50 protein-coding genes (2 of these 50 cut by a window edge) are annotated in these 57,671 nt (G+C 36.9%); 29 read left to right on the top strand and 21 right to left on the bottom strand.

The genetic code is table 11. From position 1 onward, the window contains the following. Positions 1 to 296 carry the start of a UDP-N-acetylmuramate dehydrogenase gene (gene murB, locus AC5XHR_RS05895; protein ID WP_495949858.1) on the bottom strand. 724 nt of this gene lie to the left of the window's left edge, so the window shows 296 of its 1,020 coding nt (coding positions 1-296); it begins with the start codon at positions 294 to 296; the stop codon falls past the left edge of the window. Between the two features lie 83 nt (positions 297 to 379). Then, the gene (locus AC5XHR_RS05890) at positions 380 to 1,585 is read right to left on the bottom strand and encodes a pyridoxal phosphate-dependent aminotransferase (protein WP_495949857.1); all 1,206 of its coding nucleotides are present in this window, start codon (positions 1,583 to 1,585) and stop codon (positions 380 to 382) included. Between the two features lie 115 nt (positions 1,586 to 1,700). On the opposite strand from AC5XHR_RS05890, the gene AC5XHR_RS05885 reads away from it, so the two are divergent. The 4 genes from AC5XHR_RS05885 (at position 1,701) to AC5XHR_RS05870 (ending at position 6,890) form a co-directional block, all read left to right on the top strand. Next, positions 1,701 to 2,339: a YiiX/YebB-like N1pC/P60 family cysteine hydrolase gene (locus tag AC5XHR_RS05885; RefSeq protein WP_495949856.1), complete on the top strand. Its 639-nt coding sequence runs from the start codon at positions 1,701 to 1,703 to the stop codon at positions 2,337 to 2,339. Positions 2,340 to 2,428: 89 nt separating this feature from the next. Next, positions 2,429 to 2,980 (top strand): LemA family protein, encoded by a 552-nt coding sequence (locus AC5XHR_RS05880; RefSeq protein ID WP_495949855.1) that lies wholly within the window; start codon positions 2,429 to 2,431, stop codon positions 2,978 to 2,980. A 2-nt stretch (positions 2,981 to 2,982) separates the two neighbouring features. Beyond that, a complete protein-coding gene (locus AC5XHR_RS05875; protein ID WP_495949854.1) occupies positions 2,983 to 4,926 on the top strand; it encodes a DUF2207 domain-containing protein in 1,944 nt (647 codons plus the stop codon). A gap of 11 nt (positions 4,927 to 4,937) precedes the next feature. Beyond that, on the top strand, positions 4,938 to 6,890 hold the full coding sequence (locus AC5XHR_RS05870; protein WP_495949853.1) for a DUF2207 domain-containing protein: 1,953 nt from the start codon (positions 4,938 to 4,940) through the stop codon (positions 6,888 to 6,890). A 53-nt stretch (positions 6,891 to 6,943) separates the two neighbouring features. Here the strand turns inward: AC5XHR_RS05870 and AC5XHR_RS05865 are convergent, their stop codons facing one another. The 6 genes from AC5XHR_RS05865 to AC5XHR_RS05840 form a co-directional block, all read right to left on the bottom strand. Continuing rightward, positions 6,944 to 7,807: an aminoglycoside 6-adenylyltransferase gene (locus AC5XHR_RS05865; RefSeq protein ID WP_495949852.1), complete on the bottom strand. Its 864-nt coding sequence runs from the start codon at positions 7,805 to 7,807 to the stop codon at positions 6,944 to 6,946. Positions 7,808 to 7,824: 17 nt separating this feature from the next. Further along, complete coding sequence (locus AC5XHR_RS05860) at positions 7,825 to 8,382, bottom strand: NADPH-dependent FMN reductase (protein WP_495949851.1); 558 nt, start codon at positions 8,380 to 8,382, stop codon at positions 7,825 to 7,827. 119 nt (positions 8,383 to 8,501) lie between these two features. Then, a complete protein-coding gene (murA, locus tag AC5XHR_RS05855) occupies positions 8,502 to 9,809 on the bottom strand; it encodes a UDP-N-acetylglucosamine 1-carboxyvinyltransferase (RefSeq protein ID WP_495949850.1) in 1,308 nt (435 codons plus the stop codon). Continuing rightward, positions 9,809 to 10,468, bottom strand: a complete 660-nt coding sequence (locus AC5XHR_RS05850; protein WP_495949849.1) for a DUF4290 domain-containing protein — start codon at positions 10,466 to 10,468, stop codon at positions 9,809 to 9,811. Before AC5XHR_RS05850 ends, murA begins: the two co-directional genes overlap by 1 nt. Before the next feature lie 113 nt (positions 10,469 to 10,581). Beyond that, positions 10,582 to 11,004, bottom strand: coding sequence for a thiol-disulfide oxidoreductase DCC family protein (locus AC5XHR_RS05845; protein WP_495949848.1), 423 nt, complete (start codon positions 11,002 to 11,004; stop codon positions 10,582 to 10,584). Positions 11,005 to 11,007: 3 nt separating this feature from the next. Continuing rightward, positions 11,008 to 11,493: a heme-binding domain-containing protein gene (locus AC5XHR_RS05840; RefSeq protein WP_495949847.1), complete on the bottom strand. Its 486-nt coding sequence runs from the start codon at positions 11,491 to 11,493 to the stop codon at positions 11,008 to 11,010. A gap of 138 nt (positions 11,494 to 11,631) precedes the next feature. On the opposite strand from AC5XHR_RS05840, the gene der reads away from it, so the two are divergent. Both der and upp read left to right on the top strand, forming a co-directional pair. Further along, complete coding sequence (gene der, locus AC5XHR_RS05835) at positions 11,632 to 12,942, top strand: ribosome biogenesis GTPase Der (RefSeq protein WP_495949846.1); 1,311 nt, start codon at positions 11,632 to 11,634, stop codon at positions 12,940 to 12,942. 64 nt (positions 12,943 to 13,006) lie between these two features. Next, a complete protein-coding gene (upp, locus tag AC5XHR_RS05830; protein WP_495949845.1) occupies positions 13,007 to 13,657 on the top strand; it encodes a uracil phosphoribosyltransferase in 651 nt (216 codons plus the stop codon). Here the strand turns inward: upp and AC5XHR_RS05825 are convergent, their stop codons facing one another. Then, on the bottom strand, positions 13,658 to 14,308 hold the full coding sequence (locus AC5XHR_RS05825) for a ComF family protein (protein WP_495949844.1): 651 nt from the start codon (positions 14,306 to 14,308) through the stop codon (positions 13,658 to 13,660). A gap of 69 nt (positions 14,309 to 14,377) precedes the next feature. Further along, positions 14,378 to 15,853 carry a helix-turn-helix domain-containing protein gene (locus AC5XHR_RS05820; RefSeq protein ID WP_495949843.1) on the bottom strand — a complete coding sequence of 492 codons (1,476 nt, stop codon included), beginning with the start codon at positions 15,851 to 15,853 and terminating at the stop codon, positions 14,378 to 14,380. A 201-nt stretch (positions 15,854 to 16,054) separates the two neighbouring features. Here AC5XHR_RS05820 and aceB point away from each other — a divergent pair, with 201 nt between their 5' ends. Both aceB and aceA read left to right on the top strand, forming a co-directional pair. Then, a complete protein-coding gene (gene aceB, locus AC5XHR_RS05815; RefSeq protein ID WP_495949842.1) occupies positions 16,055 to 17,629 on the top strand; it encodes a malate synthase A in 1,575 nt (524 codons plus the stop codon). A gap of 137 nt (positions 17,630 to 17,766) precedes the next feature. After that, complete coding sequence (gene aceA / locus AC5XHR_RS05810; RefSeq protein WP_495949841.1) at positions 17,767 to 19,059, top strand: isocitrate lyase; 1,293 nt, start codon at positions 17,767 to 17,769, stop codon at positions 19,057 to 19,059. Positions 19,060 to 19,132: 73 nt separating this feature from the next. On the opposite strand, the gene AC5XHR_RS05805 is transcribed toward aceA, so the two are convergent. Then, complete coding sequence (locus AC5XHR_RS05805) at positions 19,133 to 21,484, bottom strand: S9 family peptidase (protein WP_495949840.1); 2,352 nt, start codon at positions 21,482 to 21,484, stop codon at positions 19,133 to 19,135. A gap of 95 nt (positions 21,485 to 21,579) precedes the next feature. Here AC5XHR_RS05805 and AC5XHR_RS05800 point away from each other — a divergent pair, with 95 nt between their 5' ends. The 7 genes from AC5XHR_RS05800 (at position 21,580) to AC5XHR_RS05770 (ending at position 34,266) form a co-directional block, all read left to right on the top strand. Further along, the gene (locus AC5XHR_RS05800; protein ID WP_495949839.1) at positions 21,580 to 22,026 is read left to right on the top strand and encodes a 6-pyruvoyl trahydropterin synthase family protein; all 447 of its coding nucleotides are present in this window, start codon (positions 21,580 to 21,582) and stop codon (positions 22,024 to 22,026) included. Positions 22,027 to 22,086: 60 nt separating this feature from the next. Further along, a complete protein-coding gene (locus AC5XHR_RS05795) occupies positions 22,087 to 22,851 on the top strand; it encodes a UDP-2,3-diacylglucosamine diphosphatase (protein WP_495949838.1) in 765 nt (254 codons plus the stop codon). A gap of 18 nt (positions 22,852 to 22,869) precedes the next feature. Beyond that, positions 22,870 to 23,853 (top strand): LuxE/PaaK family acyltransferase, encoded by a 984-nt coding sequence (locus AC5XHR_RS05790; RefSeq protein ID WP_495949837.1) that lies wholly within the window; start codon positions 22,870 to 22,872, stop codon positions 23,851 to 23,853. Positions 23,854 to 24,109: 256 nt separating this feature from the next. Next, positions 24,110 to 26,140 (top strand): hypothetical protein, encoded by a 2,031-nt coding sequence (locus AC5XHR_RS05785; RefSeq protein WP_495949836.1) that lies wholly within the window; start codon positions 24,110 to 24,112, stop codon positions 26,138 to 26,140. A gap of 9 nt (positions 26,141 to 26,149) precedes the next feature. Beyond that, positions 26,150 to 30,433, top strand: coding sequence for a hypothetical protein (locus AC5XHR_RS05780; RefSeq protein WP_495949835.1), 4,284 nt, complete (start codon positions 26,150 to 26,152; stop codon positions 30,431 to 30,433). 196 nt (positions 30,434 to 30,629) lie between these two features. After that, positions 30,630 to 33,506, top strand: a complete 2,877-nt coding sequence (locus AC5XHR_RS05775) for a sensor histidine kinase (protein WP_495949834.1) — start codon at positions 30,630 to 30,632, stop codon at positions 33,504 to 33,506. Between the two features lie 10 nt (positions 33,507 to 33,516). Then, on the top strand, positions 33,517 to 34,266 hold the full coding sequence (locus AC5XHR_RS05770) for a LytR/AlgR family response regulator transcription factor (protein ID WP_495949833.1): 750 nt from the start codon (positions 33,517 to 33,519) through the stop codon (positions 34,264 to 34,266). Between the two features lie 137 nt (positions 34,267 to 34,403). Here AC5XHR_RS05770 and aqpZ read toward each other — a convergent pair whose 3' ends face one another. Beyond that, positions 34,404 to 35,126 (bottom strand): aquaporin Z, encoded by a 723-nt coding sequence (gene aqpZ / locus AC5XHR_RS05765; RefSeq protein WP_495950495.1) that lies wholly within the window; start codon positions 35,124 to 35,126, stop codon positions 34,404 to 34,406. 142 nt (positions 35,127 to 35,268) lie between these two features. On the opposite strand from aqpZ, the gene AC5XHR_RS05760 reads away from it, so the two are divergent. From AC5XHR_RS05760 to AC5XHR_RS05725, 8 genes are all read left to right on the top strand, one after another. After that, positions 35,269 to 35,997 carry a DUF4230 domain-containing protein gene (locus AC5XHR_RS05760; RefSeq protein WP_495949832.1) on the top strand — a complete coding sequence of 243 codons (729 nt, stop codon included), beginning with the start codon at positions 35,269 to 35,271 and terminating at the stop codon, positions 35,995 to 35,997. 59 nt (positions 35,998 to 36,056) lie between these two features. Further along, on the top strand, positions 36,057 to 36,671 hold the full coding sequence (locus AC5XHR_RS05755) for a DUF5715 family protein (RefSeq protein ID WP_495949831.1): 615 nt from the start codon (positions 36,057 to 36,059) through the stop codon (positions 36,669 to 36,671). A 17-nt stretch (positions 36,672 to 36,688) separates the two neighbouring features. After that, positions 36,689 to 37,123: an FKBP-type peptidyl-prolyl cis-trans isomerase gene (locus AC5XHR_RS05750; RefSeq protein ID WP_495949830.1), complete on the top strand. Its 435-nt coding sequence runs from the start codon at positions 36,689 to 36,691 to the stop codon at positions 37,121 to 37,123. 61 nt (positions 37,124 to 37,184) lie between these two features. Then, entirely contained in the window at positions 37,185 to 38,132 is a 948-nt protein-coding gene (locus AC5XHR_RS05745; protein ID WP_495949829.1) for a hypothetical protein, read from the top strand. A gap of 91 nt (positions 38,133 to 38,223) precedes the next feature. Further along, complete coding sequence (locus tag AC5XHR_RS05740) at positions 38,224 to 40,155, top strand: ABC-F family ATP-binding cassette domain-containing protein (RefSeq protein ID WP_495949828.1); 1,932 nt, start codon at positions 38,224 to 38,226, stop codon at positions 40,153 to 40,155. Between the two features lie 118 nt (positions 40,156 to 40,273). Continuing rightward, positions 40,274 to 42,415 carry a S9 family peptidase gene (locus tag AC5XHR_RS05735; protein WP_495949827.1) on the top strand — a complete coding sequence of 714 codons (2,142 nt, stop codon included), beginning with the start codon at positions 40,274 to 40,276 and terminating at the stop codon, positions 42,413 to 42,415. A gap of 1 nt (position 42,416) precedes the next feature. Continuing rightward, positions 42,417 to 43,061: a DUF4919 domain-containing protein gene (locus AC5XHR_RS05730; RefSeq protein ID WP_495949826.1), complete on the top strand. Its 645-nt coding sequence runs from the start codon at positions 42,417 to 42,419 to the stop codon at positions 43,059 to 43,061. An 81-nt stretch (positions 43,062 to 43,142) separates the two neighbouring features. Continuing rightward, positions 43,143 to 44,162, top strand: a complete 1,020-nt coding sequence (locus tag AC5XHR_RS05725) for an LLM class flavin-dependent oxidoreductase (RefSeq protein WP_495949825.1) — start codon at positions 43,143 to 43,145, stop codon at positions 44,160 to 44,162. 29 nt (positions 44,163 to 44,191) lie between these two features. Here AC5XHR_RS05725 and AC5XHR_RS05720 read toward each other — a convergent pair whose 3' ends face one another. After that, the gene (locus tag AC5XHR_RS05720; protein WP_495949824.1) at positions 44,192 to 46,330 is read right to left on the bottom strand and encodes a M3 family metallopeptidase; all 2,139 of its coding nucleotides are present in this window, start codon (positions 46,328 to 46,330) and stop codon (positions 44,192 to 44,194) included. Between the two features lie 68 nt (positions 46,331 to 46,398). On the opposite strand from AC5XHR_RS05720, the gene AC5XHR_RS05715 reads away from it, so the two are divergent. Continuing rightward, on the top strand, positions 46,399 to 47,193 hold the full coding sequence (locus tag AC5XHR_RS05715) for a head GIN domain-containing protein (protein ID WP_495949823.1): 795 nt from the start codon (positions 46,399 to 46,401) through the stop codon (positions 47,191 to 47,193). Here the strand turns inward: AC5XHR_RS05715 and AC5XHR_RS05710 are convergent. The 5 genes from AC5XHR_RS05710 to AC5XHR_RS05690 all read right to left on the bottom strand — a co-directional run bounded on the left by AC5XHR_RS05710 (position 47,186) and on the right by AC5XHR_RS05690 (position 51,521). Further along, positions 47,186 to 49,063, bottom strand: coding sequence for a monovalent cation:proton antiporter-2 (CPA2) family protein (locus tag AC5XHR_RS05710; protein WP_495949822.1), 1,878 nt, complete (start codon positions 49,061 to 49,063; stop codon positions 47,186 to 47,188). The two genes, AC5XHR_RS05715 and AC5XHR_RS05710, sit on opposite strands and share 8 nt — an antisense overlap. Beyond that, positions 49,063 to 49,590 carry an NAD(P)H-dependent oxidoreductase gene (locus AC5XHR_RS05705; RefSeq protein ID WP_495949821.1) on the bottom strand — a complete coding sequence of 176 codons (528 nt, stop codon included), beginning with the start codon at positions 49,588 to 49,590 and terminating at the stop codon, positions 49,063 to 49,065. The genes AC5XHR_RS05710 and AC5XHR_RS05705 overlap by 1 nt, the downstream gene beginning before the upstream one ends. A 101-nt stretch (positions 49,591 to 49,691) precedes the next feature. Continuing rightward, on the bottom strand, positions 49,692 to 50,501 hold the full coding sequence (locus tag AC5XHR_RS05700; RefSeq protein WP_495949820.1) for a TPM domain-containing protein: 810 nt from the start codon (positions 50,499 to 50,501) through the stop codon (positions 49,692 to 49,694). After that, the gene (locus tag AC5XHR_RS05695; protein ID WP_495949819.1) at positions 50,482 to 50,910 is read right to left on the bottom strand and encodes a TPM domain-containing protein; all 429 of its coding nucleotides are present in this window, start codon (positions 50,908 to 50,910) and stop codon (positions 50,482 to 50,484) included. Before AC5XHR_RS05695 ends, AC5XHR_RS05700 begins: the two co-directional genes overlap by 20 nt. Next, positions 50,910 to 51,521: a LemA family protein gene (locus tag AC5XHR_RS05690; protein ID WP_495949818.1), complete on the bottom strand. Its 612-nt coding sequence runs from the start codon at positions 51,519 to 51,521 to the stop codon at positions 50,910 to 50,912. Before AC5XHR_RS05690 ends, AC5XHR_RS05695 begins: the two co-directional genes overlap by 1 nt. Before the next feature lie 79 nt (positions 51,522 to 51,600). On the opposite strand from AC5XHR_RS05690, the gene AC5XHR_RS05685 reads away from it, so the two are divergent. Next, the gene (locus tag AC5XHR_RS05685) at positions 51,601 to 52,104 is read left to right on the top strand and encodes a dihydrofolate reductase (RefSeq protein WP_495949817.1); all 504 of its coding nucleotides are present in this window, start codon (positions 51,601 to 51,603) and stop codon (positions 52,102 to 52,104) included. 38 nt (positions 52,105 to 52,142) lie between these two features. Then, complete coding sequence (locus tag AC5XHR_RS05680; RefSeq protein WP_495949816.1) at positions 52,143 to 52,712, top strand: DUF2892 domain-containing protein; 570 nt, start codon at positions 52,143 to 52,145, stop codon at positions 52,710 to 52,712. A gap of 54 nt (positions 52,713 to 52,766) precedes the next feature. On the opposite strand, the gene AC5XHR_RS05675 is transcribed toward AC5XHR_RS05680, so the two are convergent. The 3 genes from AC5XHR_RS05675 to AC5XHR_RS05665 form a co-directional block, all read right to left on the bottom strand. Continuing rightward, a complete protein-coding gene (locus AC5XHR_RS05675; RefSeq protein WP_495950494.1) occupies positions 52,767 to 53,402 on the bottom strand; it encodes a trimeric intracellular cation channel family protein in 636 nt (211 codons plus the stop codon). 58 nt (positions 53,403 to 53,460) lie between these two features. Further along, positions 53,461 to 53,919 carry a pantetheine-phosphate adenylyltransferase gene (gene coaD / locus AC5XHR_RS05670; RefSeq protein WP_495949815.1) on the bottom strand — a complete coding sequence of 153 codons (459 nt, stop codon included), beginning with the start codon at positions 53,917 to 53,919 and terminating at the stop codon, positions 53,461 to 53,463. 61 nt (positions 53,920 to 53,980) lie between these two features. Next, complete coding sequence (locus AC5XHR_RS05665) at positions 53,981 to 54,967, bottom strand: D-alanine--D-alanine ligase (protein WP_495949814.1); 987 nt, start codon at positions 54,965 to 54,967, stop codon at positions 53,981 to 53,983. Positions 54,968 to 55,084: 117 nt separating this feature from the next. On the opposite strand from AC5XHR_RS05665, the gene AC5XHR_RS05660 reads away from it, so the two are divergent. The 3 genes in view from AC5XHR_RS05660 to AC5XHR_RS05650 are tightly spaced (at most 47 nt apart) and all read left to right on the top strand, a layout consistent with a single transcriptional unit that may run on beyond the window. Next, complete coding sequence (locus AC5XHR_RS05660) at positions 55,085 to 56,122, top strand: PASTA domain-containing protein (protein ID WP_495949813.1); 1,038 nt, start codon at positions 55,085 to 55,087, stop codon at positions 56,120 to 56,122. A 47-nt stretch (positions 56,123 to 56,169) separates the two neighbouring features. Further along, the gene (locus tag AC5XHR_RS05655; protein ID WP_495949812.1) at positions 56,170 to 57,234 is read left to right on the top strand and encodes an RluA family pseudouridine synthase; all 1,065 of its coding nucleotides are present in this window, start codon (positions 56,170 to 56,172) and stop codon (positions 57,232 to 57,234) included. A gap of 28 nt (positions 57,235 to 57,262) precedes the next feature. Continuing rightward, positions 57,263 to 57,671 carry the beginning of a PorP/SprF family type IX secretion system membrane protein gene (locus AC5XHR_RS05650; RefSeq protein WP_495949811.1) on the top strand. It continues 551 nt past the right edge of the window, so only the first 409 of its 960 coding nucleotides appear in the window; its start codon is at positions 57,263 to 57,265; the stop codon falls past the right edge of the window.

The raw sequence follows: 57,671 nt of genomic DNA, 5'->3' as shown, positions 1-57,671 counted from the left end.
AGTACAAATTGATGCCAGTTTTCACCGGCTTTTGCTGAAACGATGACGTGATTTTCATCCAACTTTTCTTCCGAAATCCCTTTCAACGAAAGAATGACGACCAGACCATCGTAGTTTTTTGTCAATAAAACGTTGCTTCCACCGCCCAAAAACAATATTTTTTGTTGATTTTCTTTTGCAAAAGCAAGAGCTTCTTTAAGCTCTTCAATAGATGTGATTTCGCAAAAATAATCTGAGGTAACGGCAACTCCAAAAGTGTTGTACAGCTGTAAAGAAACGTTTTGTTGAATGGTCATTTCGAGTAATAATAAGGGGCTAATTTACTAATATTTGTATGAAAAATGGATAAAAAAAACGGGAACTAATTCCCGTTTTCCTTTTACAATCCGAATTCGATTCGGTATTTCTGTAATGCGTCGTTTAATAATTCAACGCTTCGTTTCAAATCTTCTTCTTTCAAGACATAGGCAACGCGAACTTGTTTTTTACCAAGTTCTGGATCGCTGTAAAAACCACCCATTGGCGCAAGCATTACTGTTTCGTTTTCGTACGAATAACTTTCTAGTAGCCATTGGGCAAATTTATCGGTATCATCTACAGGGAGTTCTGCAACGCAATAAAACGCACCTTTTGGCTTTGGACAGATCACTCCTGGAATCGCATTTAGCAAATCAACCAAAAGATTTCTTCTTTTTGTGTATTCTTCGCGAACGCTTCTAATATAATCGCCGTCGTTATAATGTGCAGCTGTAGCGGCAATTTGCCCCAACAAAACTGGACTCAAACGCGCTTGAGCAAATAAAATAGCGGCATTATGAATCTTTTTAGATCTCGTAATCATACATCCGATACGAGCTCCACACATGGAATAACGCTTTGATTCCGAATCAATGATAATCACATTTTCTGAAGCTTCAGGAAATTCCAACATGGAAACTTGTTGCTTTCCATCATAAACATATTCTCTATAAACTTCATCCGAAATAATCACGATATCGTATTTCAAAGCGATATCTGCTAATTGCTGAAGTTCTTCTTTCGTGTATAAATAACCTGAAGGGTTTCCTGGATTACAGATAACGATAGCACGTGTTCTTTCTGTAATTTTTTTCTCGAAATCTTCGATTGGTGGCAATGCAAAACCACTGTCAATGGTAGAAGGAACAGCAACCACATTAATGTTGTACGCGCTTGTAAATCCGTTGTAGTTGGCATAATACGGCTCTGGAATAATCACTTCGTCACCATCGTCACACAAGGTAGATAGTGCAAAATTCAACGCTTCGGAACCACCATTAGTTACAATAATTTGATCGGTTGTAAGGTCTGTGAAGCCTAAAGAATGATAATAGTCTTTAAGTGCCGTTCTGTATTCGATATTTCCTTCAGAAAGGGCGTATTCGAAAATCCGTAAATGATTATTTTTTACTGCATCTAAAGCGGTTTGTGGCGTTTCAATGTCCGGTTGACCGATGTTTAAATGATAGACTTTAACTCCTTTTTGTTTCGCTTGGATGGCGTAAGGAACTAGTTTTCGTACCGGTGATGCCGGCATATTTTGTGCTCTTTCTGAAATGTTTGGCATTAGATTGAATTTTACACAAAAATACTAAATTTATTCTTTTAGCCTCAAGAAATAGAAAGCCAAAAACGAGTTTTTGATTCCCTTTTTTTCGTACTACATTTGCGGTATGGGAAAAATGAGTTGGATTCAATTTGTGATCGGTGTTTTGGGTTTGATGCTTTTACTAGGATGTAAATCACAACAAAATACTAGTCTTCAGAACGGCGATTTACTTTTTGTTACTGCGAAACAAGAAGGTCTTTCAGGAGCAATTAACAACGTGACACAGCGAGAAGAAAAAGCAAATTTTGATCATATCGGTATTGTTGAAAAATCGGGTACGAATATTTTCGTTCTTCATGCAGCGCCAAAAGGCGGTTCTCAAAAACAAAAATTGAATGATTTTCTTAAAAATGCGAAATCTCAAAATCAAACCATCGTACAATATCGGTTGAAAAAAGAATTTCAAAAAACAATTCCAAAGGCTTTGGTTAATGCGAATTCGATGCTTGGAAAACCCTATAATTTTAATTATATTTTAGATGAACAATCTTATTATTGTTCGGATTTTATCGAGCGGATCTTCAGGGCTGATTCGATATTCGTTTTGGAACCCATGACTTTTAAAGATCCATCAACAGGCGAAACTAATGCTTTTTGGAAGTCGTTTTATGAGAAGAAGGGACTTCAAGTTCCGGAAGGAGAATTAGGTTGTAATCCAAATGGTTTAGCGGCTTCGCCGAAATTGGAACGCTTAGAAATTTTGAAATATTAAGAAGACTTAATTTTAAATAACACACATTTTTTCACCAATTGTTCTGCATTTTTTAGTACTTTAGATTTGAACATAAAAGAAATGTGAAAATGGTTTTACTTATTATTTTAGGGGTACTTGTCCTTGTGGGTATCTATTTTATTAGTGTTTACAATAAATTGGTTTCGCTTCGAAATCTCGTTCAAGAAGGTTGGAGTAGTATTGATGTCATGCTGAAAAAGCGTCATGATTTAATCCCAAACTTAGTTGAAACGGTAAAAGGTTACGCAACGCACGAAAGAGAAACGTTGGACAGCGTTATCCAAGCGAGAACGGCAGCGCAAAAAGCGAACAGCGTTGAATCTAAAGAGGTTGCAGAGAAAAATTTAGATAAAGCCATGTTGAATTTAATGGCGGTTGCAGAGCAATATCCAGATTTGAAAGCCAACGCGAATTTCCAACAACTTCAAGCCGAATTATCTGCCGTAGAAGGCGATATTGAAAAAGCGAGACGCTATTATAACGGAACTGTTCGAAATAATAACACGACCGTACAATCGTTTCCAAGTAATGTGGTTGCAGGAATGTTTGGCTTTAAAGATGCAGCTTTCTTCGAACTTCAAAATGCTGCTGAGCGCGAAGTCCCTTCCGTAAAATTCTAGATATGAAGTGTTTTCTGACTTTAATTTCCATCTGCTTATCGCTTTTGGGGTTTTCTCAGGGCGGGATTCCGACAGATTCTGTGGGTGGAGCATTCGCTTCCAATACGGGTTCTGAACGGATTTTGAACTTCCATTCCGATATTATTGTCAACGATAAAGGCGATTTGGATGTTACCGAAATTATCAAAGTCAACAGTTTGGGTGACGCCATCAAACATGGAATTACGCGAACGTTTTTAACGACTCGAAATTTCAATGGAGGCAATCAAAAGGTTAATTTGAAAGTTGTTTCAGTTACCAAAGATGGAACCAAGCAAGACTATCATTCCGAAAATGGTTCTGGATATTTTACGATTTACATTGGCGATAAAAATGAGATTTTGCCGCCTGGAGTTTATGAATATGCAATTCGATATACGGTTGCTAAGCAAATTGGCTTTTTCAAAGACTATGACGAGTTGTATTGGAATGTCAATGGAACCGATTGGGCTTTTGCAATCGATAAAATTTCTGCAAAAGTGGTTCTTCCGAAAACGGTAGAAATTCTTCAAAATTCATGTTATACAGGAGAAGCAAAGAGCACGGAGTCGAATTGCGATGTGAATGTACTGGATAAAAATACAATTGAATGGTCCGCTGTAAATTTTTCAAATGGTGAGAATTTAACGGTTGCTGTTGGATTTACGAAAGGTGTTATTTTGCCTCCTCCTCCGCCGAGTTTTCTAGAAAAATACGGCGTTTTGCTTTTGTTGGGATTGTCTTTATTGGGTTTTATTGTCTATTCCATTTCGATGTGGAAAAAATATGGCATAGACCCTCCAAAACCAACGGTTTATCCGCAATTTAATGTTCCTGAGGATATGTCGCCGGCAAGTTTGGGTTACATTAAAAAAGAAAAGTATGCGACGAATTTTTTAACGGCAACGTTGGTGAATCTTTCCGTGAAAGGCTATACCAAAATTATCGAAACCGAATCTAAAGGACTTTTGAATCTTTTTAATTCGAAAGAGTTTACCATTCAGAAAATTAAAGAACCCGATCAAAGTTTAGCCAAAGAAGAAATTGGCGTGATGAACGATCTTTTCTCGAATCGTTCGGAGGTCACTTTAACGGGGAAATACGATCCGAAAATAGAAAAGGCGGTTTCTATGTTTCAGGCGAGTCTAAAAGTTCAACATAATAAATTCTTGAACGAAGGAAATAATGGGAATTTGGTATTGTATCCATTCCTATTTTTATCATTTATTTATTTCATTGGCTTATTGCTTTCGGCTTTGAAACGGGGCGATTTTGGCTTTATGATCGTTGGGTTTTTTATCTATGTCATGGCGATTGTCGTTTATTTTGTAGCGACTCGAGTTCTTGGGAAGGTCCCATTGAAAGGCTTTATGGGTATTTTTACGATATTCTTTTCATTATCCTTTATCATTCCGTTTATTAGTATGGGATTTTCAATCGGAATGGAAAAAGATTTTAAATACTGTTTTCAGTTTGCCATTATTTGTTTGTTGATTTTTCTTGCATTTCAATATTTTATCAAACGTCCATCTGAAGAAAAATTGCGTAAACAATCCCTGATTGATGGATTTAAAATGTATATGGGTGCCGCTGAAAATGAGCAGTTGAAATTCCATAATTCTCCAAAAATGACTCCCGAAATTTTTGAAAAATATTTGCCCTATGCAATGGTTTTGGGCGTGGACGATATTTGGGGCAAAAAGTTTGAAGTTGCTTTATTGGCGATGGCTGCGGGATATACAAGCTCGTGGTACGCTGGACATTACACCGGATTGCATTCTTTTGGAAGTTCACTAAATTCAAGTTTGTCACGATCAATTAGTTCTGGATCTACAGCGCCTTCCAACAGCAGTTCTGGAGGAAGCGGTTCTGGCGGCGGTGGATTTTCCGGCGGCGGCGGTGGCGGTGGCGGCGGTGGCGGCTGGTAAAAAAAAATTCAATGAAAAAGATACTTCAGTTTGTTTTCATTTGTTTGTTTGCTTGGGCTTTTGCGCAAGTGGAAAACGTCCCTGCGTTAACTTCACTTACCCAGTTGGACAACGGAACCGTAAAGTATGCAGACCCGTTTCCAAATGTAGAACGAATAATCGATTTTCATTCGGAAGTTGATATTTCTTTAAAATCAGTTGCTACAATTACGGAAACCATTAAGGTTTATGCGGCGGGAAATGAAATCAAACGCGGTATTTTCAGAGCTTTGCCTACTATTCGAAATACAAATAAAGGTATTATTGATGTTGATTATACCATCGTTTCGATTAAGAAAAATGGCGTGACCGAGCCGTATAAAAAAGAAGTGTATGACGGGGTTTTGAATTTGTATATTGGCAATAAGGATGAGTATTTGTCTAGTGGGATTTACACCTACGAAATCAAGTATAAAACGTCCGATCAAATAACAAAATTTAGTGGCTATGACGAGTTTTATTGGAATGTTAATGGAACGGATTGGTCATTTCCAGTCGATCACATTAGCGCACGAATAACGCTTCCTCAAGGTGCGGATATTCTTCAAAATTCGTGTTATACCGGCGTGTATGGAAGTAAGGATCAAAATTGTACTTTCAAATCGTTAACTGCAAATCAAATCTTTTTTGAAGCATCAAACTTAAATGCGCGCGAAAATTTAACGGTGGCTGTTGGTTTCAAACCTAACGTTCTTCAAGAGCCGTCGATGTTTTGGAAGAGCCTGAAGCGAGATTGGCCCAATTACACACTGATTGGCGTTTTCCTGTATTTACTGTCTTATTTTTATTCTAAATGGAATCTTTTCGGGAGAGATTATGCCAAACCAGTGGTTGTTCCTCAGTTTAATGCACCTCAAAATTTGTCGCCAGGAAGTATCGGATATATTCACAAAGGAAAATATAGTATCACTCAAATAACCGCTAATTTTGTGGATATGGCGGTGAAAAAAGTGATTAAAATTAAAGAAGATACAACGCATCAAAATAAATTCATTACTGATCGCATTTATGATATCGAGAATCTTAATACAAATTTAGATTCCCTTCAAAAAGATGAGCAACTGCTACTTACGAAAGCATTTGATAAAAATGGGAAACTTCATTTAAACGGATCCTACAATTATAAAGTTCACAATGCGGCAGAAGCATTCGAAAATTGGATGATGAAGGAGCATAAAAAATTTCTGCAAATCGATGCAAATTCGAAATTTGTTTACACCGGATTGAAAATTATTCTTGCTACATTTTTTGCCATGCTGCTGTATGCGTCGTATCGAGAGGGTGATTATTCCATGATTTTTAGTGGTGGAATATTGGTTTTTTTTGATTCCATTATTTTGCTCCTTTTATTAGCTTTTTGGAATTATACAGATCGAGTTTTGTTCTTCTTTTTGCTGTTTTTCTTAGGAGCATTTTTTGTTCCCATTTTCTTATTTGCGTATGGTGCTTCTCCCGATATTTCTACATTAGGGTCGCATTGCTTTAAATTTTTAATTGTGAGTGTCATTTCTTTGTTGATTTTCAAAAAGCTGATAACACGTCCAAGTGTAGATGCTGTCGAGATGAAAGCCGAAATTGAAGGTTTGAAAATGTATTTGGGAACAGCGGAAGAAGCACAATTGAAATTCCACAATCCACCCGAAATGACTACCGATGAATACGAGAAATTTCTTCCGTATGCGATGGTTTTGGGCGTAGATGATATTTGGGGAAAACGTTTTCGCAAAGCTTTGGACTTATCCATATCACAAATGCCCGAACTTGGTGGCTCCGATTTTATTCATCCAGGTTTTGCCCGATCGTTAACGTCGGCTAGTATAGCGCCGGTAAGTTCGAGTTCCAGTTCGTCATCCTCATCATCTTCGCGATCTTCATCCTCAAGTTCGTATTCTGGAGGCTCCAGCTCGAGCGGTTCTAGTGGTTGAGGTTCATCTGGAGGCGGTGGCGGCGGCGGAGGCGGCGGAGGCTGGTAAAAAGTTTAGATTTGTCCGAATTTTTCAATTTTAGAAACGTACTCAATTGAATTTTCCGCTTCTCTTTTGTTGAATGGAAATTGAAGTTTTTCAGCGCAATACAATTGTTCTTCATAGAATAGTTGCATTAGAAGTTTTAAAGCATTCCAATTCGATTCTAAATCAGAATCGGAATACGTTTTTAAAATGCTTTGATACAATTGCGGCTTTAGATAGGTTTCCGCATGTTTTCCTGACTTTCCAAATGAAACAGAGAAACGAGTATCGATTCCAACTTTCCATGAGATTAAACGCAAGAACATTGGTCGCACAACAGTTTCAAGTTGATCTTTAGCATAGAAAATTTGGTTTCTTTTCAAGCCTTTGGCAACATAAGGACAACACCACCAAAACTCGTTGCAAACCTCCGAAAATTCTTGTATTGAAGGTTTTTTGATATGATAATCAAAATCTGAAGAGTCGATTTGATTTTCGAAAATATGATCTTTATCGAGCCAAACAACGGAAAGGCTGTCGTGCTCGTACTTGGTTTTGAATTTTTCAATTGGAAAAAGACGAATATCAATGCGACTTCCGTCTTCGAAAACGGTTAAAATGGTATGGGAAATTTTCTCCTCACTGGGATCACTTCCTAATTCCATTTCATCTGGAAATTGCTGTAAATAGGGTTTTCCAAAATGGTATAACCATGATTTATCCGAAATAAAAGAATCGAAATTTTCAACAAAAAAGACCACATCAAAATCCTGAAATGCGTCTTCTTGTATCGTTGGATTGGCTCGCGAACCGTTAAGAACAACGGCACGAATCCGTGCGTCTTCACTCGCAAATTCAAGAATTTTCGATTTTGTAATTTCAGGATTAACCATGGTTGAAATGGATTTTTCTACTTTTTAAAATTAGAAAACCAATCCGCAAATGCATTGATGAATTTCACTAGGAATTCAGAAGTGCGTTCGTCCATTTTTCCCGATTCATCAAATGCTTTCCCAATTCCACTTAAATAAGCCTCAGGTTGCTGCATGGTATAAATATTCACAGAAGTTAACGTCTGACGAAGTTGATGATTGGCACCAAATCCACCAAGAGAGCCCGGTGAACTGCTAATAACGGCTCCAGGTTTTTTCGTCCAAACGCCTTTTCCGCCTGGTCTAGAAGCGACATCAAGAGCGTTTTTCAAAACTGCTGGAACGCCACGATTGTATTCTGGAGTAATGAAGATGCAACCATCCAATTCACTTACTTTTTTTCGAAAAGCAACGTAAGAATCTGGGACTTCATTATGATCGTCAAAATCTTGATTGTACAATTCGAGTTGACCAATTGGTATAATTTCGAATTCGAAATTTTCAGGAACGATTTCTAGTAATTTTTCTGCGATTTTTTTAGAGAAAGCTTCTTTTCTAAGGCTTCCCACGAAAATTCCAATTTTTGATTTGCTCATCATTTTACTTTTTAGTGAACTAAAAATACTAAAATTTGAGTAAAAGGCGATGGTTGTTGAGAAAATAAAATAGACCAAAACAAAGTTCTGGTCTATTTTATTTTAGTGAATTTTATCTTTTAAATTCTTTCGATATCGGCTCCAAGAGCTTTTAGACGTCCGTCGATGTTTTCATAACCTCGGTCGATTTGCTCGATATTGTGAATAAGCGATGTTCCTTCGGCAGAAAGCGCCGCAATTAACAAAGCGTTTCCAGCACGGATGTCGGGAGATGTCATCACCGTTCCACGAAGTGGCGTTTCTTGGTTTAGTCCAACAACCGTTGCTCTGTGCGGATCACAAAGGATGATTTGTGCTCCCATGTCAATTAGTTTATCAACGAAGAATAAACGGGATTCGAACATTTTTTGGTGAACCAAAACCGTTCCTTTCGCTTGAGTTGCTACCACTAAAATGATGGATAATAAATCGGGTGTAAATCCTGGCCAAGGTGCATCAGAAACCGTTAAAATAGATCCGTCAATAAATTTCTGAATCTTATAATTTTCTTGAGCTGGGATGAAAATATCTTCACCGTTTCGTTCCAATTGAATTCCTAATTTTCTAAAGGTGTCTGGAATGATTCCGAGTTGATTCCAATTGACATTTTTAATGGTGATTTCAGACTTTGTCATCGCTGCAAGTCCAATCCACGAACCGATTTCAACCATATCAGGAAGCATCGTGTGTTCTGTTCCTCCAAGATGATCAACACCTTCAATTGTTAGAAGGTTTGATCCGATTCCAGAAATATTGGCTCCCATTCGGTTAAGCATCTTGCAAAGTTGCTGCAAATAAGGCTCGCAAGCCGCGTTGTAGATTCTGGTTTTTCCTTGAGCAAGAACGGCTGCCATAATGATATTTGCAGTTCCTGTTACCGAAGCTTCTTCCAAAAGGATGAATTTTCCTTTTAATTCAGCTGCTTTTAATGAGTAAAAATGTTCTTTATCGTCAAATTTAAATTCGGCTCCTAATTCAACCAAACCTTGGAAATGCGTATCTAGACGGCGTCTTCCAATTTTGTCACCACCTGGAGTTGGCATGTAGGCTTCGCCATAACGCGCAAGCATCGGACCCAAAAGCATGATAGAACCACGTAGTTTGGCGCCATCTTTTTTAAATTCTTCGGATTTAATATAATCTAAATTAACCTGATCGGCTTTAAACGTATAATCTCCGTGTCCATTCTTAGTGACTTTAACTCCAAGATCACCTAAAATTTCGATTAATCTATTGACATCATGAATGTCAGGAATGTTGTTAATTCGAACTTCTTCGTCGGTTAACAAAACCGCACATAAGATTTGCAAAGCTTCATTCTTTGCCCCTTGAGGGATAATTTCACCATGCAACTTTTTTCCTCCGCGTATTTGAAAAGTTCCGCTCATTATTTTCTGTTTTTATTGTTGTGGTTGTTATTGTTATGATTCTTCCTACGGTTCTGATTTTGGTTCTGATTGTGATTTTTTCGGTTGTTGTTATTCCTATTGTTGCTTGTGTGGTAGATTTTACTTTTTTCCAAAGAATCAATACTCGTAAGGTCCAATCGGTTTTCAGAAAGTTCTTTCAAATGTCTGAAGATCACATCATCCGTAACATGTTCTTTGTTGTAGATGTTGTAGGATTTTTTCATATTGTTAGCAATAACCTCGATAAGCGCTTCTTTTTCGTCACCATCTTCTAAGATAATTGCTTTCTCAATCAGTTGTAGGATGCTTTTTCCGTAAAATTTAAATTCACCTTGCAGTTTTGGATATTCCATTTTGTTAGGCGCAATCATTCGGTCTTCAGCAGTAGGAATCGGGTAGGGAGAGTCTACATCCAAATCGTATTCGGCAAGGATGAAAAGATGATCCCAAAGTTTATGTTTGTAGTTTTCTTCATCTCGCAAATGCGGGTTCCTTTGCCCCATAAAATCCACGATAGACATCGCCATTTCGTTGCGTTTGTCGCGGTCTTCGGTTGCCTTGCATTTTTCAACTAAATCTTGAATAATGCGGCCGTATTCGGGCATGTGAAGAAGTGTTCTTTGCGTATTGTATTCCATGGTTGCAAATATATTGAAATTAAGCCTAAATTTTTTAATTTATTGTTAAATCGAATCATGGGATTCGATAATTTAATGAAGGAAATCCGTTGAGGAAAAAGGTTTACTAGGCTTTAGGAAATCATTTTTTTTCGTTCTTCAATTGTTGGGATTTCGCAAGCTAAAGGTTTGAGGCTTTTTCGTCTTCTTGCTACCCAAGAATAAATCATATCTGAAAATGATTTGGGAAAAATTTTTCCAATTCGAAACAGATGGTATTTTCCACCTAAAAGCTGAGCGGTTTTTAGAATTGCCTCCGATTTCAAAACGTAGTATTCACTGGGTTTCCAAAGAACAACGCTGTCGAAATCATTTGTTTTCATCCCACGTTCTTTCAAAAACTGCTGTCCTAAATCAGATTGCAAAGCAGCAAAACGAAATTGATCTTTACGATCATTTTTTAGAACCCATTGTACCCAAGAATTGCAGAAACCGCAATCTCCATCATAAAATAGAATGTGATAGGGCCACCAATCGGGCTGTTCGTGTTTGTTCATGAATTATTTTTTCTCGGCGCCTTCCGATGGCAAATTGTGTGCAGCGCGAGTTTCGTCCTCTAAAGATTTAAAATATTGACTCATCTCTTTTTGTTTTGTGGCATCCATTTTAGCGTTTCCATGCATCAAAACATAGCTTTCCAAAGGCATTTCGCCGTGGTCAACCATTTCAAAAGCTTCGTAAAGTTTATGAGCTTGACGTTTAGGTTCGTAGGTTGCAAAGGTAGAAAAATTCAATTTTCGTCTTCCTTCATCAATATGATCTTTCAAAAACCAACCAAACGGCTGTACTTTAGAATACCAAGGATAAACGGTTTCGTTGGAATGGCAATCGTAGCACGACGCTCGTATTTGTTGCGCCATCGCTTCGGGTGTGTTCTTTATTTTTAGAAAATCCATACCTGCATTGGTTGGTGGATTAACCTTTTCTATTTGAAAAAACTGAATCAAAATAAACGCAACGACAAGAACAATAAATACTTTTTTCATGTGCTAATTTTAAGTGAATTTACAATAAAATATTTTTTCTAAAAATGTTTTTAATTGGAATAGTGTATCTTTGCAAAAAAAATTGGGCTTAGAAGGACTGAGTTACCCATTAATAATCAAGTTATTAAACATTTTTTTATGTCGAATATCGTGGCCATTGTCGGCCGTCCCAATGTAGGGAAATCTACCTTATTTAATCGTTTATTAGAAAGAAGAGAAGCAATTGTTGATTCAACTGCTGGTGTTACTCGTGACCGTCATTACGGAAAATCAGACTGGAATGGTGTTGATTTTACAGTGATTGATACGGGAGGTTACGAAGTAAATACCGATGATATCTTCCAAGAAGAAATTTCGAAACAAGTGCAGCTAGCTATTGATGAAGCAACGGCGGTTGTTTTCATGCTGAATGTTGAAGAAGGACTTACGGATACCGATAAGGAAATTTACGAAATGCTGCGTAGAGCAAAAAAACAAGTGTACATCGTAGTAAACAAAGTAGATTCGGCTAAAGAAGAATTGGCAGCTACCGAGTTTTATCAATTGGGAATTGACCAGTATTTTACACTTTCTTCGGCAACAGGTTCGGGAACTGGAGAATTGTTGGATGCTGTTGTAGCAAATTTTCCAACAACAGAATATAAAGATCCTTTCGAAGGTTTGCCTAAAATTACGATTGCAGGAAGACCCAATGTTGGTAAATCAACATTAACCAATGCTTTGTTGGATAACGAACGTAATATCGTTACGAATATCGCAGGAACAACGAGAGATTCTGTATCCAGTTTGTATAATAAATTTGGTCATGAATTCGTACTTGTAGATACTGCTGGAATGCGTAAAAAGAGTCGAGTTTCAGAAGATTTGGAGTTTTATTCAGTAATGCGTTCGGTTCGTGCTATTGAGCATTCGGATGTCGTTATTATCATGGTGGACGCCACTTTAGGTTGGGAAGCTCAGGATATGAGTATTTTCGGAATCGCTCAGAGAAACCGAAAAGGGATCGTGATCGTAGTGAACAAATGGGATTTGGTGGAAGATAAGAAAACCAATACCATCCGTGATTTTGAAGCAGCAATTCGTCATAAGTTAGGACAGTTTTCAGATGTTCCAATTTTGTTTGTTTCGGCATTAACGAAGCAACGTATTTTGAAAGCTGTTGAAGTAGCGATGGAGGTTTACGAAGATCGTCAGAAGAAAATCAAAACTTCGAAATTGAATGAAGTGATGCTTCCGATTTTTGAAAATACGCCGCCGCCGGCAATCAAAGGAAAGTATATCAAAATCAAATATTGTGTGCAGTTGCCAACGCCATCGCCACAATTTGTATTCTTCTGTAACTTGCCGCAGTACGTAAAAGAGCCGTACAAGCGTTTTACAGAAAATCAGCTTCGAAAAGAATTCGGATTTACGGGATCGCCAATTGAGGTGTATTTCCGTCAAAAATAATTTTTTAAGCCTTTCATTTTTTATGAAAGGCTTTTTTTACGACCTTTACCGCATAAACGAAACTATGGTTACAATACTTTCAGATACCTTTTCTTTGGTGAATTCTTGGATTAACGAATTGCGAAATATTGAAGTTCAAAACGACCGAATGCGTTTCCGCCGAAATATGGAGCGTATTGGTGAAATTGCCGCTTTCGAAATCAGCAAAGGTTTAGAAGTGAAAGAAGTGGAAATTACCACGCCATTAGATAAAGTTTCGGCTCGCGAGATTGCTGTTCAACCCGTTATTACAACGATTTTAAGAGCGGGAGTTCCTTTGTTTGAAGGGATTCTGAATTATTTAGACAAAGCAGATTGTGGTTTTGTTGCGGCCTATCGTAAACATGATGCCAACGATTATTTTTCCATCAAACAAGATTATTTAACGTGTCCAAACATCGATGGTCGTCCTCTAATCGTGGCTGATCCCATGTTAGCAACGGGTGCGAGTTTAGTTGAAGCTTTAAAGGATTTGTTGAATCACGGAAAGCCAACTCAACTTCATATTGTTGCAGCAATTGCGTCACAACAAGGTGTTGATACAATTCAACAAGCGTATCCTGAAGCTCAAATTTGGGTGGGTGTGATTGATGCGGGTTTAACGTCGAAAGGCTACATCACGCCAGGTTTGGGTGATGCTGGAGATTTGAGCTACGGTGAAAAACTTCAACGTTAATTAATCTAAAGCAAAAACGAGAACACTGATTTTGTTATTTTGATGCTGAAGAAGTTCCCAAGCGGCTTGTGAAATGGTATTTCCGGTCGTTAAAACATCGTCGAGCAATAGAATGTGTTTGTTTTCTATTTTGGTTTGAATTTCAAATAAACCCGAGTTTTCACCACGTTGATTTTTCGATTTTAAAGCTTGCGCTTTTCCAAATTGAGTTCTTTTCAAAACGTCATTTTGAAGTGGAATTTGAGTTAGTTTACTCAGTGTTTCTGTAAATAAATGCAACTGATTGTAGCCACGTTGGCGTTGCTTTTTCGGATGCATCGGAATGCTAACTAATAAATCAAAAGCATTAGGCTTCCAATCAAAAAGATCAAACGCCCAAAAAGCCAATTCTCTTCCGATTTTTTCGCGTCCACCATATTTTAGTTGATGGACGATTTTTCGACTCAGATTTTGATTTTCAAAATGCATCATCGCAACGCCAGATTCTATCGGGAAAAGACTTTTGCAACGTTCGGTAACTTCATTAGTTTGCCCAAATTGATGATGGGTAAAGTGAACTCCATCCAAACAGATGCTGCAAAGGACTTTTGGTCCGTCGATTAAGGTGTTGCAAGAAAGGCAGCGATTGGGAAATAGGATATCCAAAATCATCCGTTGTGTTTTCGTTAAATGTAAGAAAAAACAAGAATGAAATTGATTTTAATGTTGATTTTTAATTGATTACACGAATTTTTTTCGAATTTTTTCGATTTCCTTTTTCATGTTTTCGTTGAAAATCTCTTTTTCGATGCGAATCGGCGCGGCTTTTCGTACGTCGCAATCACTAATACTGCAAGTTTCGCAAGTAACGCCCACATTTTCCGTCTGTATGGAATCGCTTTTCGAGAATTTAATTTTTTTAATCGAATTTGGATTTAGCAAAATTCCTAAACAGTAACTTCGGTTTGTGCCGTCTGAAAAAGGGTTTTTCTGTGATGTTGAAAAAACCAAATACGTCAAACCGCTGTCTTTGTAATGTGAAATTTGAGCATCCGTTAATTTTTCATTTTCTTTTAGTCGAATTAGGTTTTTTACGGCAATCCATCTTCGGCAATAATGTTCATTAGTCGCTTTTGCGTGCGGTGCTTGCTGATTATTTAGATGTAACTCCTTCATAATGTGAATGCGATCGGAGTCTTTTTTCTTCGTAAAACACAAGTAAAACAAATCCTTAATTCCCATTTCTGTGGGAAGCAGATTGGTCAATCGGTAATAAAATGTTTCTGGCGAATTGGTGAATTCATTAATAAGGTCATCGAATTTTTCAGCATTCCAGTCTTTTTCATTGATGAAATCCGTGAATAACTCAATTAGTTTTTCTTTTGAAATTAAAAGACAACCTGCAAAATACGAGGCAAAATAGTTGTTTAAAAGTTCTTCAAAACTGCTGAAGTCCAGCCAAGAATACGTGTTTGGGCGCAGTTTGATTTCCAAAACATTGAAACCGATTTCCTTTGCAAGAATAAAAACTTTCTGATTTTCGTCTAGTAATTGATTTAAAAGTAGTTGTTTTTTCTCAGGAATGAATAACGAGCGAAGTCTATTCGCTTCATTGTTTTTGCTAAAATCTTCGTACTGAATTTGATATCCGTAATGATCTTTTAAAATGGTTTCTAATGCATCAACTGGAAGTTTTTTGTTGATGTCTAAATTGAATTTGGAAACAAATTGAATGGCTTTTTCCTCGATTTCAGGAAAATAATTGTCGTGCATTTCCTGAAAGCTTCGAACGACAGCGAAATAAAATCGCTCTTTTCCTAAATTGTAATTCTGCGATATCTCAATAAGTGCATTAATGAATGCGGTAACTTTTTTTGGGGATTCGCTGATGATGTTAATTAAAAAATTACGGTTAATTCCGAAAAGTTCAAGCGGAATTTCCTTAAAAAATTCCGATTTTAAAATTTCAGAAACGGGCGAAAGACTACGATCAAGTTTTGTTGAAACTAAATCATCGAATTTGCATTCCAAAACATCAGATAGTTGTAATATTTTATCGTGTTTCGGGTACTTTTTTCCATTTTCAATTTCATTTAAATAGGATTTTGAAAGTCCCGTTTTGTCGGCAAGATCTTGCAAAGACCACTTCTTTTTTTGGCGTTGCTGCTTTAGTTTTAATCCGAAAATTGTCTTAATGTATTCGCTGTCTGCACTCATTTTCAATTAGTTGTTCGCTTTTATTTATTGTTTCGGTTTTTATAGATTCTCAAAAACCTTTTATTCATCAGCGTTCTAACAAATGTAAATAAAAATTGCGATTTTTCGCATAATAATTTATTGTTAAAATTAGCGAACGTTCGCTGTTGGTGAAAATATTTTTTCTAAGTTTGTCTCAATCAATCATCAAAATTTATTTTTATGGAAACGCAAACAAAATTCAAAATTCAACATTCACATCCGTATGAATCCATTTTTTCAGAAGAAGTTGTCGATTTTTTAATTGCGCTTCATGAACAATTTAATCCAGTTCGATTCGATTTATTGGAAGAACGTAATCGAACACAATTGGAGTTTGATCAAGGGATTATGCCTACTTTTCCGCCAGAAACAGAAGCAATCCGAACTAGTGATTGGACATGTGCCCCGATTCCTGAAGATATTCTCGATCGTCGCGTTGAGATTACGGGACCTGTGGATCGTAAAATGATTATTAATGCGTTGAATTCCGGTGCAAATTGTTTTATGGCAGATTTTGAAGACAGCAATTCACCAACTTGGAATAATTGCATGGAAGGCCAATTGAATCTTTCGGATGCGGTGCGAGGTGAAATTTCATTCGAAAATGAAGGTGGAAAACGATATGAATTAAATGAAAAAGTAGCGAGTCTTTTTGTGCGTCCGCGCGGCTTGCATTTGAATGAAAAACATATTTTGATTAACGATGAAGAAGCTTCTGGTTCTTTAATCGACTTCGGGTTGTATTTTTTTCGAAATGCAAAAGCGTTGCTGGAACGTGGTTCGCGGCCGTATTTTTACCTTCCAAAACTAGAGCATTATAAAGAAGCTCGTTGGTGGAATGATGTTTTTGTTTTTGCGCAAAATTATCTTGAAATCCCTCAGGGAAGCATCAAAGCTACGGTTTTGATTGAAACAATAACGGCTTCTTTCCAATTGGATGAGATTTTATATGAATTAAAAGAACATTCCAAAGGGTTGAATTGCGGACGTTGGGATTATATTTTTTCATACATCAAAAAATTTCGAAATCTTCCTGAGTTCTTAGTTCCGGATCGAGATCAAGTAACGATGATAGCTCCCTTTATGAAGGCGTATTCCGAGCGCGTAATTTCTGTTTGTCATCGTCGTGGTGTCTTTGCAATGGGGGGAATGGCGGCGCAAATTCCGGTGAAAGGGGATGAGGAAGCAAATCTTTTAGCTTTTGAAAAAGTTCGCGCAGATAAGGAACGTGAAGTGAAAAATGGACACGACGGAACTTGGGTGGCGCATCCGGCTTTGGTTTCGGTCGCAAAAGAAATTTTCGACGAATTTATGCCGACGCCCAATCAAATTCATAAAAAGAAAACAACCTTAGTTTCGGAAAAGGAGCTTTTGGAAGTCCCAAAAGGGAAAATAACTGAACAAGGAGTCCGGAAAAACATCAATGTTGCGATTTTATATATCGAATCTTGGTTGATGGGAACAGGCGCCGCCGCGATTTATCACTTAATGGAAGATGCAGCGACAGCAGAAATTTCGAGAAGCCAAGTCTGGCAATGGCTTCATAATGAAGCGAGAATGGATGATGGGAGAATTCTGACTTGCGATAAGGTTTTTCGATGGGAGCAAGAAGAGTTAGAAAATATCAAAACCTATGTTGGCGAAGAACGGTACCAAAACGGAAAATTTCAATTGGCAACCGAGATTTTTAACGAATTGGTTTGCTCGGATAAGTTCGAAGAGTTTTTGACTCTTAAAGCATACAGATATCTTTAAACCTATTTAAAATTAAGACTTTACGAGCTTGAAACTTTCACCAGTTGGGTGAAGGGAAGGGCTTTAATATCAACTTCATTTTAATTTCAGAGGTACTATTTCAACAAAATATTAGAAACTATCAAATCCAAAATATCATGACAAAGCAAGAATTAAAAATCCAAAATTTAGAAAAAGAATGGGCAGAAAACCCAAGATGGAAAGGTGTTGAACGACCTTATACGGCCGAAGATGTGCTAAAACTTCGAGGCAGCTATACGATAGAATACACGGTAGCGACCGAAATGGCAAAAACACTATGGCAAAAATTAAATTCACAACCATTTGTAGCTGGTTTGGGAGCGTTAACAGGAAATCAAGCCGTTCAGGAAGTGGACGCTGGTTTAGAAGCGATTTATCTTTCAGGTTGGCAAGTGGCGGCGGATGCAAACCTTTCTGGCGAAATGTATCCCGATCAAAGTTTGTATCCTGCGAATTCGGTTCCGTCTGTGGTGAAACGTATCAACAATGCGTTGTTGCGTGCGGATCAAATTCAAAGTGTGAATTGTGTGGATGAAGTTAATCGGAAAAATTATTTGGTTCCCATCGTTGCCGATGCTGAAGCAGGTTTTGGTGGGAATCTCAATGCTTTTGAGTTGATGAAGCAAATGATAGAAGCTGGCGCCGCGGGCGTTCATTTTGAAGACCAACTTTCTTCTGCAAAAAAGTGTGGTCATTTGGGCGGCAAAGTGTTGGTGCCTACACAAGAAGCGATTAACAAACTGGTTGCGGCTCGTTTAGCATCCGATGTATGCGGTGTTCCCACGGTTTTGGTTGCGAGAACCGATGCTGATGCAGCAGATTTGTTAACTTCCGATATCGATGAGCGGGATCACGAATTTATTATTCCTGGTGAGCGAACTTCCGAAGGATTTTATAAGGTGAATAATGGTGTGGGACAAGGAATTGCTCGTGGTTTGGCGTATGCTCCATATGCGGATTTAATTTGGATGGAAACCTCGAATCCGGATTTAGAGTATGCAAGAAAATTTGCCGAAGGTATTCATGCAAAATTTCCTGGAAAAATGCTGGCTTACAACTGTTCACCTTCTTTTAATTGGGCAGCAAAATTATCCGTTGCCGAAATGGAAACATTTAGTGAAGAATTGGCAGCAATGGGATACAAGTTTCAATTTATAACATTAGCGGGCTTTCATGCACTTAATACGTCGATGTTTGAATTGGCTTCTGCTTATCGCGAAAGGGGAATGGCAGGCTATTCCGAATTACAAGAACGAGAATTTGCACTTCAAGCCAAAGGTTTCCGAGCGGTGAAACATCAGAGTTTTGTCGGAACGGGATATTTCGATACAGTTCAAACCATAGTGACTTCTGGAAAGGTTTCTACAACGGCGCTAGCAGGCTCCACTGAAGAAGAGCAATTTCATTAACCATACTTGTTATTTGATTATTCTTTTCCAATATTAAGATAAAATCCTCACCGTTTGGGTGAGGATTTTATTTTTATTTATTCAATAAATTTTTGTTGAAATGGTCTAAAATTCGGCGATATTCGTCATACCAAGAATATGATTCTTTGAAACCATGAGCTTCCACAGGGAAAGAGGCGAGATCCCAATCTTTTTTTCCTAGCTCAATAAAACGTTGCGAAAGTCGTACAATATCTTTGTATTCCACATTATCATCAATCATTCCGTGCAACATCAGAAGTTTTCCTTCTAGATTTTCAGCAAAATAAATGGGTGAAGATTGTTTGTATGCTTTTGGGTCGGTTTCCGGATAGTTGAGAATATTTCCTGTATAGCCGTGGTTGTAATGTGCCCAATCCGTCACGGATCGTAAAGCTGCACCAACTTTAAACTCTTTTGGCTCGGTTAATAAAGCCATCAATGTGATAAATCCACCATAACTTCCACCGTAAATTCCTACTTTGTCAGGATTGATTCCTAAATTTTGGACCAAATATTTTTTGCCATCAACATGATCGGATAGATCTTTTCCTCCCATATGGCGATAAATTCCCGTTCTTGTATCTCTTCCGTAACCATCACTTGCGCGATAATCAATATCCAAAACTGTATAACCTTGGTCCACTAACAAATTGTGGAACATGTATTCGCGATGGTAATTGCTCCACCAATTATGGGCGTTTTGAAGATATCCTGCACCATGGACAAAAATAACGGCTGCCGAATTTTTGGCATTTTGCTGAGGTTGATACAAGCGCGCATAAATCGTTTTTCCATCTTGCGCTTTATACGTGATTACTTCGGGCTTTCTCCAAGAATACGCATTGAATTCAGCAGTCGTTGATTTCGTAATTTGTTGAAGTTTTGCCTTTTCTTGGTTTGGTGAAACGTACAATTCCCAAGGTTTATTTTTGTAAGAGTAACGTACGATAAGTTTCTTTTCATCGGGTGAAAGAGAAACTTCATGTGCTCCATCTTGAGTTAGAATGGGTTGAAGGTTTCCTCCTGAAATCGATATTTTATAGAATTCTCGATTTCCAGGATGTGTTGTATTGGTCGATAAATAGAAGCTTTTTTTGTCTTTTGAAAGCGTTGCGCTTCGAACTTCCCAATTTCCAGAGGTGAGTTGTTTTTTTGTTTTTGTTGAAATGTGAAAGGTATACAAATGCGAAAAACCAGTTGCCTCCGATTGGAAAAATAGAGTTGTATCATCTGCTAAAAATCCTAAATTTCCAGTGCTGAAATAGTGTGCTGGAATTCCAGGTCCGCCTATCCATGCGTCATCGTGTTGATGATCGATTTCCGTTAAACTTCCATCATTAAGATTGAGTTGAACGATCCAACGATCTTTATTGTCTTGGCTGCGAACGTCCATGATGGCAATGTTTCCGTCGCGATTATAAATCGTTTTTCCAACCGTAAAATAGCGTTCTTCTTTCTTTGCGTCTTTTTTCGTTTCCTTTGCGGGATAGTCTTTTAGATAGTTTGGAGCGATATCAATTCCGCTAAGTTTTGAAAAATTAGCATAATACACCGTATCTTTTTCAATGTTGAAAATCCCCACTTTTATAGGATACATATTTTGAGTAGAAACTTTAGACTTTGTGTCTTCTACTTTGTTGTACCCGTCATCCGTGATGAAATCCAACATCTTTTCTTGTTTACCACTCGCTCTTTTTCCTTCAACAAAAGTGACGAATTTTCCATTCGGATTTGCTGCCAGAGACCATATATCATTTGGTGCAGAAAATGCTTTTGGAAAAGCTTTTTCAACCAGTTTTTTCTTGTCTTCGTTGAATTTTTTGCGTGTTTCTAGATCACGAACATATTGGAAAAGTTCCTTTTGTTGCTCTTTTAAGAAATCTTCTTTTTTATCCGCTTTTTCAGAGGGTTTTTTAGCAAAATTGGTGATTTGGATCAGACTTCCTTCTTGTATATCTATTTTGTAGATATTTCCACCTTGTTCAAAGAAAACGACACCGTTTTTTCCTAAACTTAGATTCGAAACAAAACCAGAATTTTGAAATAGTTTCTTCTTCTTTTTTGTTGACGAATTGTACGAATATACGGCGCCACCTTCCGTGTAATAGTAGTTTTGATAATCTTGCGTTAGAAATCTATTTTGATAAAATTTGGCTTCGTTGGCATCTGCTTTTTCAGGTTGAGTCATGCCTTTTCTCCAGAAATAGGTGCTTTTGCCGACTTCTTTTTTCGGGTTCCAGTCAAAATAAACCGTTTCATTATCAAAACCCCAAACCGGATTTTCTGGTTGATAGCCAATAAACTCTTCCCCTTTCATGATTTCTTCCAATTTCAAACTGGACGTTTGCGCAAAAGTAAATTGAACCAAACAAAGAAGTGGTAATGTAAATTTTTTCAGATTCATAAATACAAGATTTCGCCCAAAAATAGGGTATTTGTTTTGATTATCAGGCGTAAAATGAACGTTTAAAAGAAAATTAGATTATGTATCTTTGCACCATGATTCGCATCACTAAAATTTTCACCTTCGAAACGGCTCACGTTCTCTACAATTACGATGGAAAATGCAAAAATATGCATGGCCATTCGTACAAACTTTTTGTTACGGTAAAAGGAAAACCGATTGACGATTTAGAAAATGTAAAAAACGGAATGGTCGTAGATTTTGGCGATATCAAGAAGATTGTCAAGGAAGAGGTTGTGGATGTTTGGGATCATGCGGTTTTGGTGAACGGAAATTCTCCACATCAAAATTTAGGTCAGAAATTAAAAGACGAAGGTCACAACGTGATTTTTTGCCCATATCAACCAACGTGCGAAAACATGTTGTACGATATTGCCGCCAAAATTAAAAATCAACTTCCAAGTTCTGTAGAATTAGTCTATCTTAAACTTCACGAAACCGAAAATTCCTATGGAGAATGGTTTGCAGAAGATAATAGGTAAGATTTTAAAGTCAAGAACAAAAATTTAGAAATATTCGTCACGTATTTTCAAAAAACATTGATGACAACAATAGAATTACAAGCTAACAAGAAAATCTACTTCGCATCCGATCAACATTTCGGTGCGCCAACTCCCAAAGATAGCAAGGTGCGGGAAGATCGATTCATTCGTTGGCTAGACGAAATCAAAAAAGATGGTCAAATTTTATTTTTGATGGGCGATTTATTTGATTTTTGGCATGAGTGGAAATACGTAGTTCCTAAAGGTTTTGTGCGCGTTTTAGGGAAAATTGCGGAGTTGAAAGATGCTGGAATTGATGTCTATTTCTTTGTTGGAAACCATGATCTTTGGATGAAAAATTATTTCGAAGAAGAATTGGGAATTCCCGTTTATTTTGAAAAACGATATTACACTATTTCAGGAAAAAATTTCCTTTTAGCGCATGGAGACGGACTTGGTCCCGGTGATAAAGGCTACAAGCGAATGAAGAAACTCTTCACGAATCCTGTTGCGCAATGGGCTTTTAAATGGCTTCATCCCGATATTGCGATGAAAGTTGCGATCTATTTTTCCACCAAGAATAAGATGATTTCGGGTGAAGAGGATAAAGAATTTTTGGGTGAGGACAAAGAATTCTTAATTATCTATTCTAAAGAGAAATTGAAAACAGAAAAAATTGATTATTTCGTGTACGGGCACCGCCATCTTCCGATGATTTTAGATTTGGAGGGAAAGGCAAAATATGTCAATCTTGGTGATTGGATTTCGTATTTCACTTATGGCGTTTTTGATGGTGTAGATTTTAGAATTGAAACGTATCAGTAAAAGTAAGAAGGAGAAAAGATGTTGAATGTTCTATTTAAGATAAAAACCGAAGAAGAATTTACCCAAGCTTGTATTGAAACATTCCGTTATCAGTACGAAAAAGTGGAAGTTTATCGAAAGTTTGTTGATTATTTAAAAATTAATCCAGCAGTAATAAAAGACATCAATGATATCCCTTTTTTGCCGATTGAAATGTTTAAAAATCATACGATTTTAGATCAGAATTCTTGTGCGGAAACTTATTTTAAAAGCTCTGGAACCACACAAATGAATCGTTCAAAACATTGGATCGCCGATTTCAATTTGTACGAAGAAAGTATTTATCAAAGCTTTAAACAGTTTATTGGAAAGCCTGAAGACTATATTTTCCTTGGTCTTTTGCCGAGTTATTCAGAAAATTCACATTCTTCATTGATTTATATGGTTGATTTTCTGATGAAAAAATCAGCAAAACCAGAAAATGGATATTTTCTATACAATCACGACGATTTATTCAACTTATTAAATCAACTTCAAAATAAAAAAATCCTTTTGTTTGGGGTTTCTTTCGCCTTGTTGGACTTTCTTGATTTTTGTGAAATGCATCCAAATCAACTTTTAAAAAATGAATTTTTAACCGTTATTGAAACGGGCGGAATGAAAGGTCGAAAAGAGGAAATGACCAAAGACGAGTTACTTCGGATTCTTCAAAATGGATTTCAGACTAACAAAATTTACTCAGAATATTCCATGACGGAATTGCTTTCACAAGCCTATTCGTTGGGAAGAAATGAATATCAAACACCAAATTGGATGCGGGTTTTAATTCGAAATACCGAAGATCCGTTTTCGTATATGGAAGAGGGAAGAACGGGTGCAATAAACATTATTGATTTGGCGAATCGACATTCGTGTTCGTTTATTGCGACTCAAGATTTAGGAAAAATTCAAAACGATAAATTCCAAGTTTTGGGACGGATAGACCATTCTGATATTCGAGGTTGCAGTTTGTTGGTTTCGTAATTTTTTAATGTCAAAGCATTGATTTCCAAAAATGCTTTCGATTGAAAATAAATCTTCTTACGAAAGCATTTGTTTTCGATATTCTTAGATAAATTATTCAAATATGTATAATTCTGTACAAACTCCATTTATCAAGTAAACTTTGCAATTTGTGGATTGAGGTATATGTTTAATACATTACGTGTTTTTCTGCATTTGGTTGAATTTTATTTTAGGTTTCATTATTAAAACTAATATAAACCTAAAAACTTCAACAATGAGTGAAAAAACAAAAACTATTTTAGCTTTTTTGCTGCTTTTGTATGGGAATTCTTTCCTTATGTATGGTCAAAAATCTACGGCTATTTATCTAGGCGGAGGTTTTAATTCGGGACTTACAGATGCAAATCAACAAAAACTTTCGAGTGCAGAAACCAATTTTCATTTGGGCGTGTTTACTCCATTTTTAAAGAAAACATCCTTTAATTTTGGATTGAATTTTTCTGGAGAATATGCGATAAGTAGTTCGGAACCTTCTATTATTAATTATCAAGGATTTGAACTGAATAACGCAACGTATTCTTTGACGAAAAGTTCTTTTGATTCTTATAAACAAAATTATTTTCGTGCTGGAGTAGGGCCGCAAATGAATTTCTTTTTTGAAAAATTTACTTTAAGTCCTATTATTTCCTTTGGGTATGCGTCTTACCAACAATCTCAGTTTGGCGTAGATCAAAACATTACCTATGATAATTTTGGAACTACTGGAGAGTTTTCAAAAACCATTTTCGAGCAAAAAGAAGTTTCGCAAAGTGGTTTCTTTTGGGCTCCAAGGTTGAGATTTTCGTATGACATATCAAAAAATCTAAGTATATGGGCGGAAGGAAATATGAATTTCTTTAATTATAAAGTTCAGCAATCTACTTTTACTCCTTACGGAACTGCCGATGGAAATAACGAATGGAATTGGGGACAAATTGTAGAAGGTAAAACAGAAACAATTGAAAAATCCACCAATAGAAATAATTTCGGAATGAATGTAGGTCTTGCTTATACTTTTGGCGGTAAGAATACTAAAACATCTAAGAGTAAGACAGGGACAAAAAACTCTAAAGTTACAGCTACAGAAAGAGAATCTTCATCTTGTGGGAAATCAATGTTAGATAATTACGCAGTATCGAAAACCTACAGAAGCAAATTGAAAGAGTTTCCAACTTTTTCTTGGAAAAATAAAAGCAAACAAGTGAAAAGTTACACTTTGAATGTTTATGATGAAAAGAAAAAATTGGTGTATTCCAAAGAAACTTCTCAAAATAAACTAAAGACAGACAAGGTTTTAGAGAATGTTTTAACTTCAGCTTCAGAAAAACAAGATAAACGATTTTCTTGGAATGTTACTACACAATTTCAGAATTGTAAACCTACCACTTCAGACGATGGATTTATAAAAATGGCTTCTAGAAGTCAAACCATTGGAATTACAATAAATTCTATCGAATGTGGAAAATATACAGCAAATGGTATCGAATACAAAGTGAATTATACTTTAGATAACTATACCGGAAGTGCCGCTAGTTGGAATGTGCGTACCATTAATTATTATGATGAAAACGGAACTTTATTTCTTTCAACACCCGTAACGTATACCATTTCTCCAGGATCACAACAGGTTGTAAATAATGTGATTGTTGTATTGCCTTTTAACGCAACGGAATTGCAAATTGCAACTATTGGAGAAACTGGGAATATTCCAAATTCGGGGAACGTGAGTACAAGTCATGCTCTGCCAGAATGTTATTGTGATGAATGTGAAAATGTTGAAATTTCTATAAATGATGCAAACTTTACAGTTTCTTCACAAAATCCTAGTGTATATGCTTTTACAGGAAAAGTTGCCGCCAATATTCCAATTTACGGAATGGAATTTCAGATTTTGTCTGTGGATTTTTCGGCAAATCCAAGTTCTTGCAGTTTTGGAGTACGAGCAGTAGAAGAATCTGGGATGTTCATAAAACCGGGAAGTACCATTAATGGAGTTTCTAATCTTGAAAATTTGAACGAAAGTGTTTCAGGATCGATGAATACGAATAATAACATCTCGAAAATCATACGATACGGTTCGCTTGTTCCTCTAAACGGAAACGTTCCTTTTAGTTTGAATGTTGGTTTGCCAGGACCGCTTCCTGGTTTAGACGCAAGTTGCTGCGTACTGAATTACAAAGTGTGTATACGAGTAAAAGTGTATACAGATGTTTCTCATTGCAACTCGTGCATTTATACGGTGTGTTATGATTTTAGTAACCAATAATTTTTAAAGATGAACTTATTAAATACCATAAAAAATATAGTAATAATCTGTTTTGTATGTTTGTTCTTCGGATCGCTTCATTCGCAAGCACCAAGTCCGTTAACCATCAATAGCAGTTTGCAGAATAGAACAATTCCTTTAGGAGGAACTACTAACGATGTATTTACTGTAGGAGCACCAATGGAGGCACTTACAGGTCAAAACTTTACGGTGAATTTTACCTATCCAGGAGATTTTTCTGAGGATTGCACCAAAAAAGTTATTGTAGAATCGGAGAATTTAATTTTTAATGATACAAGCCATTTTTCCGTTGAAAGTTATGTTCAAGATTCACTGGTTTTGCATCCGGTGGTAGGAAATGAAGGAAAAATTTTCCCATTACGATACCGTTTTGCACCTTACACTACCTGCAATGGTTTACAAGGAAAATTAAAAGTGACCATTATTGTAGAATGTGGTGAAGAAACCATTACGAAGGTTATTGAAACAACTGTCGTTGCACGTGCTCAAGATACTTGGGAAATTAAAAAATCCTTTAAAGGAGGAATGGTGAGTTGTGGCGTTTCCTATTGGGAGGTTTCGGGAATTTTACATCAACCTAATGGTACCGAAAATAATACGCCATTAGGGGTATATTCATTTTCTGGAGATTTGGAAGAAGATACTCCGTTTCAAGTTATTTCCAATGCGACAAAAACATATACCAATCAACGAAACTCTTTCAATTACACGGTACGAATTTTAAATTGTGGTAGCACTCCAATTTTTGAAAACAAGTTGAATTACAACGCAATTTTAGGAGATAATTGTGGCACTAAATCAGGAACAGCGGTTGCAACGGTAAGTTCTACGCATTTGGACAATCCACGATTGAATATCCAAAAAACCGTTCAAGGCACTTTGCAGCCAGGTGAAAGTGGTTTCTTTTCTATTAGTGTTGGTAATTATTCGGGGGCAGATGCGCATCAAGTTGCGATTCAAGATATAATTGATACGACATTTATCACCATTACTTCCATCAATATGGATGGAACAAATGTGCCGATAAATAGTTCAAACATTTACAATTTTTTATTGCCATTAGTTGCAGATAATACTTCAAAAACAATTAGAATATACTTTACAATTAATGCTAATGCTCCTTTAGAAGAGAGAATTACCAATAAAATTACATACAATTATAGCTTAAGTTCTGTGGCTAATTGTACAACTTCTTCGTGTTTATCTCCTATAAATTTAGAAGGAAATGGAGAAGCTACAGTTGTTGTTGGAGGACCAAAACCAATAATGAATTTAACAAAATGTATTGTAGATGCAAAAGATTCTTATGCAGTAGGCGACGAAATTCGATTTAGAATTTTGGTGTCAAATTACGGAAATGCAGATTTTACAGGATCTTTACAAGATGTTTTGAATCAGAATCAAGATCTTGCTTTTGTGAATGGTTCTTCTTCGGTTACGTATTGGGATACAGGTTCGGTAAAGCCTACTTTGGGTTGTTCGCTTAATTTAGGAACTCAAATTACGCCACCGCCTTTTACTTCAGGCTTTTCGAATACAGGCGGAAATACGTTGAATTATACCTTCAATCCTGCGCTTCCATTTAATGATTCGAATGTGGTTTTGATAGAATTTTCGGCAAAAATAAAACCGCAAAACTTCGGAACCAAATCCAATACCGCAAAAATACAACCCAATGGTTTAACGAGAACGGTAAATTACTACGTTGCGAAAGATGGAAGTTTGAAAGTAAGCAAACACTCTGATAAACAAGCCGCATCCAAAGGTGATCTTGTTACATTTTCATTAAAGGTTTTAAATGATGGTACAATCCCTTTAAATAATATTAAAATTTCAGATGCCTTGCCATCTTGTTTTAAGTTGGAAGGAGGTATTTCAGTATATAATTTAGATGGGAATTTAGTCGTGCCAAATGTAAGCTATACAGGAAATGTGGAAATATCGTTGCCAAACACTTTTACACTTCAGCCAGGTGAAGGTGCAATTGTGAAACTTACGGTAAGAAAAATGGATAACGGAAATTGTTGTAATACCACGGTGAAAACGATTGCTTTTTCACCAGAAACCATGTCTTTTATTTCGGCTACAAATGGTAACTCTTTAGTTTGCATCATTGATAAAGAATGCTGTAATATTCAAGATTTTAGAACCGAACTTACCAAAAATCAAGATGGAAGCTATAGCCTTTACATTAATGGAGGAAGTATTCCTTTGCAAGAAGTAGAAGTAGCGGTTGTGGATCATCATGTAGAATATTCAGATCCAGCATGCGTGCCTTATTTTGCAGGAGTTTATGGGAATCTCTCAACAAATCAAACACAATGGAGTGGGCTGACTTTGGATTCGCAAGTAGAGTCTAATCTTACGTGGACTTCCTTGAGGCCTTCTTTGGTGAACGGAACCGTTGTTTTTACAATTTCGCAACCTGATGTTCTAAAATTAGATTGTTGTACCGCAGAATATTTCTTTTGCTTAAAAGTACGAGTGAAAAATGCCAATTGTGACCAATGTGAAAAAATAGTGTGTCCTACCAGAAAAGACTGTTCTATTGTTATTACAGATATCGCCAATAAATGTGTGAAAGAACCTTTTGATATTCGTTGGGAGAGTTCTAATGTAAATGGTAACCTTACAATTCAGGTGATTTCAGAACAAGGTGCGGTTGTTTACCAAGAAAACAATGTACAAAATGATGGACAACATACGTTCCAAGTCGGAAATATTCCGTGTGGTAAAACGTATACCGTAAAAATTAGCAGCGATGACGGAAAATGTCTTGCAGAAAAGAAGATTACAATAGCTTGCTGCACAGAAAGAAACTGTTGTCCACCAGCAGCCACTTTTATTTCGGTTACCAATTACAATCTAGCAGCTCCAGTTGAAAGAAAGGTGAGATGCGGAGGAACGTTGGAAATAAATAGAGGAGATCGATTACGGTTTCATTCTTCCAATCAATCCAATTGTAATGATGGATGTATAGAATCTCCATCTATGTGGACGTTAACTAGAAATGGAACCTCGTTTTCCAGAGTTATTGAGATGGACGAAAGAGGATCAGCAAACTTCACTTTTAATCTAGATCCAGGAACCTATACTCTTACGTATGCTCCTGTTTGTGGTGGGCAAGCGTGTCCTACTTGTTCTATAACAATTGTTGTTAAAGGCGATTCTTCAACAGACTGCGCTTGCGAGGAATTTGATGATGAAATTAGCATTAAACCAACATCAGCACTTAATGAAAGTTCAACAAATTACGTTGGTTGCGGAAAATCCATCACTTTAGTTCAAAACGTAAATTATACCATTAAAGCACCTATTACGAATTGTTCTGGCGGAAAAAATTGTTATAAAGCAAATTGGACACTTTCGTATAATGGTAGAGTAATCGGAACAGGAGAAGATGGCGTTTTTAACCATAGTTTCACTCAGTTGGGAACTTATACGTTAACAATGACAACCACTTGTGGAAATCAAACTTGTAAAACGTGTACCATTACAATAAATGTCGTACCAGGTTCAGATAGTAGATGCGAGTGTAATCCAAATGCGAAAATTAAATTAGAAAAAGAATCACGAGCTGGATCTGATAGTTTTGCAAATGGAATCGATTTAACGTGCGGAAATAGAGAGTTACCAACAATTCTCGGTGGCAAAATTAAGTTGACATTAATGGAGGCTTGTATAGGAACGAGTAAAGGTTGTACACCTTCAAATCTAAATATAGTTGTAAAACGAGGGAATACTGTAATTCCTGCCATTGGAGCGGATATTTACAACGTAAGCATTCCGGGAGAATATACGGTGACTTACAATTACAAATGTAGAGAAAAAACGTGTAAAGAATGTGTTGTTCGCTTTAAGGTTGAACAATTGGTAACAGATGTAATACCTGCTACACCAAAAATTCCAATTGTAACTAATGCTGCTTGTAAATGTGATTTGCCTAGTGGAAGTGGTATTGCTGTTAATCAAGTTCGAGATGGAGGAAATCTTACCATACATCGAAGTATTGGTTGCGGACAAACGACGTCGAGTTTGGTGAAAGGAAATAAATACCAATTTGTTGCTCCAGCATTTAATTGTAGTGATGATAAATGTGATAAATCTGTGAAATGGACTATCTTAAAAGATAACGTCGCGTTTACTTCAGGCACAGGAAACACAATTTCATCATTTATAGCAACAACTTCGGGGAATTATACAGTGAGATTTACGCCTGTTTGTGGAACGTCCACTTGTAAGGATTGCGAAATTAAATTTAGTATTCCGTAAAGATAAACTTCATAGCAATTTGTTTAAATAGATAATGTCCAAAATAGCACTATTTTGGGCATTATTTTTTATAATGATTTATGATTCTTACGTTTCCGTTTTTTGAGCGCTTTTAGCTGAAATTACAGTTGATGGATTGATACACACTTTTCTTCAATCTAAACAAATCATTCGTCATTTTTAAAACTTTTTAACGATGTTGATTCCTTATATTTGTTTATCAACGTACTTAGAAAAATTGAGATTTTATTTACTATTCATCTGTATCATTCTTTTTCCTTATTGGTTGTGTTCTCAACAAGGGACTAAGGTGTATTCTGTAAAAGATGGTTTGCCGTCTTCCCAAATCTATCGTATAACTCAGGATTTGGATGGAGCGATGTGGTTTGCAACCAACAGAGGATTGAGTAAATTTGATGGTTCTCATTTTACAAATTATACCAACGAAGATGGTTTGGCTAATCAAGATGTTTGGGAGCTGTCTGTGGACGACGATAATAAAGTTTGGTTTTTTTCTAAAAGTAAATATCAAGGATACATAAAGAATGGAAAAATAAAACTCTTTAAATCCGAAGATAACGAAGGGCTTTCACCTAACTCTTTTTTTTACTTAAATAAGCAGTATTTTCTTTTTACACCTACTAATGAAAGTGCGTATCATTTTTTGGAAGACAATAAATGGAAAAAAGTTCCAGTAGATCCAGAAATTGAACGAATGTATACAACTGGCATTTTCCCACATGTGTACCATGCTAGTCAAAAAAAAATGATTTTGTTTGCGAATGGAAACGCATTTTTCTATCCCACCAACCTGCTTCCAAAGGAAAATAAGGAAAGGGATAATGTAAGTTTCAAATCTGGTTCTATAAGCGATACTGTTTTATATCTTTTTCGCAAATACGGATTTCATATTGTAGATGTTAAAAACAAAACATCCAAATATTTTTCCTCCAAAGCATTATTTGGGCATCCAGAACTTCATCGAGCGACAAAGTTTGATTGGGTGAATGGGCAGCTTCATCTCTCGTCAAAAGGTCAGTTGATTGTTTTCAATTCTGATTTTTCAGTTAAAGATCATTATCATTTTGAAAAACGTTTTCCAGATAATGTGAATTCATATTTGGATAGAGATGGTAATTTTTGGTATAACAATCAGTCTGGATTGGTTTTTGAGTCGGCAGAAAAACGTGCTGCCCAAAACTATTTAGTAGGAAAACGCATTACCAAACTGGGAAGTATTGATGGTAAGTTATACGCTGGAGATCATGATGGTAATTTTGATGTTTTTGATGAAGATAAAAATGAATTTGTTCCTGCATTTCGTGATATTGGAACTGCCTACAGGATAAAATCCGATGAGAATACGTTGGTTACTTCCAATCAAATTTATCTAAAAGACCAAGGGAAATGGAAATCAATTGTTTTAAAAACTCCAACTTGGCTGAAAAACTTCAAAGATTTTACAGTTTTCGAAAACAATTTTACGAGTATTAGTTCCCACGGTCTTAGTTTTTTTGATAAAAATAATTCTGAAAAACAGTTGATTACGAAGGCTAATATTCACCTTTTTGGAAAGTTTTTAGACAGGCTTTATGTTGGTGGGAGTAATGGTTTGTTTGTATATAAAAACAATACGTTGACACCCGTTTTTGATGAAACGGTGCATCTTCCGATTCTTTCTTTTTTACAATTCGGAAAGTATTTGCTTATTGGTACCGAAGGATTGGGGATTTTTTGTTTTGATGGTACGAAGATGTACAGAATTCAAGCCACAAAAAATCTTGTTATTAATAGTATGATATCGGATTTCACTACGAAAGACGGACTGTACGCCGCTACTCAAAAGGGCGTAATTAAACTAAAATTAAAAGGAGATTATTTTAAAGAAAGCATACTAACCAATACGTATACCACAAATGATGGACTTTTATCCAATGACACGTATGACTTTTTTATAAAAGGAAACGATTTGTTTACCGCGACAGAACTGGGAATTTCGAGAATTGATATATCCAATAAGCATCTGTATAGAAAAGTTCCCGTTACTTTTTTGGATGGTAGGGAAAAGCTAGAAGTTTCCGCAAAAGACAGAAAGGTAGTTCGTGTTCCGTTTTCAATAAAAGATTTTGTAAAAAGTGGAACAAGCATCTATCAATATCGTTTGTTGCCTGAACAAAAAAAATGGTTGGAGACCAGCGGAGATCAAATCGTATTGCATAATCTTTCTGCTGGAACGCACATTTTAGAAGTGAAATCTACCACTTTGCATACTATAGAATCCGTATCTCGAAAAACAATTGTTGTACAGCCGTATTGGTGGGAAATCCAATGGGTTCGAATCTTAATCACGGTTGTATCTTTAATACTTCTCTTTTTAGGCATACGAAAAATTATTAGAAATGTTAGGAGAAAAGCAATACAAAAATCAGAGCAAGAAAAACGAGCTTCAGAACTGCAACTTTTGGCGTTGAGATCGCAGATGAATCCTCATTTTGTTCATAATTCATTAAATGCAATTCAGTATTATATTCAGAGAAATGATGTGGAATTATCCGAAAAATATTTAACGAAGTTTTCGAAACTTATTCGGATGTTTTTCGATTATTCATCTATGAAAACGATTTCACTTCAAAATGAAATCGAGTTGCTTGAAAACTATTTGTCTATTGAAAAACTTCGGTTTGAAGATAAAATCACCTATTCAATTCTTTGTGATGAACAATTGAAGACAGAGAATCCACAAATTCCGAGCATGATTTTGCAATCTATTGTTGAAAATGCGGTAAATCACGGTATTTTTTATTTACCAAACAAAGGTGAAATTCAGATTTCATTTTCAAAAGTAGACGCCAAGCATATTAAGGTGAGTATTGATGATAACGGCATTGGCTACAAAGCTTCTCTACAAAAAAAGACAGATGTAGCATTTGCAAAAAGTTCTACTCGTGTTTTGCAAGAACGAATTCGATTACTGAATCTTTCTGGGCAGCAAGTAGATTATGAAATTGTAGATAAAAGTGACGTACAACGAAATGAAACCGGAACCTTGGTAACGCTACTCATTTCTATTTAAAAACAAGAGCATGAAAATAAAAGCATTTTTACTAGATGACGAACCGAAATCTATCGCAATTCTTTCGAGTAAGATAGAACGGTTTTGCCCCAATATCACAATCGTTGGAAGTTCTCAAACTCCAAGTGAAGCAATTGAGATGGTTGAGCGGTTACAACCCGATTTGGTTTTTCTAGACATTCAGATGCCCGAGATGAGTGGTTTTGAATTCCTGAGTCAATTCGAAAACCCTTGTTTTGAAGTTGTTTTTGCAACGGCGTATGATGAACACGCGTTAGAGGCCATACATCATGCCGCAATTGGTTATATTCTGAAACCTTATGATAATGATGATTTGGTGAAAACCGTACATCGGGCTACAGAAAGTATTCAGAGGAAAAAATCCTTAGAAAAAAACGTCCAGCTGTTGGAAAGTTTAGCGGTAACCAAGTTTGTGAATCAGAAAGTTATGATTCCGAACAGAGAAGGTGTATTGTTTATCAAGAATTCGGAAATTTTGTATTGTGAAGGTGAAGATGGATACACAAGAGTACATCTAACAAGCGGCAAAAATGAGTTGAGTTCCCAAAGTATTGGTAAGTTTTACGAAATACTTCCCAAGCATCAATTCTTTCAGACGCATAAATCGTTTGTAATCAATTTACAGTTTATAAGTAAATATCTGAATGAAGGTTATATCATTTTAGAAAATGATGCTAAAATCCCTGTTTCCCGACAAAATAGAGAACTATTATTCTCCCATTTAAAAAATAAAAGCTGATTTTTTGAAATTAAATAGTTGCGGTTTGTTGTGCATAATTTCGCGCTAAGTAATAAATGATACAATAAGAATACAGCAAAAAAACAAAAAATTCCCGCCGATGAGCAGGAATTTATATTTAGTAGAATTCTTAAAAATTACGCAGCAGCTTCTGCATCTGTTCTTTGAAGAAGAAATTTATAAATTAATCCTCCTGCAATTGCTCCTAAAATAGGTGCTGCCCAGAATAACCAAAGTTGGGTCATCGCTTGTCCTCCAACAAAAACTGCCTGAGAAAGAGATCTAGCAGGGTTTACCGATGTATTGGTAATTGGAATAGAAATTAAGTGAATTAATGTTAATCCTAAACCAATTGCAATTCCAGCGAATTTTCCATTCGCGAATTTATCTGTAGTTCCCATGATGATGATTAGGAAAAACATGGTGAGTAAAAATTCTGTGAGAAAAGCAGCTTGCATGCTGTAGCTTTTTCCAAAATATACAGCAGAGTCATAGAAGTTGGTAGCAAAAGAGCCTGGGCTTCCGTCTCCGGAACCGCCATTAATGCATGATAAAGCAGCCGCAGCTGCAATTGCACCTACACATTGTGCTACAATGTAAGGTAATAAGTCTTTAGCTGAAAAACGACCGCCGGCTAAAAGCCCAAAAGAAACTGCCGGATTGAAGTGTCCTCCCGAAATATGACCAACAGCATACGCCATTGTTAAAACAGTAAGACCGAATGCTAAAGCAACTCCAATTAAGAGAATTCCTAATTGTCCGTTGCTTGCCGGAGCAATTTGTGATGCGAAGATTGCGCTACCGCACCCTCCAAAAACCAACCAAAAAGTGCCGAAAAACTCAGCAAATAATTTTTTAATCATAATTTGTTTTTTAATTGTTATCCAAATTTAGATTTTTTTTAATTGAAAATTGATTTTTGGTTAAAAAAATGATGTTCTGTTTATAAAGCTACTTTTGCTGAATTGTTGTAATTTTACCTTTATATAATTGAACAAACATATGATGGATACTAAAAAGTTTAAGACGATACTTTGGATTGTAGGGATTTTAATGCTTGTTTTCTTTGGTTTTTTCCTCTACCAAATGACGCAAACGGAATCCGCACAAATGATAACCATCGTTTTAATGCTTTTATTAGGTCTTATTTTGGGTGGTGTTATTGCTTTTTTGGCAAGTCGAAATTTCAAATCGGATCCACCAGTCGTTTTAGAAAGTTCGCACACCATTGCAGAAAGTATGCGGAAAGTTTTCAAAGTAGTTTCTGCAGAAGGGCATTTCAATGAGATTTACAACTACGAAGAAACATCTAAAATATTCAATTTTATTCCGTCAAAAAAGCGCGCTTTGGTCATTGTTGAAGCCAAAATATTAGTGGGTTATGATTTTGAAAAATTTCAATGGGAAGTGGATGAAGAAAACAGAAAAGTAAAGTTGATCCATTTTCCACCGCCCGAAATTCTTTCTACGGAAACCGATTACAAATACTACAATATCGAAGAGCAGTTTTTTAATTTGTTTTCTAAAGATGATTTAGCAAAAATTCAGCAAAATAGTAAGAAGCAGGTAATTGAAGCGGCGAAAAAATCGCACCTTCCTGAAGTGGCTGCAGAACAAATGAGAATGCTGCTTACGGAGCTTTTGGACACGAAGAAATTTAGTTTGGAAAACCCTTCTGTGATCTCAGAAAGCAAAAACCGTATTACCTATACGCCAAAAGATGAAGCGTAATTTTCCCAAAAAACATAAGAAAAGCCTATTTTTGTAGTTTTAAATAATAAACTTTCTAAATGATCAGGCTTTCTGCATTATTTTTATTCATTATTTTATTCAACAACGTTCAGGCTCAAGGTTCCAAAAAGTCGTCTTGCTATGATCTCGACGAAGTATTAAAAGTGGAAGCAACACCTTTGTACAAACCCCATTTGGCGGCTTCAAAAGGTTTTAATGTCAAAATTTTACAAAATACCAAGTCTGTTCAGCGCTACATAGATTCAGGGAAATTCAAATCCGTGAACAAAAAAAGTCGAGGAATTCGGGTTCAGAAGCTAGAATACAGTCGTCCGTATTTAACGTATAAAGCCAAATTGACTTTAGAACGAATCGGAAGTCGCTTTGCAGATGCGACTAAAAGCTATATGACGGTGTCTTCAATAACTCGAACTTTAGAAGATCAATGTCGTTTGCGAAAAGTGAATTCTAATGCTTCATTAGGGATTAGCTCGCACAACTACGGAAATTCGTTTGATATTTCGTATGTTCGATTTGATGGCGTTTTGAAGCGAAATCCGAAATTGGAAAAAGAACTTGAAAAAGTTCTAAAATACTATGAAAAGCTTGGACGGATCTATTATATCAAAGAGTCGTATCAAGCGTGTTTTCATGTAACCGTGCGTAATTATTAGTAAAAAATCAAAACTATATGGGAATTGCAGATGTCTTATTACGACGTAAAAAAGAATTAGCAGAGAAAAATCTTCGTGAAGGAGATGAGTACAGAGCAGAATATGCAAAAAAAGAAGGCGTAACAACCTTGGAAAGTGGCTTGCAATATGAAGTTTTAACAGCAGCGGAAGGTGCAAAACCAGCAGCAACGGATAAAGTAAAATGCCATTATCACGGAACAACGATTAAAGATGAGGTTTTTGATTCTTCGGTACAGCGTGGAGTTCCGGCTTCGTTTCCTCTAGATCGCGTGATTTCAGGATGGACAGAAGGTCTGCAGATGATGTCAGTAGGAAGCAAGTTTCGTTTTGTGATTCCACCGCATTTGGCGTATGGCGATCAGCAAATTAGTAAAGAGATTGGTCCGAATTCAACTTTAATTTTTGAGGTCGAATTACTCGGAATTGAATAACTAAAATCTGCTTCGGCAGATTTTTTTATTTTTCCGTTACTTTGTAAAAACCAAATTTGTGATGAGATTTTTAGTACTACTTTTTCTGTCTTTGGGGCTAACGTCCTGCGTTTCGAAAAAGAATCAAATGGTGCAAGAAAACCTTTTGATTTTGAAAGATTCCTATTGCAAAGCACCGAAACAATACAATTATCAAGGGAAATTTCCAAGTTATAATTCTGATTCCATTTTGGCGGCAAATCAGCATTTGCATGATCAATTTACGGATCAATCCATTTTGATTTTGAATGCTCTTGGAGCGATTGATGAGGTGGAAGAAATCAACAAACTAAAGAAAGATTCAACTGTTCAAGCGCAGCTAAAAATGTTGAAGCTGAAAAACGTGATCAACTCCAAAATTTCCATTGCTTTGGTCGAATTAGATGCCGTTGCAGCTGAATTTGATTGCGAAGGCGAACGTGTTGCGCAAATGGCGAGTTATGTTGATCAGCTGAATGATAGTCGCAATAATCGGTTGGTTTTGTATTCCATTTTTGCGGGTGCGGCAGCGTCCATCGCAAGCGGAATTATCAAAAGCGAATCGTGGGGATCAGCCGTAGATATTGGTGGTGGTGTTATTGGAGCTGGATTAAGTTTGGCTACATTTTCTCCGAAAGGAAGAAAAGTAGAGTTCATTCATGCAAGGAATATTTTACGAGATATTTGGCTAGAAAAACAGGTTTCAGCAAATTTTCCACCGTTCGTTTGGTACATGTACACGGAAAAGAAATTTGCAAACAAATCCCAAGAATCCATTATTCAAAATATGAAACAAAGTTGGGTGAAATACCATTTTCACGGCGATCAAAAAGCAGCAGATGCGTCTTTGCTTTTCCATGATGGTGGGATTTATCGAGCTTCCGAATTGCATGATCGGGCGGCGATGCTCAACCAAATGCAATCTGCTACACGGACTATTAATCAGAATATCAATTATTTACTTCTTGATTTGGATCGTTTTATTATGTAGTTTTAATTTCAAGATTCATCAGCCTAGGCTCAGAAAAAAGCAGTACTTTTGCAACTTGCAATTTTTATAATTACCATACGATTAATCGGTTATGCTATCAGTACAAGGTTTAGGACTTCATCATTCAGGAAATTATCTATTTAGAGACACGAATTTCACCATTAAAAGATCAGACAAAATTGGTTTGGTTGGGAAAAATGGTGCTGGAAAATCAACGTTGCTTAAAATTCTTTCCAACGAAATTAATTTTTACGAAGGAAACGTCGTTCCTGAAGGGAATATCACCATCGGTTTTCTAAAACAAGATTTAGATTTTGTAAAAGGAAGAACGGTTTGGCAAGAGACATTGCAGGCTTTTGAGCAGATTAATGCTTGGAAAAATGAATTGGAATATGTTAATGAGCAATTAGCAACGAGAACCGATTACGAAAGCGATGCCTATTCAGATTTGATTCAGAAAATGACGGATCTGAATGATATTTTGCAGAACCACGATGCCTACAATTTGGAGGGTGATGTAGAGAAAGTTTTGCTTGGATTAGGATTTAAGGCAGGTGATTTCGATCGTATTACCGATACGTTTTCGGGTGGATGGAGAATGCGTATTGAGCTCGCTAAACTTTTATTGCAAAACAACGACCTTTTGCTTCTCGATGAGCCTACCAACCACTTGGATATGGAAAGTATCATTTGGCTGGAAGAATTCTTGAAGGATTATATGGGCGCAATCGTTTTGGTGAGTCACGATAAGCAATTTATGACGGCGGTTTGTAACCGAACTTTTGATGTGAACAACAAGAAAGTTGATGATTATAAAGCCAATTATTCTAAATATTTAGAACTTCGTAAAGAGCGTCGCGAAAAGCTGATGCAAGCGAAGAAAAACCAAGATTCCGAAATCAAACAGATGGAGGATAATATCAATAAATTCCGTGCAAGTGCGACGAAAGCCTCTTTTGCGCAGTCTTTGATTAAGAAATTGGATAAAATTGAGCGTATCGAAATCGATAATGAAGACGTTTCCAAATTCAACATTCGTTTCCAACAGAGTGTTGTTCCTGGAAAAGTGATTTTCGAAGCCGAAAAACTTGGAAAAGCCTACGGTGAAAAGCAGATTTTTGATGATGTTGATTTCTTTATTGAGCGTGGCGATCGTATTGCGTTGCTTGGACAAAATGGACAAGGAAAGACGACTTTAGCAAAGATTTTAGCGGGCGAAATCAAAGATTATTCTGGTACTTGGAACTTAGGTCACAACGTTAATATTGGCTATTTTGCTCAAAATCAGGAAGAAGTTCTTACGCCGGATAAAACCGTTTTGCAAGAGGCGGAAGATTCTGCAACAGAAGAAACACGACCTCGTGTTCGTGATTTGCTGGGAAGTTTCTTGTTTTCAGGTGAAGATGTAGATAAAAAGACGAAAGTGCTTTCTGGAGGAGAACGTAACCGTTTGGCTTTGTGTAAATTATTGTTACGTCCGTTCAATACATTGATTATGGACGAACCTACCAACCACTTGGATATTCAGTCGAAGGAAATTATCAAACTTGCTTTATCGAAATTTGAAGGAACGTTAATCGTTATTTCTCACGACCGTGAATTTTTACAAGGTTTGGCAGATAAGATTTTCGAATTCCGTGATGGAAAAATGAAAGAATTCCTTGGAAGTATTGATGAATACTTGGAGTACCGTCAGAAAGAATCGTTACGTGAAGTGTCTTTAGAGAAATCAAAATTAGAGAGCAAGCGCGATGTAAAATCGGCTGCGCCGATCATTGATGCTCCAGTAGTTGAAGCTAAACCAACAACGAATTTCGTTACTAAAGAGCAAAAAGCTATTCAAAATAAAATCAAAAAAGTAGAAGAGCAAATTTCAAGTTTAGAAACTGAAATTGAAGCTTTTGAATTGGATTTCACTAAAAATAATCCTTCTGAAGAGACTTTAGAAGTGTACAATGCGAAAAAAGAAGCTTTAGATTTGGCTTTGCAAGAATGGGAATATTTGGGTACGCAACTCGATTAAAACCGATTATTGTATTTAAAAATAGAAAAGCATTCCGATTTTTTTGGAATGCTTTTTTTGTGGAATACCCATGAGCTATACGGGATAAATTCGTATTTTTAGCGATTAATTTTTCTCTATGAAATCGAAATTATATACAGGACTTTTTCTAGTGACTACGGCTTTAGTAGGTGCGCAGCAACAGCAATACACCATGGCTGAAGCGGTGAACGGACTTCGAAGCAATTTGGCTATTAAGAGTATTTCCCAAGCAAAATGGTTAAAAGGTGGAAATTCCATGATGTTCATGGAAAACAAAGCCTACCTAGTTCGTGATGCGCAAACCAATAAAGTTGACACATTGTTATCCGTGAGCCAACTGAATCGCGCTTCTGGATTGCCAGCGAAAATGAAAGCGCTACCGGTGGTAAACTTCAACGATGCAAAATCAGGATATTTCAAAGTCGATTCTACGTATTATCGTTTGGATAAGGCTGGAAATGATTGGAAGGTAAAATCGTGGTTAACTGTCCCTAAAAAAGCGGCAAATACTAATTTTATTCAAGACAAAAATTCGGTTGTTTATACAATTGATAACAATTTATATTTAAGTACACCGGAGCGTCAAATTGCAATTACGCAGGATAAAAACGAAAATATTGTCAACGGACAAGCGGTTCACAGAAACGAATTCGGTATCGATCGTGGAATTTTTATCGCTCCAGACAATTCAAAAATTGCGTATTACAGAATGGATCAAACGATGGTTGAAGATTATCCTGTCATCGATTGGTCGGTTACCTTGGCACAAAATCATAACATAAAATATCCAAGAGCTGGGAAAACCTCACACGAAGTTACACTCGGAATTTATGATGTGAAATCAGGAAAAACAACGTTTGTAAAAACGGAAGGTCCAAAAGATCAGTATTTAACGAGTATCGCATGGAGTCCAGATTCTCAATTTGTATTTATTGGCGTTTTAAATCGTGATCAAAACGATTTGAAAATGAATATGTACGATGCGAAAACCGGAAACTTTGTAAGAACTTTATTTGAAGAAAAATCAGATAAATACGTGGAGCCTCAGCATCCAATGGTCTTTTTACCGAATTCTAAAACCGATTACATTTGGCAAAGTCAAAGAACGGGTTACAATCATTTTTTCTTGTATAATTTAGATAAAGGCTTGGTAAAGCAAGTGACAAAAGGCGATTGGTTGGTGACGGATGTGCTTGGCTTCCATCCCAAGAAAACAGAACTTTTCATCGCTTCAACCAAAGAAACACCGTTGGAAAGACATATCTATCGTGTTAATTGGAATAATCTAGATATGAAACGTCTAGACACGGCTCCAGGAATGCATAACGCGACCTTGTCTGAAACAGGAGATTTTGTTTATGATGTGTATGCGAATGCTACCACGCCTAGGAAAGCAGATTTAATTCAGACGCATAGCGGAAAAACAACGAATGTATTGACGGCAGAAGATCCGTTGAAAAACTACGATCGTCCGAAAATTGAAAATGTAACGCTGAAAGCGGATGACGGAACGCCTTTGTATGGAAAGCTGATTTTACCAACGAATTTCGATCCCAATAAAAAATATCCCACCATTGTTTACTTGTATAACGGACCACATTTACAGTTGATTACGAACACGTATCCAGCTTCTGGAAACCTTTGGTACGAGTATATGGCTCAACGAGGTTATGTGATTTTCTCAATGGATGGACGTGGTTCTAGCAACCGAGGTATGAAATTTGAGCAAGCCGTTTTCCGTAATTTAGGAGAAACGGAAATGAAAGACCAACTAAAAGGTGTTGATTATTTAAAATCATTATCTTATGTAGATGCTGATAGAATGGGCGTTCATGGATGGAGCTTTGGTGGATTTATGACCACAAGTCTTATGTTGAAATATCCTGAAGTATTTAAAGTTGGTGTTGCTGGAGGTCCGGTAATCGATTGGAATATGTACGAAATTATGTACACGGAGCGTTATATGGATTCGCCACAACAAAACCCAGAAGGTTTCAAAAAAGCGAATTTATTGGATAAAGTTCAGAATTTAAAAGGGAAATTATTGATGATCCACGGGATGCAAGACGATGTTGTCGTTTGGCAGCATTCGGTTGATTTCATAAAATCGGCCGTGGATAATAACGTTCAAATGGATTATTTTGCGTATCCAGGACACGCACACAACGTTTTAGGAAAAGACCGTGTTCATTTGATGCAAAAAATCACCGATTACTTTGATACCTACTTAAAAAAATAAAATGAAGAACGTACTATCTGCTGTTTTTGTATTCATTCAAGTTATGGTTTTTGGCCAAAACGGATTTGTTGAGGTTAAAAATTTAACGGCTCAAGCGGTAGATAGTACGTCTAATTTATACTATGAAAAGCTGATTTATCGGTTTAATTTCGATCCAAGCATAATGAGTGAGGAAGAAATGAAGTATTTGTATTACGCCAAAAATTCTAATAAGAACCTTAAATCCATGAACCTCACCGAAAGTGGAAACTTCATGAGTTTAGTTCGTGAAGGAAAATGCAAAGACGCAATCGATTTTGGCGAACGAATTTTAAGTTTAGATCCTGCGAATTTGGAAGTTTTAGGGATGCTTTTAAATTGCTATTCTCAAAATAAAGCGGAAGAGTCTCGAAATTTTTCATTTCGTGGATTTCAGTTCAGAAGGCTTGTTGATGCTATTTTACAAAACGGAATTTCTGAGGGAAGCGAACGGAAATTGACGGTTATGGCGGTTGCCGATGAATATATTTTGTCTAGCGTTCTCGGTTTGGATTTGCGATTGTTTCGAAGATCATCAAAAAATCATAGTGAAGGAATCATCGATTCCTGGAAAAATGGAAAAGAAAAAATCGATTTTTTAGTTGTTTACGATCATAACGGCAACTAAAATGTCGTCGAACTCTATTTACCATACATCAATGCTTTTGCTTGGTGTATTTTTTATTTTTGTAGTATAAATCAAGGAATTATGGAATTAGGAATAGGAATGTTTGGCGATTTGCGATATGATAATCAAATCAACGGATACCGCAGTGCACAAACTAAAATAGGTGAAATTTTAGATGAAGTTCAGTTAATGGATGAAGTTGGTTTGGATGTTTTTGCAATGGGCGAACATCATCGTCCAGATTATGCGGTTTCGTCACCAGAAATACTTTTAGCTGCAGCGGCAAGCCGAACTAAAAATATCAAATTGGCAAGTGGAGTAACGGTGCTTTCTTCGGCGGAGCCAGTAAAAGTTTATGAGGATTTTTCGACTTTAGATTTAATTTCAAACGGTCGTGCTGAAATTTTTGTTGGCCGTGGAAGTTTTATTGAATCGTTTCCGCTTTATGGATATTCTTTAGACGATTACGAAACGCTTTTTGAAGAAAAATTAGATTTGCTACTGAAAATTAATTCGGAAGAAAACGTAAGCTGGAAAGGTTCTTTACGAGCTCCAATGCTCAATCAAACAGTGTATCCAAGAGCAACGAACGACGGAAAACTTCCAATTTGGATTGCTGTTGGTGGAACTCCACAATCAGTGTATCGTTCTGCTGTTTTAGGTTTGCCATTAATTGTGGCGATTATTGGCGGTATGCCTTCGCAGTTTGTTAAGTTGATTGAATTCTACAAACAAGAATATTTAAAAGCTGGACATCCAGAAGAGTCGATGCAAATTGCAATTCATTCGCATACGTTTGTTAGCGAAGATCCAAAAGTGATTGACGGTTATTTTGAAAATTACAAAGCGCAAATGGATCGTATTGGTTCGTCTCGAGGTTGGGCGCCATATACCAAGATGCAATTTGAAGGCGGCCGAAGTGAAGAAGGAGCATTGTTTATTGGTTCAGCCAATGAAGTTGCTGATAAAATCAATAAAGTGAAAGAACTTTTTGGATTAACTCGTTTTATCGGACATATGGATGTTGGTGATCCAGAACACGATATTCAAATGAAATCAATTGAACTTTTTGGCGACCAAGTTGCTTCTCAAGTACGATAAAAAAAAACCGCCAATTGGCGGTTTTTTCTTTATTTAATAAAGCCTCTATTTCGTAGTAAAGGTTTAATGTCAGGATTTCTTCCAGTGAATTTGCGGTATGCCTCATTCAGATCTTCAGAATTTCCAACAGAAAGAATGTACTTACGGTAACGATCTCCATTTTCTCTGGTCATTCCACCATTGGCTTGAATCCATTCCCAAGCATCAGCATCCAATGTTTCTGCCCAAATGTATGCGTAATATCCAGCAGAATATCCACCACCGAAAACGTGCGCAAAGTATGGCGAATGATATCTTGGAGGAACTGCGGAAAGTGTAAATCCATTCGAAGCTAAAGCTTGTTTTTCAAAATCTAAAACGGGTTTAAATTGACTTTCATCAGTTACGGTATGCCACATCATATCGGTCATGGCAGCCGAAACCAATTCTGTCGTCATATAACCTTGGTTGAAGGTGCTCGCTTTTTTGATTTTATCAATTAACGCTTGAGGAATTGGTTGCTTCGTTTCATAATGAACGGCGTAATTCTTAATTACTTCCGGTACCAAAGCAAAATGCTCGTTGATTTGAGATGGAAACTCTACAAAGTCTCTTGGTACGCTCGTTCCAGAAAGCGATGCGTATTTTTGATTTGCCGACATACCGTGAATCGAATGTCCAAATTCATGGAACAACGTCGTGACATCATCAAAACTAATCAAAGAAGGCTTTCCTGGAGCAGGTTTTTGATAGTTGTAAACGTTCGTGATTACGGGTTTTGTACCCATTAAATGCGATTGTTCTACGTAATTATTCATCCAAGCACCACCGCTTTTCGAAGGTCTCGTGTAGAAATCCAAATAATAGAGGGCGATTGATTTCCCAGTATGGTCAAAAACTTCATAGGTAACCACATCTGGGTGATAAACGGGTAAATCTGGTCTCTTTTTAAATGTCAAACCAAAGAATTTTTCCGCCGCATAGAAAACACCTTTTTCCAAAACGGTATTCACTTCAAAATACGGCTTGATTTCGTTTTCATCCAAATCAAATTTCGCTTTACGTACTTGCTCTGCATAGAAATTCCAATCCCACGGCTCAACATTGAAGTTTCCACCTTGTGATTTAATTAATGCTTGAATTTCTGCTTGTTCTTTTTTCGCTTGTTCAACTGCCGGTTTTGCCAATTGCTTCATTAAATCTAAAGCAGCTTCTGGGTTTGGTGCCATTTGATCTTGAAGTTTCCATTCAGCAAAATCTTTTTTACCCATCAATTTTGCTTTTTGCAAACGCAAATGAACTAATTTTTCAATAGTTGAACGCGTATCATTAGCATCGCCTTTTTCAGCTCGAGTCCATGATGCTTTGAATAATTTTTCACGTGTCGAACGGCTTTTCAAATTCTGAAGCAAAGGTTGCTGCGTTGTATTTTGTAAAGCCAAAAGATATTTTCCAGGATGTCCCGCTTCTTTTGCATCGGAAGCAGCCGCAGCGATTTCATCAGCAGAAAGTCCATCCAATTCTTTTACATCAGATAAGATCAAAGCGCCTTGTTTTCTAGCTTCTAAAAGTTTGTTGGAATACTGCGTAGAAAGCGTTGCTAGTTCTTGGTTTATTTTCTTCAACTCGGTTTTTGCTTGTGGCGAAAGCGCAGCACCGGCAATTTCGAAATTCTGTAAATACACCTCGCGCAAACGCTTGCTTTCCGCATCAAGATTCGTTGGGTCTATGGCTTTTATTCGTTGATATAATTTATCATTCAAATACATTTTATCGCTGTGTGCCGCGAAGATCGGAGCATATTCTTGCTCTAATTTTTGCAAAGTTTCGTTGGTATCAGCACTTGTTAGGTTGTAGAAAACCATTTGCGCTCGCTTCAATACTTCACCACTTTTTTCAAGTGCGATTAAGGTATTTTCAAGAGTTGGTTTTGCTGGATTATTGGCAATCTCTTCCAGTTGGGCTTCCTGTTGTTTCAATCCATAGTCGAAAGCTGGTTTATAATCCTCGTTTTTGATTTTATCAAATTCGGGAGCTTCGTATTGCAATTTACTCTTTCTCATGAAAGGGTTGTTTGCTAAAGCGTCGTTTACGGTCATGTCTGTACTTTTTTCGGATGTTGTCGTTTGTGTGGTACAAGAATTAAGAAATAATGCTGCAATAAAAACTGCAGATGTAATATTTTTCATGTCTCAATTGTTATTAAAGTATAAAATTAGTATTTTTAAATTTATTAACCTTAAAACTATCCCTTTTCATGAGAATTTCAAGCGTTTTCTTCCTAGGTGGCATCTTACTTTTATCTTCGTGTAATTACAAAACCGATTCTAAAATTTTTGACTTCAGTGTCAAAGAAGGTAAAGGCCCTATCCAAACTAAAAATTTTGATTTTGATTTTGATGAAATCAAAGTTTCTCAATCCATTCGTGCCGAAATAAAAAAAGCGGATCGTGAAAAAGTGGTGATTGAGGCTCCTGCAGATTTACTGGAAGATATTTTGGTAGAGAAAGCAGGCTCTACGGTTCATATTCATTACAAACCGGGAATCCGTGTCAATGGTTCTCGAGTGAAAGCAACGATTTATGCGAAAGACTTTTCGAAGGTTGAAGCCAATTCTTCTGCACAAATTAGAATCGTTGATAAATTTGTTCAAGACAAAACCAATATTAAGGTAAGTAGCTCGGGATCGGTTGTTGGTGACTTGGAAGCGAATGATTTGGTTATTGATGGATCAAGTAGTGGTTCGTATTCTGGGAAAATTTGGGCGGTTAATTTTGATGTAGATGTTTCTTCTTCTGCAGATGTCGAGGTTTCTGGAAAAGCTAAAAACGTAGATTTGGACGCATCTTCTTCAGGAAGTGTGGTTGCCAAAGATGTTCGTGCTGAAAATGGAGTGCTTAATGCGTCCAGTTCAGGATTTGTCAACGTGAGTTTGTCCAATGAATTGCGTGCAAAAGCAAGTTCTTCGGGCTCAATTGAAGTCATAAAAATCGGAAATCTGAATGTGGTTCAAGAAACCAAGAGCAGTTCTGGAACGATAACCGTTAGGTAGATTTTGGTGGCGATTCTAATTCAGAATCGTCATCTTCATTTTCCATCCAATCATGATTTTCAAAATTCAAGCTGTCGTACGCAAGAAGCGCTTCTTCTTGCTGTATGGCTTCTTTTACGCTGAAATTTGAAAGTTCATCGCCTGGTGTTCTTGCCAATCTTCGGATGGAAGCTTTATCAATCAACATAAATCGTTTTCCTAAGCGTCGTGCTGCGTATTTACGCATTCCTGTTTCGTGAAGTAAGTCAACGGCCATTTCTACGGCAGTTCCCAACGTTTCACGGTAAATATTTTGAACACCATGATTCACAAAATAATACGAATCGTTTCTGTTTTTGGTTCGAACATAGAGTTTGACATTTGGAAATTGCTCACGAACTAGCTCCGCTATGTATTTATTATCTTCAGGATTGTCCAAACACAAGGCTAAAATCTCGGCCTCCTCAATTCCTGCCGCTCGTAAGGTTTGAATTCGAGTTGCATCGCCGTAATAGACTTTAAAACCATAGGATCGCAATACTTTAATACGTTCTGGATCGTGATCTAAAACAGTGGCTGAAATATTATTCGCTTTCAATAAACGCCCAACCGTACTTCCAAAATGCCCAAAACCAACGATAATCATTTTCTTTTGCGGTGCCGATGCATCTAAAATATCAAACGGTTTATCTTCCTCTTTTTTATTGAACCGATTGGAAATTACTTTGTCGTGAATAATCAATAAAATAGGAGTAACACACATAGTTATTGCAGTTACAGCCATTAATTGAGACGTGACTTTATCGTTGAATAAATATAATTTGTTGGAATAACTCAACAAGACAAATGCAAATTCGCCGACTTGTGATAATGCAAATGCAAAGAAATAATTCTGTGTTTTTTCAATTTTAAAGAGCTTTCCAATTCCAAATAAAACCAAAAACTTCACTAGCAAAACCAAAATCGCTAAAGTGGAAATCAACATCGGATCTTCCATAATGATGTTAAAGTTGATGGTTGAGCCTACACTCACGAAAAAGACGGCAAGAAGTAACCCTTTAAATGGATCAATTTGCGCTTCTAATTCATGTCGGAACTCGGAGTTAGCAAGCATAACACCAGCCAAGAAAGCACCTAAAGCAGGAGAAAGTCCTACGATAACCATCAATTCGGAAACGCCAACAATTAAAAATAGGGAAGAAGCCGTAAGTAATTCTGCCATTCCTGATTTGGAAACGTATCTTAAAAAGGGAACAAATACGAATTTCCCTAAAAGAACGAGGATGGTAATTCCCAGTAAAACGGTTCCTCCTTGAATCCATTCGGGAAGTTTTTGAATGAGAAGCTGAACTTCATTTTCTTCTTTAACTTCGTACTTCGCGATTATGGGTAACAACGCCAAAATAGGAATCACCGCAATATCTTGAAATAAAAGTGTTGAAAAGGATGCTTCACCAGCTGTTGTTTTAAATATGTTTTTCTCTTGTAAGGTTTGCAAAACAATCGCTGTGGATGATAAAGCAAAACACATAGCAATGGCTAATGCTTGATCGTACGGCCATTTGGCGAGAACCAACACTAAAAATAGAATACTTATCGTTAAAACCATCTGAGAAAGTCCTAAGCCGACAATTCGTTTTCGCATCGCCCAGAATTTCCGTGGTTCCAATTCTAAGCCCACCATAAATAAAAGCATAATCACCCCGAATTCGGAAGCGTGCATAATGTCTTCGGTGTCGTTTCCGGTTAGTTTCAAAACAAAAGGTCCAATGACGATACCACCAATAATGTAGCCGATTACGGAACTTAACCCAAACTTCCTAACGAGCGGAACCATGATGATGGCTGCGCCTAGGAAGATGAGAACTTTCATTGCAATTGGAGAATCCATTATTGATTTTTATTTAAGATTTCAGCAAAATGCTGTTTGTGAAGGACGATTTCTTTTTTACTTAGGTTTTCCGATTCATAAACCACATAGGGTTCATGAACATTGGCTCGAAACAATTTCATGGTGGCAATTAAGCTGCTGATGAGCTCTTCGATGGTATAATGGGTTTTACTTTCACGTCCAAACGTGCTTTCCTTATTTCGAGTAGTGATGAGAAAATGAACGTCTTTCCCTTCAAACGGATTGGCTTCGGTTTCGTTCATCCATCGGCTATCAACCACTTCATCTACCCAAAGTCGAAGTAAAGGAGGCATCCCAAACCAAATGATCGGAAAGTGAAAAATAAATCGATCGTATTCGAAAATTCGTTTTCGTTCCTTGAATGCCGCGATATGAAATTCCGGATACTCTTCATACAAATCTCGAAAGGTATAATGCTGATGTCTTTCGTAGAAATTGGTGAGCTCCTTATTGTTAGAAGCGAATTCTAAATAAGGATGAGCGAAGAGTACAAGGGTATTTTTCAATATGTTGAGATTGGGATTTCAACAAAAATAAAAAAAAAGAGGCATTTTTCCTATAGAAAAAAGCAGCTCGAAAGCTGCTTGTCTATTTTAAATACTCTTGTTTACCATCCTCCGGATGCGCCACCGCCGCCGAAACTTCCACCACCACCGAAGCCTCCAAAGCCGCCACCGCCGCCACCTCCAAAGGAACCTCCTCCGCCGAAACTTCCTGGGAATGGGAAGAAACCACCAGGGTAGGATCTTCTTCCACGACGGGAAATAATGACATCCTCGTCGTCATCATAGTTTCCGCCTCCGCCTCGATTGTTATTTCCAAACAAGATGGAAAGCACGATGAGAACGACAAAAAAGATGATCATCATTTGAAACAAACTCGGTCCGTCCGAAGAACGTTCGGGTTTTGCATGCGGTTTGAATTTTCCTTGAACGGCATCTGTAATCGCCGTTGTTCCTGCATCAATTCCTTCATAATAACGCCCATCTCGGAATTGAGGAGTTACGAGATAATCAAGAATCTGACCAGCAACCGAAGCTGTTAAATACTGCTCAACAGCACGACCTTGTTGGATGGCAAATTTTCGATCTTCGTATGCAATTAAAAAGACCACTCCGTTGTCAACGCCTTTTTTACCAATTTTCCATTGTTCCCCAAACATCGTGGCAACGTAATTCACGTCTTCACCTTTGGTGGTTGGGATAATGATGACTTCGATTTCCGTTGAGGTTGAGTCTTCAAATTTGATTAATTTATTGTTGAGCTGATCTCGTTCTTGTTGAGAAAGTAAGCCCACTTCATCATAAACAGGATAGAGGATGTCAGGTTTCTTAGGCACGCTGTATTGTGCTTGTACAAAAGTAAAAGCAGCAAAAAAGAATGCTAAAAATGTATATTTAAGAGAAGGTAATCTCATCCGACAATTCGTTGATGTTCTCTCCACTAAAAGGAAAGTGTTTTTTAAGTTCTAAACCTGTTTCAAGTATTGCATCGCGTAAGCCTTCAAAATATTTTCCTTGAGCGAAAAGTTTGGTGGTTTCGTCATGCATAACATCCCAAAATTCTTGTTTTACAAATTGATGGATGCCCTCGTCGCCAATAATCGTTAGATATTTTTGTTCAAAATTAACATGAAACAAAACGGCATTTCTATGGATGGTTTTTCCTAAGCAAAGCGTTTTGAAAACGTCAAATGCTTTTTCAGCATTATCCGAAACGGTATTAGAATCGATATGAATACGGATCTCTCCAGTAGAGTGGCTCTCTGCTGTTTGAATGGCCTCCACGAGGGAAGCCATTTGAGTATCTGTAATATAATTGTTCATTAATCTGTTTTAAAAACTTCTGGAGCTTTTTCAGCACCTGCTTCTGATTTGAAGTATGGTTTTTCCTTGAAGTTCGTGAAGTTTGCTAAGATGTTATTCGGGAATTTCATAATTTCCGTGTTGTAATCTTTCGCAGCTTCGTTGAAATACACTGTTTCTGCACGGATTGAGTTTTCAATCGCGGTGTATTCTCTTTGGAAATTCGTGTATTGCTGATCTGCTTTTAAATCAGGGTACTTTTCAATAACCATCATCAAACGTCCTAAAGCTCCCGAAAGTTGCCCCTGAGCCGCTTGGAATTTTTGCATATCCGCTTCCGTCATGTTCGTAGGATCTACATTTACCGATGTTGCTTTTGCTCTCGCTTCAACAACTTGTGTCAACGTTTCTTGTTCGAATTTTGAATACGATTTTACCGTTCTTTCCAAATTCGGGATCAAGTTGGCTCTTTTTTGATACACCGTTTGCACGTTAGACCACTTTTGTTCTACGTTTTGTTCTTTAGTTACAAAATTGTTGTATCCGTTTTTCCCCCAAAAGAATAACACAACACCTACTACCAAAATAAAAATTAAAATCCCGGTAGCGCTTAAACAGCCTTTATTTTTCATAGTTCAGATGAATTTTTGTTTCATTATAGAAAACCAAATATACAAATATTGTACTAAATTTGTCGCTTAAGATAAAATTATGATGACAATTGTGGTAGCCATGGGTTCCAATAACGAAATCGGTAAAGAAAATCAGTTATTGTGGCATCTTCCCAAAGATTTGAAACATTTTAAAGATCTTACTTCTGGTCATCCGATTGTGATGGGGAGAAAGACGTATGAAAGCATTGGGAAACCACTTCCTAACCGCACCAATATTGTTGTTTCTAGGAAAAAAGATTGGTTTGAAGAAGGAATTCTAATTGTTGGAAGTTTAAAAGAAGCTTTGAAATTTGCCAAGAAAATTGATGAAAATTTTTACGTTATCGGTGGTGGAAATATTTATGAACAAACCATTGATTTAGCGGATCGTTTGGAAGTTACTGAAGTGAAAGCAACCTTGGATGCGGATACGTTTTTTCCGAAAATTAATCCTAAAGTTTGGAAGAAAGTGAATGAAGAATGCTATGAAAAAGATGAAAAAAACAGCTATGATTTCTGTTTTCAAACTTTTGAGCGAATTGAAACATCTACTGGGAAATAGACTAGAAATTTTTATCTTTGCACCTCTAAATATCGAAAATGAATAAGAATATAAAATTTGTAATCGCCGCTTTAATTTTAGGATTAGGTATCTACATGATCGGTTTTACAAGATCATGGGGATGGGGGATTGTTGTTTCCCTTTTGGCTATTATTCCTATTGTGTTGTATTTTAAAAATGAATATATTTTATTGTCTTTCTGGCAGTTAAGAAAACAGAAAAACGAAAAAGCACAGCAGTGGTTAGCACATATTACGAAATATAAAACGCAACTTCACAAGTCTCAATATGGCTACTTCCATTATTTGCAAGCGCTAACATTAGCGCAAGATCAACCAGGAAAGATGGAGCCTTTGATGAAAAAAGCGTTGGACTACGGTTTGAATATGAAACAAGATCGTGCGATGGCTACCTTAAATCTTGCTGCCGTAGCAATTTCTAAAGGAAGAAGACAAGAAGGTCAAAAATTATTGGAAGAAGCAAAAAGATTAGATTCCGCAGGAATGATGACGGATCAAATTAAAATGATGAAGGATCAATTGAAAATGCCTTCGATGCAAAAGCATATGCACAACCCAAATATGAGACAAAGAGGAAAATTCTTTTAATTGGGATTTTAATAAAACAAAAAAGCGTTCGAATTTCGAGCGCTTTTTTTATACTTACATTTCGTTGTCGGAGTTGGTGCTGGCGTAGAATTTCGGCATTTGCCAATGATATTTTACGGCTAAAGTTCGGATTCCTACAATCAACAAAATTGTAAAAACTTGAACAAAAGTGTAGGAGAAATTGGTGAAATTTACCATCAGCAAAAAGACGAGTCCACCAATGATACAAGCCGTTGCGTAGATTTCTTTTCGGAAAATAAGTGGAATTCGATTCAACAAAATATCTCGGATAATTCCGCCGAAAATTCCCGTTATCGTTCCTAAAATAATGCAAATTAAAGGATGAAGATCGGCATGTATTCCTTTTTGAACTCCAATAATGGTGAAAAGCCCCAAACCAAAACTATCGAAGATAAATAGGGTTACTTTGAAGTTTCGCTCAATCGATTTAAAAACCATAGCGAAAACGGAAGTTGCCAAAATCAGAATACACATTCGAAGATCGTGCATCCAAAAAACGGGAACATCCAATAGCAGATCTCGCACCGTACCACCACCAACAGATGTGATAAATGCTATAAGTAAGACACCAAAAGGATCTAGACGTTTTTGCATGGCAGCAAAACTTCCGGACATGGAAAAGGCAACCGTTCCTAAAATTTCAATCGCTAAATTGAACTGTTCGTGCATCATAATTTTGTGTTTTTCGGGTTCGGAGACCTCGAAAGAATGCCACGAACCCTAGTTTTTATACTCGTACAGAATCTGGTACTAAGAGTTGATACTCGCCACCATGCGTGATGATTTCACGAACAATACTACTACTAATGAATGATTTTCCAGAAGATGTCAATAAAAACACGGTTTCAATTTTTTTATGAGCAAGTGTTCGGTTGGTATGAGCAATGGCTTTTTCGAATTCGAAATCGGCTGGATTTCTCAAGCCTCTTAAGATGAATTGTGCATTTTTGCTTAAACAATAATCTACCGTTAATCCTTCAAAAAAATCAACTTCAACATTGGGGAAATTAGCTACCGCTTTTTTAATGAAATCCATTCTTTGCTCGAGCGGAAACATGTATTTTTTTTGCGAATTCTGTCCGATAGCAATAATTAATTTGTCGAACAAAGGCGCAGCTCTTTCAATAATATCGTAATGTCCTAAAGTAATCGGATCAAATGATCCTGGAAAAACAGCAATTCTCATCTTTACTACTTATGAATTATCAATTGTAAGTTATCAATTAATTTTGTCTAGTGTCTAGTGTCTAGTTCTTAGCTAATGCTTTTTCAACTTCATTTCCGCATAAATCTTGGATGGAAATTCCGTAGATTTTAGCTTGTTGAGGCAAAATACTTGCAGGTGAAAATCCTGGATTGGTATTCATTTCCAACAAATACGGCGTTCCATTCATGATAATGTATTCACTTCGTGAAAAACCAACCATTCCTAGCGAGTTGTAGGCTTTTTTTGCAATATCTTCGACCTTCAAACGAGTTTCTTCATCCAAACGAGCAGGCGTAATTTCTTCCGATGCGCCTTCGTATTTCGCTTCATAATCGAAAAATTCGTTTTTCGGAACAATCTCTGTGATTCCAAGAACAATGGTTTCTCCTTGATAATCGATTACACCAACGGAAACTTCCATCCCTGAAAGAAAAGATTCGATTAAAATTTCATCATCTTCTGCAAAAGCAAAATCTAAAGCTTTATCCATTTCGGAAACATCTTTCACTTTTGAAATTCCCAACGAAGAGCCACTTTGATTTGGTTTTACAAAAACAGGTAATCCAAGTTCAGCAACAATTTCTTGCGCTGTAATTTGCTCCCCTTTTCTTAAATAGATACTTTTTGCCGAAGGAATTCCGTATTTCGAAAGTACAGCTAACGTATCTTTTTTGTTGAATGTTAATGCACTTTGATAAAAACTACATCCTGTATATTTTTGTCCAAGCGTGTCCCAATACGCTTGCAATTCTCCATTTTCGCCTGGTTTTCCGTGGATAATATTAAAACAAGCATCAAATTTTAAATTCCCCTCTGAACCCAAATCCACAGAAAAATCTCCTTTGTTGATTGGTTTTTTCTGGTCTTGCTGGTCTAGGAAATACCATTCGTCTTTTAAGATTACGACTTTATAAACGTTGTAACGCGCTCTATCAAGGGAATCGTAGATTAATTGTCCACTTTTTAAAGACACTTTATATTCATCGGAATAGCCGCCCATAACTACGGCCACATTTTTTTTACTCATTTTGAGGAAGGGTTTGAGGCAAAATTAAACATTTTGTTCATTGTTAAAGTTTTCTTGGTGAAATTAATTTTTAAAATTATTGGTTATATTTGCCATTGCATTTTAAGATTTTATTATATGTTAAAATCATTTTTTAACTGGAAAGTTCTATTGAACATACTCCTTGCAGCAGTGGTTTTTGTGGGGCTTATTTGGCTTACATTCCGCTGGTTAGAGTATCATACCAAGCACGGAGAAGAAATTCCGGTTCCCAACGTCATGAATATGTCGGTGCATAACGCGATTAATGCAATCGAAGATGCAGGGCTAAGCTATGAGGTTGATAGTTTGCAGTTTAATCCGAAATTCAAACCTTTTCAAGTTTTAGGAATTTATCCAAAACCAGGTTCGAGAGTTAAAGAAGGCAGACCAATTCGTATTACCGTAAATCCAAGAACATGGGCGAAAGTAACTGTTCCAGATATTTTGGATCGATACAAAGGTTTAGCTTTTAGACAATTGGAACAATTAGGATTGAAAGTTGGAGATACGATATTTGAGCCGAATATTCAACGTGATGCGGTAATTCGTATGCAGATGAATGGCCAGGTGATTAAACCAGGAATGCAGGTTCCAAGATTCTCCGTAATTGATTTAATTATTGGAACAGGACCTAAAAGAAATGTACCGGTACCAAATGTTATTGGTTTAACAGTTGCTGAAGCCGAGCGAATTATTGCTCAAAACTTATTTGAAGTTGGATTGGTTGAGTTCGAAGATGGAAAAGGAGATAAATCCGATATCATTTATTACCAAGATCCAGATGGTGGAGCGCTCCGAGACCAAGGAAATCAAATTGACCTTTGGGCAAGTAAGAAAACGCCTGGACAAATGTCCGGACAAATTCGAAACTTAAATAACATCTATCGTATGAAAGTGGATACCACATTGCCACCAATTCGTTACGAAGAAACAATTATTTATGACGAACCCGTTACGCCGCCACCAGCGCCAAAGCCGGTAGTGCCGAAGCCAACGCCAGCGCCAACTCAGGAAAAAGAAAAACCTAAACCTACGACATCAACGCCTACAACAACAAGTTCAACAAAACCAAAAGCAACCGAAAAGCCGAAAACGGAAGAGAAGCCTAAGGTGAGAAAAGTAGTCGTAGAATAAAATAGAAATCAAGCTTCAACATCATGTTGAAGCTTTTTTGTCAGATTATGGAAAATTTGAATGAAGATCTTTACGAAGACGAATTAGGACAAATAGAGTCCCAAATTGAAGATGAAACCGCGGGTCTTTTTGAGCATCTGAATATCACCGTAGATAAGAAGCAAGAACCGCTTCGAATCGATAAATTTTTGTTGATTTTTCGCCAAAATTCATCTCGAAATAAAATTTCCCAAACCTGTAGAGCGGGAAATGTAATGGTTAATGGAACGGCGGTAAAGCAAAATTATCGTGTAAAACCAGGCGATGAAATTTCGGTTCTATTGGCGCATCCGCCAAGAGAAAATGTAATCGTCCCGCAGAATATTCCTATTGATATTGTGTACGAAGACGATGATGTTTTGGTGGTTGATAAAAAGCCAGGAATGGTTGTTCATCCAGGATTTGGAAATTGGGACGGAACGTTGGTAAATGCCTTAGCATATCATTTTGAACAAAATGGTTTGAAAACCGATTTGGATCGTATTGGATTGGTACATCGTATCGATAAAGATACATCCGGATTGTTGGTGATCGCGAAAAACGAATATGCGCTAAGTTATCTTGCAAAGCAATTTTACGATCGCAAAACGAGTCGACTGTATTGGGCTTTTGTTTGGGGAAATGTTGCAGAAGACGAAGGAAGCATTCGAGGTCACATCGGAAGACATATGAAAAACCGAATGCAAATGGCGGTGTATGAAGATGGAAGTCACGGGAAACATGCTGTAACGCATTATAAAGTTTTGGAGCGTTTCCGTTATATGACTTGGGTTGAATGTAAGTTGGAAACAGGAAGAACGCATCAGATTCGAGCGCATTTCAAACATATTGGACATACGTTGTTTAATGATGAACGCTATGAAGGTCACGTGATTTTACGTGGAATTAACATGCCGAAATACAAACAATTTATTCAAAACGTTTTTGAAATATTACCACGTCATGCGCTTCATGCCCATACTTTAGGTTTTATTCATCCGGTGACGAAGAAAGAAATGTATTTCGAAAGTCCGATGCCTGAAGACATGGTAAATGCCGTCGATCGTTGGCGTAAATATTTAGCAAACAACTAAAACTAATTTTTCTATATTTGCTTCTTAAATGGATTTCGTGAAAAAAATTTTCAACCTTCTATTACCATTAGCTTTCGTTTCTGTGGCGGCTCAAGAGACGCTTCCTATTTATCAGCAGTATTTGTTGGATGGAAAATTTCTCATCAACCCTGCATTTTATGGGGAAACCGATGATGTCGTGGTTAACGGAAATTATCAAAAACAATTTTCAAAGTTTGATGAATCTCCGAATGTACAATCGGTGGGAATTCATGCGAATATTTTTGATCGAGTAGGAGCGGGAATTTCCTTTTTTAGAGATCAAAACGGACCTATTTCAGCCAACGGAATTACAGCGGGAGCGTCTTATTTTATTCCGTTAAGTGACGAAGATGGCCGTAAAGATCAGTTTTCTTTCGGTACCAATGTCAATTTCTACAACATGAATATTGACTACA

It is taken from the genome of Kaistella sp. CFF1-2 (assembly GCF_059509915.1).
The sequence above is the reverse complement of the archived record's forward strand: the minus strand, read 5'-3'. Positions and strand labels throughout refer to the sequence as shown.

Bases quoted from the DNA above. Each gene is read 5' to 3' on its own strand.
- murA (WP_495949850.1), bottom strand. From the start codon at position 9,809: ATGAGCGGAACTTTTCAAATACGCGGAGGAAAAAAGTTGCATGGTGAA.
- AC5XHR_RS05690 (WP_495949818.1), bottom strand. From the start codon at position 51,521: ATGAAAAATAAAGGCTGTTTAAGCGCTACCGGGATTTTAATTTTTATT.
- AC5XHR_RS05860 (WP_495949851.1), bottom strand. From the start codon at position 8,382: ATGAGCAAATCAAAAATTGGAATTTTCGTGGGAAGCCTTAGAAAAGAA.
- AC5XHR_RS05660 (WP_495949813.1), top strand. From the start codon at position 55,085: ATGTTAAAATCATTTTTTAACTGGAAAGTTCTATTGAACATACTCCTT.
- AC5XHR_RS05695 (WP_495949819.1), bottom strand. From the start codon at position 50,910: ATGAACAATTATATTACAGATACTCAAATGGCTTCCCTCGTGGAGGCC.
- AC5XHR_RS05715 (WP_495949823.1), top strand. From the start codon at position 46,399: ATGAGAATTTCAAGCGTTTTCTTCCTAGGTGGCATCTTACTTTTATCT.
- AC5XHR_RS05735 (WP_495949827.1), top strand. From the start codon at position 40,274: ATGAAATCGAAATTATATACAGGACTTTTTCTAGTGACTACGGCTTTA.
- AC5XHR_RS05875 (WP_495949854.1), top strand. From the start codon at position 2,983: ATGAAGTGTTTTCTGACTTTAATTTCCATCTGCTTATCGCTTTTGGGG.
- aceA (WP_495949841.1), top strand. From the start codon at position 17,767: ATGACAAAGCAAGAATTAAAAATCCAAAATTTAGAAAAAGAATGGGCA.
- AC5XHR_RS05850 (WP_495949849.1), bottom strand. From the start codon at position 10,468: ATGGAATACAATACGCAAAGAACACTTCTTCACATGCCCGAATACGGC.
- AC5XHR_RS05725 (WP_495949825.1), top strand. From the start codon at position 43,143: ATGGAATTAGGAATAGGAATGTTTGGCGATTTGCGATATGATAATCAA.
- AC5XHR_RS05880 (WP_495949855.1), top strand. From the start codon at position 2,429: ATGGTTTTACTTATTATTTTAGGGGTACTTGTCCTTGTGGGTATCTAT.
- AC5XHR_RS05780 (WP_495949835.1), top strand. From the start codon at position 26,150: ATGAACTTATTAAATACCATAAAAAATATAGTAATAATCTGTTTTGTA.
- AC5XHR_RS05790 (WP_495949837.1), top strand. From the start codon at position 22,870: ATGTTGAATGTTCTATTTAAGATAAAAACCGAAGAAGAATTTACCCAA.
- der (WP_495949846.1), top strand. From the start codon at position 11,632: ATGTCGAATATCGTGGCCATTGTCGGCCGTCCCAATGTAGGGAAATCT.
- AC5XHR_RS05750 (WP_495949830.1), top strand. From the start codon at position 36,689: ATGGGAATTGCAGATGTCTTATTACGACGTAAAAAAGAATTAGCAGAG.
- AC5XHR_RS05785 (WP_495949836.1), top strand. From the start codon at position 24,110: ATGAGTGAAAAAACAAAAACTATTTTAGCTTTTTTGCTGCTTTTGTAT.
- AC5XHR_RS05685 (WP_495949817.1), top strand. From the start codon at position 51,601: ATGATGACAATTGTGGTAGCCATGGGTTCCAATAACGAAATCGGTAAA.
- AC5XHR_RS05680 (WP_495949816.1), top strand. From the start codon at position 52,143: ATGAATAAGAATATAAAATTTGTAATCGCCGCTTTAATTTTAGGATTA.
- AC5XHR_RS05710 (WP_495949822.1), bottom strand. From the start codon at position 49,063: ATGGATTCTCCAATTGCAATGAAAGTTCTCATCTTCCTAGGCGCAGCC.
- AC5XHR_RS05740 (WP_495949828.1), top strand. From the start codon at position 38,224: ATGCTATCAGTACAAGGTTTAGGACTTCATCATTCAGGAAATTATCTA.
- AC5XHR_RS05890 (WP_495949857.1), bottom strand. From the start codon at position 1,585: ATGCCAAACATTTCAGAAAGAGCACAAAATATGCCGGCATCACCGGTA.
- AC5XHR_RS05730 (WP_495949826.1), top strand. From the start codon at position 42,417: ATGAAGAACGTACTATCTGCTGTTTTTGTATTCATTCAAGTTATGGTT.
- AC5XHR_RS05840 (WP_495949847.1), bottom strand. From the start codon at position 11,493: ATGAAAAAAGTATTTATTGTTCTTGTCGTTGCGTTTATTTTGATTCAG.
- AC5XHR_RS05870 (WP_495949853.1), top strand. From the start codon at position 4,938: ATGAAAAAGATACTTCAGTTTGTTTTCATTTGTTTGTTTGCTTGGGCT.
- coaD (WP_495949815.1), bottom strand. From the start codon at position 53,919: ATGAGAATTGCTGTTTTTCCAGGATCATTTGATCCGATTACTTTAGGA.
- AC5XHR_RS05805 (WP_495949840.1), bottom strand. From the start codon at position 21,484: ATGAATCTGAAAAAATTTACATTACCACTTCTTTGTTTGGTTCAATTT.
- AC5XHR_RS05845 (WP_495949848.1), bottom strand. From the start codon at position 11,004: ATGAACAAACACGAACAGCCCGATTGGTGGCCCTATCACATTCTATTT.
- AC5XHR_RS05825 (WP_495949844.1), bottom strand. From the start codon at position 14,308: ATGATTTTGGATATCCTATTTCCCAATCGCTGCCTTTCTTGCAACACC.
- AC5XHR_RS05820 (WP_495949843.1), bottom strand. From the start codon at position 15,853: ATGAGTGCAGACAGCGAATACATTAAGACAATTTTCGGATTAAAACTA.
- AC5XHR_RS05775 (WP_495949834.1), top strand. From the start codon at position 30,630: ATGTTGATTCCTTATATTTGTTTATCAACGTACTTAGAAAAATTGAGA.
- AC5XHR_RS05675 (WP_495950494.1), bottom strand. From the start codon at position 53,402: ATGCACGAACAGTTCAATTTAGCGATTGAAATTTTAGGAACGGTTGCC.
- AC5XHR_RS05665 (WP_495949814.1), bottom strand. From the start codon at position 54,967: ATGAGTAAAAAAAATGTGGCCGTAGTTATGGGCGGCTATTCCGATGAA.
- AC5XHR_RS05700 (WP_495949820.1), bottom strand. From the start codon at position 50,501: ATGAGATTACCTTCTCTTAAATATACATTTTTAGCATTCTTTTTTGCT.
- AC5XHR_RS05770 (WP_495949833.1), top strand. From the start codon at position 33,517: ATGAAAATAAAAGCATTTTTACTAGATGACGAACCGAAATCTATCGCA.
- AC5XHR_RS05885 (WP_495949856.1), top strand. From the start codon at position 1,701: ATGAGTTGGATTCAATTTGTGATCGGTGTTTTGGGTTTGATGCTTTTA.
- aceB (WP_495949842.1), top strand. From the start codon at position 16,055: ATGGAAACGCAAACAAAATTCAAAATTCAACATTCACATCCGTATGAA.
- AC5XHR_RS05760 (WP_495949832.1), top strand. From the start codon at position 35,269: ATGATGGATACTAAAAAGTTTAAGACGATACTTTGGATTGTAGGGATT.
- upp (WP_495949845.1), top strand. From the start codon at position 13,007: ATGGTTACAATACTTTCAGATACCTTTTCTTTGGTGAATTCTTGGATT.
- AC5XHR_RS05720 (WP_495949824.1), bottom strand. From the start codon at position 46,330: ATGAAAAATATTACATCTGCAGTTTTTATTGCAGCATTATTTCTTAAT.
- AC5XHR_RS05795 (WP_495949838.1), top strand. From the start codon at position 22,087: ATGACAACAATAGAATTACAAGCTAACAAGAAAATCTACTTCGCATCC.
- AC5XHR_RS05755 (WP_495949831.1), top strand. From the start codon at position 36,057: ATGATCAGGCTTTCTGCATTATTTTTATTCATTATTTTATTCAACAAC.
- AC5XHR_RS05865 (WP_495949852.1), bottom strand. From the start codon at position 7,807: ATGGTTAATCCTGAAATTACAAAATCGAAAATTCTTGAATTTGCGAGT.
- AC5XHR_RS05655 (WP_495949812.1), top strand. From the start codon at position 56,170: ATGGAAAATTTGAATGAAGATCTTTACGAAGACGAATTAGGACAAATA.
- AC5XHR_RS05745 (WP_495949829.1), top strand. From the start codon at position 37,185: ATGAGATTTTTAGTACTACTTTTTCTGTCTTTGGGGCTAACGTCCTGC.
- AC5XHR_RS05800 (WP_495949839.1), top strand. From the start codon at position 21,580: ATGATTCGCATCACTAAAATTTTCACCTTCGAAACGGCTCACGTTCTC.